The organism is Streptomyces sp. NPDC058663, from assembly GCF_042716745.1.
GTDB lineage: Bacteria > Actinomycetota > Actinomycetes > Streptomycetales > Streptomycetaceae > Streptomyces.
This window is the reverse complement of record NZ_JBHXRV010000001.1, coordinates 1-55,728: the sequence shown is the minus strand read 5'-3', so window position 1 is coordinate 55,728 and position 55,728 is coordinate 1. Positions and strand designations below refer to the sequence as shown.

General features: G+C 71.6%; 50 protein-coding genes and 1 pseudogene (1 of these 51 only partly in view). 23 read left to right on the top strand and 28 right to left on the bottom strand.

Annotation, left to right across the window (positions count from 1 at the left end):
• Positions 1–1,038: the 5' portion of a DUF4349 domain-containing protein gene (locus tag ACFWVV_RS00255; protein ID WP_384356026.1), read on the bottom strand. 84 nt of this gene lie to the left of the window's left edge; only the first 1,038 of its 1,122 coding nucleotides appear in the window; the start codon lies at positions 1,036–1,038; its stop codon lies beyond the left edge, outside the window.
• A gap of 262 nt (positions 1,039–1,300) precedes the next feature.
• Here ACFWVV_RS00255 and hemG point away from each other — a divergent pair, with 262 nt between their 5' ends.
• Together hemG and hemQ are read left to right on the top strand one after the other, a co-directional pair.
• Entirely contained in the window at positions 1,301–2,755 is a 1,455-nt protein-coding gene (gene hemG, locus ACFWVV_RS00250; RefSeq protein WP_384356024.1) for a protoporphyrinogen oxidase, read from the top strand.
• A 4-nt stretch (positions 2,756–2,759) separates the two neighbouring features.
• The gene (gene hemQ / locus ACFWVV_RS00245; RefSeq protein ID WP_384356022.1) at positions 2,760–3,497 is read left to right on the top strand and encodes a hydrogen peroxide-dependent heme synthase; all 738 of its coding nucleotides are present in this window, start codon (positions 2,760–2,762) and stop codon (positions 3,495–3,497) included.
• Between the two features lie 121 nt (positions 3,498–3,618).
• Here the strand turns inward: hemQ and ACFWVV_RS00240 are convergent, their stop codons facing one another.
• The 5 genes from ACFWVV_RS00240 to ACFWVV_RS00220 form a co-directional block, all read right to left on the bottom strand.
• Entirely contained in the window at positions 3,619–5,256 is a 1,638-nt protein-coding gene (locus tag ACFWVV_RS00240; RefSeq protein WP_384356020.1) for an alpha/beta hydrolase, read from the bottom strand.
• A 198-nt stretch (positions 5,257–5,454) separates the two neighbouring features.
• Positions 5,455–6,246, bottom strand: coding sequence for a TIGR04222 domain-containing membrane protein (locus ACFWVV_RS00235; RefSeq protein WP_384356018.1), 792 nt, complete (start codon positions 6,244–6,246; stop codon positions 5,455–5,457).
• Positions 6,247–6,355: 109 nt separating this feature from the next.
• Entirely contained in the window at positions 6,356–7,942 is a 1,587-nt protein-coding gene (locus tag ACFWVV_RS00230; protein ID WP_384356016.1) for a DUF692 domain-containing protein, read from the bottom strand.
• A 205-nt stretch (positions 7,943–8,147) separates the two neighbouring features.
• On the bottom strand, positions 8,148–8,957 hold the full coding sequence (locus tag ACFWVV_RS00225) for a DUF4142 domain-containing protein (protein WP_384356014.1): 810 nt from the start codon (positions 8,955–8,957) through the stop codon (positions 8,148–8,150).
• A 332-nt stretch (positions 8,958–9,289) separates the two neighbouring features.
• Positions 9,290–9,982: a peptidyl-tRNA hydrolase gene (locus ACFWVV_RS00220; protein WP_384356012.1), complete on the bottom strand. Its 693-nt coding sequence runs from the start codon at positions 9,980–9,982 to the stop codon at positions 9,290–9,292.
• Between the two features lie 84 nt (positions 9,983–10,066).
• Between ACFWVV_RS00220 and ACFWVV_RS00215 the strand changes: the two genes are divergently transcribed.
• The 3 genes from ACFWVV_RS00215 to ACFWVV_RS00205 are packed head-to-tail and all read left to right on the top strand — an operon-like array spanning position 10,067 to position 12,335.
• The gene (locus ACFWVV_RS00215; protein WP_384356010.1) at positions 10,067–10,744 is read left to right on the top strand and encodes an AIM24 family protein; all 678 of its coding nucleotides are present in this window, start codon (positions 10,067–10,069) and stop codon (positions 10,742–10,744) included.
• 26 nt (positions 10,745–10,770) lie between these two features.
• Positions 10,771–11,670, top strand: coding sequence for an ATP-binding cassette domain-containing protein (locus ACFWVV_RS00210; protein ID WP_384356008.1), 900 nt, complete (start codon positions 10,771–10,773; stop codon positions 11,668–11,670).
• Complete coding sequence (locus ACFWVV_RS00205) at positions 11,667–12,335, top strand: ABC transporter (RefSeq protein ID WP_384356006.1); 669 nt, start codon at positions 11,667–11,669, stop codon at positions 12,333–12,335. The genes ACFWVV_RS00210 and ACFWVV_RS00205 overlap by 4 nt, the downstream gene beginning before the upstream one ends.
• Before the next feature lie 102 nt (positions 12,336–12,437).
• On the opposite strand, the gene ACFWVV_RS00200 is transcribed toward ACFWVV_RS00205, so the two are convergent.
• Complete coding sequence (locus ACFWVV_RS00200) at positions 12,438–13,292, bottom strand: polysaccharide deacetylase family protein (protein ID WP_384356040.1); 855 nt, start codon at positions 13,290–13,292, stop codon at positions 12,438–12,440.
• Between the two features lie 96 nt (positions 13,293–13,388).
• Between ACFWVV_RS00200 and ACFWVV_RS00195 the strand changes: the two genes are divergently transcribed.
• On the top strand, positions 13,389–13,859 hold the full coding sequence (locus tag ACFWVV_RS00195) for a GNAT family N-acetyltransferase (protein WP_384356004.1): 471 nt from the start codon (positions 13,389–13,391) through the stop codon (positions 13,857–13,859).
• 97 nt (positions 13,860–13,956) lie between these two features.
• Here the strand turns inward: ACFWVV_RS00195 and sigJ are convergent, their stop codons facing one another.
• Entirely contained in the window at positions 13,957–14,895 is a 939-nt protein-coding gene (gene sigJ, locus ACFWVV_RS00190) for an RNA polymerase sigma factor SigJ (RefSeq protein WP_384356002.1), read from the bottom strand.
• Positions 14,896–15,002: 107 nt separating this feature from the next.
• Between sigJ and ACFWVV_RS00185 the strand changes: the two genes are divergently transcribed.
• Complete coding sequence (locus ACFWVV_RS00185; RefSeq protein ID WP_384356000.1) at positions 15,003–15,386, top strand: hypothetical protein; 384 nt, start codon at positions 15,003–15,005, stop codon at positions 15,384–15,386.
• A 32-nt stretch (positions 15,387–15,418) separates the two neighbouring features.
• Here ACFWVV_RS00185 and ACFWVV_RS00180 read toward each other — a convergent pair whose 3' ends face one another.
• The 4 genes from ACFWVV_RS00180 to zapE all read right to left on the bottom strand — a co-directional run bounded on the left by ACFWVV_RS00180 (position 15,419) and on the right by zapE (position 20,081).
• Positions 15,419–16,333, bottom strand: coding sequence for a polyphosphate kinase 2 family protein (locus tag ACFWVV_RS00180; protein ID WP_384356038.1), 915 nt, complete (start codon positions 16,331–16,333; stop codon positions 15,419–15,421).
• Between the two features lie 423 nt (positions 16,334–16,756).
• A complete protein-coding gene (locus ACFWVV_RS00175) occupies positions 16,757–18,253 on the bottom strand; it encodes an alkaline phosphatase PhoX (protein ID WP_384355998.1) in 1,497 nt (498 codons plus the stop codon).
• A 128-nt stretch (positions 18,254–18,381) separates the two neighbouring features.
• Positions 18,382–18,807, bottom strand: coding sequence for an OsmC family protein (locus tag ACFWVV_RS00170; protein WP_384355996.1), 426 nt, complete (start codon positions 18,805–18,807; stop codon positions 18,382–18,384).
• Between the two features lie 185 nt (positions 18,808–18,992).
• A complete protein-coding gene (zapE, locus tag ACFWVV_RS00165; RefSeq protein ID WP_384355994.1) occupies positions 18,993–20,081 on the bottom strand; it encodes a cell division protein ZapE in 1,089 nt (362 codons plus the stop codon).
• Between the two features lie 37 nt (positions 20,082–20,118).
• On the opposite strand from zapE, the gene ACFWVV_RS00160 reads away from it, so the two are divergent.
• The 6 genes from ACFWVV_RS00160 (at position 20,119) to ACFWVV_RS00135 (ending at position 24,473) form a co-directional block, all read left to right on the top strand.
• Positions 20,119–20,883: a pyrimidine reductase family protein gene (locus tag ACFWVV_RS00160; RefSeq protein ID WP_384355992.1), complete on the top strand. Its 765-nt coding sequence runs from the start codon at positions 20,119–20,121 to the stop codon at positions 20,881–20,883.
• 237 nt (positions 20,884–21,120) lie between these two features.
• Positions 21,121–21,591, top strand: a complete 471-nt coding sequence (locus ACFWVV_RS00155; RefSeq protein ID WP_384355991.1) for an indole-3-glycerol phosphate synthase — start codon at positions 21,121–21,123, stop codon at positions 21,589–21,591.
• Between the two features lie 83 nt (positions 21,592–21,674).
• On the top strand, positions 21,675–23,180 hold the full coding sequence (gene murC, locus ACFWVV_RS00150) for a UDP-N-acetylmuramate--L-alanine ligase (RefSeq protein ID WP_384355989.1): 1,506 nt from the start codon (positions 21,675–21,677) through the stop codon (positions 23,178–23,180).
• A 37-nt stretch (positions 23,181–23,217) separates the two neighbouring features.
• Positions 23,218–23,625: a peptide-methionine (R)-S-oxide reductase MsrB gene (msrB, locus tag ACFWVV_RS00145; RefSeq protein WP_384355987.1), complete on the top strand. Its 408-nt coding sequence runs from the start codon at positions 23,218–23,220 to the stop codon at positions 23,623–23,625.
• 39 nt (positions 23,626–23,664) lie between these two features.
• Positions 23,665–23,991: a ribbon-helix-helix protein, CopG family gene (locus ACFWVV_RS00140; protein WP_384355985.1), complete on the top strand. Its 327-nt coding sequence runs from the start codon at positions 23,665–23,667 to the stop codon at positions 23,989–23,991.
• Complete coding sequence (locus ACFWVV_RS00135; protein WP_384355983.1) at positions 23,988–24,473, top strand: hypothetical protein; 486 nt, start codon at positions 23,988–23,990, stop codon at positions 24,471–24,473. Before ACFWVV_RS00140 ends, ACFWVV_RS00135 begins: the two co-directional genes overlap by 4 nt.
• Before the next feature lie 30 nt (positions 24,474–24,503).
• On the opposite strand, the gene ACFWVV_RS00130 is transcribed toward ACFWVV_RS00135, so the two are convergent.
• From ACFWVV_RS00130 to ACFWVV_RS00120, 3 genes are all read right to left on the bottom strand, one after another.
• Positions 24,504–26,489, bottom strand: a complete 1,986-nt coding sequence (locus tag ACFWVV_RS00130) for a PE-PGRS family protein (RefSeq protein WP_384355981.1) — start codon at positions 26,487–26,489, stop codon at positions 24,504–24,506.
• 159 nt (positions 26,490–26,648) lie between these two features.
• Positions 26,649–26,885: a DUF397 domain-containing protein gene (locus ACFWVV_RS00125; RefSeq protein ID WP_384355979.1), complete on the bottom strand. Its 237-nt coding sequence runs from the start codon at positions 26,883–26,885 to the stop codon at positions 26,649–26,651.
• Positions 26,882–27,724 (bottom strand): helix-turn-helix domain-containing protein, encoded by an 843-nt coding sequence (locus ACFWVV_RS00120; protein ID WP_384355977.1) that lies wholly within the window; start codon positions 27,722–27,724, stop codon positions 26,882–26,884. The genes ACFWVV_RS00125 and ACFWVV_RS00120 overlap by 4 nt, the downstream gene beginning before the upstream one ends.
• A 160-nt stretch (positions 27,725–27,884) precedes the next feature.
• On the opposite strand from ACFWVV_RS00120, the gene ACFWVV_RS00115 reads away from it, so the two are divergent.
• Positions 27,885–28,340 (top strand): ATP-binding protein, encoded by a 456-nt coding sequence (locus ACFWVV_RS00115; RefSeq protein WP_384355975.1) that lies wholly within the window; start codon positions 27,885–27,887, stop codon positions 28,338–28,340.
• A 37-nt stretch (positions 28,341–28,377) separates the two neighbouring features.
• Here the strand turns inward: ACFWVV_RS00115 and pcp are convergent, their stop codons facing one another.
• The 3 genes from pcp to ACFWVV_RS00100 form a co-directional block, all read right to left on the bottom strand.
• On the bottom strand, positions 28,378–29,031 hold the full coding sequence (gene pcp / locus ACFWVV_RS00110; RefSeq protein WP_384355973.1) for a pyroglutamyl-peptidase I: 654 nt from the start codon (positions 29,029–29,031) through the stop codon (positions 28,378–28,380).
• A gap of 116 nt (positions 29,032–29,147) precedes the next feature.
• Complete coding sequence (locus tag ACFWVV_RS00105) at positions 29,148–30,116, bottom strand: DUF979 domain-containing protein (protein ID WP_384355971.1); 969 nt, start codon at positions 30,114–30,116, stop codon at positions 29,148–29,150.
• Positions 30,113–30,832: a DUF969 domain-containing protein gene (locus tag ACFWVV_RS00100; protein ID WP_384355969.1), complete on the bottom strand. Its 720-nt coding sequence runs from the start codon at positions 30,830–30,832 to the stop codon at positions 30,113–30,115. Before ACFWVV_RS00100 ends, ACFWVV_RS00105 begins: the two co-directional genes overlap by 4 nt.
• A 239-nt stretch (positions 30,833–31,071) precedes the next feature.
• Here ACFWVV_RS00100 and ACFWVV_RS00095 point away from each other — a divergent pair, with 239 nt between their 5' ends.
• The 5 genes from ACFWVV_RS00095 (at position 31,072) to ACFWVV_RS00075 (ending at position 34,840) form a co-directional block, all read left to right on the top strand.
• On the top strand, positions 31,072–31,815 hold the full coding sequence (locus ACFWVV_RS00095) for a GntR family transcriptional regulator (protein ID WP_384355967.1): 744 nt from the start codon (positions 31,072–31,074) through the stop codon (positions 31,813–31,815).
• 59 nt (positions 31,816–31,874) lie between these two features.
• Positions 31,875–32,627 (top strand): LamB/YcsF family protein, encoded by a 753-nt coding sequence (locus tag ACFWVV_RS00090; RefSeq protein ID WP_384356036.1) that lies wholly within the window; start codon positions 31,875–31,877, stop codon positions 32,625–32,627.
• Between the two features lie 89 nt (positions 32,628–32,716).
• Complete coding sequence (locus tag ACFWVV_RS00085) at positions 32,717–33,322, top strand: allophanate hydrolase subunit 1 (RefSeq protein WP_384355965.1); 606 nt, start codon at positions 32,717–32,719, stop codon at positions 33,320–33,322.
• Positions 33,319–34,272 carry a biotin-dependent carboxyltransferase family protein gene (locus tag ACFWVV_RS00080; protein WP_384355963.1) on the top strand — a complete coding sequence of 318 codons (954 nt, stop codon included), beginning with the start codon at positions 33,319–33,321 and terminating at the stop codon, positions 34,270–34,272. The genes ACFWVV_RS00085 and ACFWVV_RS00080 overlap by 4 nt, the downstream gene beginning before the upstream one ends.
• A gap of 64 nt (positions 34,273–34,336) precedes the next feature.
• The gene (locus ACFWVV_RS00075; RefSeq protein ID WP_384355961.1) at positions 34,337–34,840 is read left to right on the top strand and encodes a lamin tail domain-containing protein; all 504 of its coding nucleotides are present in this window, start codon (positions 34,337–34,339) and stop codon (positions 34,838–34,840) included.
• A gap of 58 nt (positions 34,841–34,898) precedes the next feature.
• Here ACFWVV_RS00075 and ACFWVV_RS00070 read toward each other — a convergent pair whose 3' ends face one another.
• Together ACFWVV_RS00070 and dnaE are read right to left on the bottom strand one after the other, a co-directional pair.
• Positions 34,899–37,046: a GTPase-associated protein 1-related protein gene (locus tag ACFWVV_RS00070; protein ID WP_384355959.1), complete on the bottom strand. Its 2,148-nt coding sequence runs from the start codon at positions 37,044–37,046 to the stop codon at positions 34,899–34,901.
• Positions 37,047–37,282: 236 nt separating this feature from the next.
• Positions 37,283–40,822, bottom strand: a complete 3,540-nt coding sequence (dnaE, locus tag ACFWVV_RS00065) for a DNA polymerase III subunit alpha (RefSeq protein WP_384355957.1) — start codon at positions 40,820–40,822, stop codon at positions 37,283–37,285.
• Between the two features lie 268 nt (positions 40,823–41,090).
• On the opposite strand from dnaE, the gene ACFWVV_RS00060 reads away from it, so the two are divergent.
• Complete coding sequence (locus ACFWVV_RS00060; RefSeq protein ID WP_384355955.1) at positions 41,091–42,122, top strand: dipeptidase; 1,032 nt, start codon at positions 41,091–41,093, stop codon at positions 42,120–42,122.
• A gap of 46 nt (positions 42,123–42,168) precedes the next feature.
• On the opposite strand, the pseudogene ACFWVV_RS00055 reads toward ACFWVV_RS00060, so the two are convergent.
• From ACFWVV_RS00055 to ACFWVV_RS00035, 5 genes and pseudogenes are all read right to left on the bottom strand, one after another.
• Positions 42,169–42,732, bottom strand: a pseudogene (locus tag ACFWVV_RS00055) (glycosyl hydrolase-related protein); the annotation flags it as partial.
• Positions 42,733–42,843: 111 nt separating this feature from the next.
• Complete coding sequence (locus ACFWVV_RS00050; protein WP_384355953.1) at positions 42,844–44,907, bottom strand: endo-beta-N-acetylglucosaminidase; 2,064 nt, start codon at positions 44,905–44,907, stop codon at positions 42,844–42,846.
• Positions 44,908–45,034: 127 nt separating this feature from the next.
• A complete protein-coding gene (locus ACFWVV_RS00045; RefSeq protein WP_384356034.1) occupies positions 45,035–45,895 on the bottom strand; it encodes a carbohydrate ABC transporter permease in 861 nt (286 codons plus the stop codon).
• Positions 45,896–45,942: 47 nt separating this feature from the next.
• Positions 45,943–46,890: a carbohydrate ABC transporter permease gene (locus ACFWVV_RS00040; protein ID WP_384355951.1), complete on the bottom strand. Its 948-nt coding sequence runs from the start codon at positions 46,888–46,890 to the stop codon at positions 45,943–45,945.
• Positions 46,891–46,904: 14 nt separating this feature from the next.
• The gene (locus ACFWVV_RS00035) at positions 46,905–48,251 is read right to left on the bottom strand and encodes an ABC transporter substrate-binding protein (RefSeq protein ID WP_384355949.1); all 1,347 of its coding nucleotides are present in this window, start codon (positions 48,249–48,251) and stop codon (positions 46,905–46,907) included.
• A 294-nt stretch (positions 48,252–48,545) separates the two neighbouring features.
• Here ACFWVV_RS00035 and ACFWVV_RS00030 point away from each other — a divergent pair, with 294 nt between their 5' ends.
• Entirely contained in the window at positions 48,546–49,640 is a 1,095-nt protein-coding gene (locus ACFWVV_RS00030) for a LacI family DNA-binding transcriptional regulator (protein ID WP_384355947.1), read from the top strand.
• Here ACFWVV_RS00030 and ACFWVV_RS00025 read toward each other — a convergent pair.
• From ACFWVV_RS00025 to ACFWVV_RS00015, 3 genes are all read right to left on the bottom strand, one after another.
• On the bottom strand, positions 49,637–50,644 hold the full coding sequence (locus ACFWVV_RS00025; protein ID WP_384355945.1) for an aldo/keto reductase: 1,008 nt from the start codon (positions 50,642–50,644) through the stop codon (positions 49,637–49,639). The genes ACFWVV_RS00030 and ACFWVV_RS00025 overlap by 4 nt on opposite strands.
• 114 nt (positions 50,645–50,758) lie before the next feature.
• Positions 50,759–52,441, bottom strand: a complete 1,683-nt coding sequence (gene treZ, locus ACFWVV_RS00020) for a malto-oligosyltrehalose trehalohydrolase (RefSeq protein ID WP_384356032.1) — start codon at positions 52,439–52,441, stop codon at positions 50,759–50,761.
• Positions 52,442–52,964: 523 nt separating this feature from the next.
• On the bottom strand, positions 52,965–53,906 hold the full coding sequence (locus tag ACFWVV_RS00015) for a GNAT family N-acetyltransferase (RefSeq protein WP_384356030.1): 942 nt from the start codon (positions 53,904–53,906) through the stop codon (positions 52,965–52,967).
• 214 nt (positions 53,907–54,120) lie between these two features.
• Here ACFWVV_RS00015 and ACFWVV_RS00010 point away from each other — a divergent pair, with 214 nt between their 5' ends.
• Positions 54,121–54,669 carry an FHA domain-containing protein gene (locus tag ACFWVV_RS00010; protein ID WP_384355943.1) on the top strand — a complete coding sequence of 183 codons (549 nt, stop codon included), beginning with the start codon at positions 54,121–54,123 and terminating at the stop codon, positions 54,667–54,669.
• A 127-nt stretch (positions 54,670–54,796) separates the two neighbouring features.
• Positions 54,797–55,270: an SSI family serine proteinase inhibitor gene (locus ACFWVV_RS00005; protein WP_384355941.1), complete on the top strand. Its 474-nt coding sequence runs from the start codon at positions 54,797–54,799 to the stop codon at positions 55,268–55,270.
• Positions 55,271–55,728: the final 458 nt, after the last annotated feature.

Sequence of the window (55,728 nt, the reverse complement as noted above, 5' to 3'; positions counted from 1 at the left end):
TTTCGCCGGGTCGGCCTCCGGGGCCGGGGCCGGTGCGGGCGGCGTGGACGGCTCCGGGGCGCGGCCCGGAGGCCCGGCCGGGCGGATCGGCGGGTACGCCGGGAACGCCGTGGCCCGTCCCGTCCGGCGAGGCGCCAGGCGCGGGGCGATCAGGTGGCGCCACAGCAGGTAGAGCAGGACGAGAGTGACCGCGAAGGGGGCCACCGCGCCCACGACCATGGCGATCCAGCGGACCGTCGTGAGGAACGCCTGCCAGCCGCCGTCCAGCGCGTCGAGGAAGCCCGGCTCGTCCTCCACCGGCGCCGGCTTCTTCTTCGGCGGCGTCTCGGAGACGACGAGAGTGATCGTCGCCATGCCGGTACGGTCCTTCAGCGAGGACTGCTGGGCCAGCAGGGCGTCCAACTCGGACTGCCGGGAGGCGAGTTCCGCCTCCAGCGAGACGACGTCGCTCAGCTTGGTCGCACGGTTCATGAACTCCTGGACGCGCGCGACACTCACCCGCTGCGACTTGATCCGGCTCTCCACGTCCACCACGTCGCCGGTGACGTCCTTGGCGTCCGCCTTCCGGGCGAGGAGCTTGCCGCCGCTGTTCTCCAGGGTGGTGAGCGTCTCCGAGTACCTGTCCTGCGGGACGCGCAGGGTCATCCGGGAGGAGACGTGGCCCGCCGAGTCGCGTGCGGTGGACTCGTTGCTGACGAGGCCGCCCGCCGTCTCCGCCGTCGTACGGGCCTTGGCGAGCGTCTCCGTCGCATCCGACACCCGGATCTGGAGCTCGGCGGTCCTGATGATGTGGAGCTGGGGCAGGGCGGGGGCCCGGGGAGCGTTCGGGGCCTGGGGTGCGTTCGGGGCCTGCGGCTTCTGGCCGTTGGCCTGCCCGCTGTCCGGCTTCGACATGTCGCCCGCGCCCGAGCCGTTGCCGGGGTTCTGCGGGGCGGGCGCGGCCGCCCCCTCGGCGCGCTTCGAGCCGCTGTCGCCGCTCGCCCCGCACCCGCCCACCGCGAGAGTCGCCGCGACCACGGCCGCGCCCACGTAGGACATGCGCCCCCGACGCCCTGCCGCACGAGCTGTTGTACGTACTGCTGCACGCATTTCGGTCCCCCCGAAAGTGGTGAAGGATGTTGCCCGTTCGACGTACGGGGCGGGCGTGCGGGTTGCCCTTTTCGGTTCCGAAGCGGCTCCGAAGCGGTCACGGTCGGGACTCGGGGACGCGCGGGACCCGGGGGCGCCCGGGGACCGGGTACGTGCGCGGTTCGAGGACGCGCGGGCAGGAGCACGTACGCGCGTTTGAGACAGTGGAGCCATGAACGGTAAGGACGTCACCGACCCCAGGCCGCCCCATGTCGTCGTCATCGGCGGCGGGATCGCAGGACTCGCCGCCGCCCACCGGCTGGTGGGATCCGGCGTGTCGGTGACCGTCCTGGAGGCCACCGACCGGCTCGGCGGCAAGCTCCTGGCGGGCGAAATCGCCGGTGCCCCGGTGGACTTCGGCGCCGAGTCGATGCTGGCCCGCCGGCCCGAAGCGGTGGCGCTCGCGCGGGCCGTCGGGCTCGCCGACCGCCTCCAGCCGCCGGCCACCGCCACCGCATCCCTGTGGAACAGGGGCGCACTGACCCCGATGCCCAAGGGACACGTGATGGGCGTCCCCGGTGACCCGTCGGTGCTGACCGGAGTGCTCTCCGAGGCCGGGCTCGCCCGTGCCGGGCGGGACCGGACCCTGCCGCGCACCGAGGTCGGCGACGACATGGCGATCGGCGAGTACGTGGCCGCCCGGCTCGGCCGCGAGGTCGTCGACCGGCTGGTGGAACCCCTGCTCGGCGGGGTGTACGCGGGAGACGTCTACCGCACCTCGATGCGGGCCGCCGTACCGGCCCTGCACGAGGCGGCGACGCGGCACGACTCCCTCCTGGAAGGCGTCCAGGAGATCCAGCGGCGGGCAGCGGAGAACCAGCGGACCGGACCGGTGTTCATGGGCATCGACGGCGGCGTCGGCACCCTCCCCGACGCCGTCGCTGCGGCCGTGCGTGCGGGCGGCGGGCGGATCCTCACCGAGACGCCCGTGCTCGGCATGGCCAGGAAGGACGGCCGCTGGCAGATCCGTACCGACGAAAGCGTGGTGGAGGCCGACGGCGTCGTGCTCGCCGCGCCCGCCTGGTCGGCGTCCGCCCTGCTCGCCGACGAGTCCCCGGCCGCCGCCGCCGAACTGTCCGGCGTCGAGTACGCGTCGATGGCCCTGGTGACCATGGCCTTCGCCCGCAAGGACGTGGAGGCCGTACTGCCGGCCGGGTCCGGGTTCCTGGTGCCGCCAGTCGACGGGCACACCATCAAGGCGTCCACCTTCTCCACCCGCAAGTGGGGGTGGGTCGACGCGCACGCCCCCGACCTCTTCGTCCTGCGCACCTCCGTCGGCAGATACGGCGAGGAGGAGCACCTCCACCGCGAGGACACCGACCTCGTCGACGTCTCGCTCAGGGACCTGGGCGAGGCCACCGGCCTCGCCGCCAGGCCCGTCGAGACCCGGGTGACCCGCTGGATCGGCGGCCTCCCGCAGTACCCCGTCGGCCACCTCGACCGCGTCGCCCGCATCCGGCAGGCCGTGGCGGAGCTGCCCGGACTGCGGGTCTGCGGGGCCGCCTACGACGGCGTCGGGATCCCCGCCTGCGTCGGCAGCGGGCAGCGCGCCGCAGCGGAGATCGCCGACGAGATCTTGGCCACGCCCACCCTGGTGGAGGGCACGGCGAAGGGCACGGGACAATAGCCACATGACTGCTCAGGAGAACGCCGCCGCCGAGGCCCCCGCCAAGGCCCCGAACGCCGGCAAGAAGGCCAAGGACCTCAACGAGGTCATCCGCTACACCCTGTGGTCCGTCTTCAAGCTGCGCGACGTGCTGCCGGAGGACCGCACCGGCTACGCCGACGAGGTCCAGGCGCTGTTCGACAAGCTGGCCGCCGAGGACGTCACCGTCCGCGGCACCTACGACGTCTCCGGGCTGCGCGCGGACGCCGACGTGATGATCTGGTGGCACGCGGAGACCTCCGACGAGCTCCAGAGCGCGTACAACCTCTTCCGCCGCACCAAGCTGGGCCGCGCGCTGGAGCCGGTGTGGTCGAACATGGCGCTGCACCGCCCCGCCGAGTTCAACAAGTCGCACATCCCGGCCTTCCTGGCCGACGAGAACCCCCGCGACTACGTCTCCGTGTACCCCTTCGTGCGCTCCTACGACTGGTACCTGCTGCCCGACGAGGACCGCCGCCGGATGCTCGCGGACCACGGCAAGATGGCGCGCGGCTACCCCGACGTGCGGGCCAACACGGTCGCCTCGTTCTCCCTGGGCGACTACGAGTGGCTGCTGGCCTTCGAGGCCGACGAGCTCTACCGCATCGTCGACCTGATGCGTCACCTGCGCGCCTCCGAGGCCCGCATGCACGTCCGCGAGGAGGTGCCCTTCTACACCGGGCGCCGCAAGAGCGTGGCGGACCTGGTGGCCGGGCTGGCGTAAGCAGGCCCCCGCGTACGGATTTCCGTACGCCTCGTACGGTGACCCGTACGACACGACTTGGTGGCGGGGACGAGGACCATGGGTGCGTGGTCCTCGCCTCCCGCCACCCCAGCCCGGAAGATCAGACGGCGGCCGGCATCCTCTCGGGGACGGCCCTGTCCAGCGACACCGGGTTCGGCTCCCGGTGCGGCGCGCACGCAGCGCGCCGCACCGGTGTTTCCCCGGTCAGCAGGTACGTCTCCATGTGCCGGTTGACGCAGGCGTTCGCGCCACCGCCGATGCCGTGCGTGCCGGCGTCCTTCTCGGTGACCAGTGCAGCGCCGGGCAGCCGCTTCTGCAGCTCCAGGGCGCCCTTGTACGGCGTCGCCGCGTCACGCTCGGCGGCCAGGATCAGGGTCGGCGGCAGCGCCCCCTTCGCGGTCCGCACGTCCACCGGCTGCTGCCGGGGCGCGGTCCAGTACGCGCACGGCAGGTTCATCCACGCGTTGTCCCACGTCTCGAACGGGGCGCGCTTGGCCAGCCGTGTGTTGTCGCGGTCCCAGGTGGCGAAGTCCGTCGGCCAGGGGGCGTCGTTGCACTCGACGGCGGTGTACACGGCGGTGCCGTTCTCGCTGTCCTTTGCCGCCTCGGGGCGGGGCGAGGCCTGGTCGGTCAGCGGCTTCGGGTTGCCCTTCAGGTACTCCGACAGCGCGGTGGCCCGCATCGGCCACACGTCGTCGTAGTAACCCGCCTGGAGAAAGGCCGCCTGGAGCTGGCCGGGACCGACCACCCCGCCGGCCGGCTTGTGCGTCAGCTCGGCGCGCACCCTCGCGTAGCTGTGCGCGACCTCCTCCGCCGTGGAGCCGAGGTGGTACGTCTTGTCGTGCTTGGCGACCCAGGTGCGGAAGTCACTCCAGCGGCGCTCGAACGCGGCCGACTGGTCGAGGTTGTTGCGGTACCAGATCTGTTCCGGGTCGGGGTTGACCGCCGAGTCGAAGACCATGCGGCGCACGTGCGAGGGGTAGAGCGTCGCGTAGATCGCGCCGAAGTAGGTGCCGTAGGAGGCGCCCATGAAGTTCAGCCGCGGCTCGCCGAGTGCGGCGCGCAGGACTTCCAGGTCGCGGGCGTTGTTGAGCGAGTGGTAATGGCGCAGGGCCTCGCCCGCGGTGCGCGCACAGCCCCGGGCGTAGGTCTTCGCGCGGGCGATCTGCTCCCTCTTGTACGACTCGGAGGGGTGCACGGGGGCCTGGCTGGGGGCCCGGCCGAAGTCCGCCGGGTCCATGCACGACAGCGGCGCGGAGCGGGCCACCCCGCGCGGCGAGTAGCCGATCAGGTCGTAGGCCGCCGCGATGCGCTTCCACTCGGGGAGCTGGTGGGCCAGCGGGAAGTACATGCTGGAGGCGCCGGGCCCGCCCGGGTTGTAGACGAGCGCGCCCTGGCGGGGTACCGGCGCCGACCTGCCCTTGCGCGGGGCGGCGGGCTTGCCGGACGCCTTCAGGCGGCTGACGGTCAGTTCGATCTGCTTGCCCCGCGGGTCGGCGTAGTCGAGCGGGACCTTGACGGTGCCGCACTGGACGGGGGCGGGCAGGTCCTCCGACGCCGGGCACGCGCCGTACTTGATCCCGGCGGCCAGCGCACGCGCCGCGGCGATCGTGGTGCCGTGCGCCTCGGGGGCGTCGTGGAAGGAGGGGGCGGGGGCCGGGGCCGCGGGAACGGCGGCCGCGGCCGTCAGGACCAGGGAGCCGAGGGTGGTGGCTCCGTACAGCGCAAGTGCTCTCATCGCGATCCCTTGGTCTCGGGCGGCGACTACCGCCTCGGAAGATCTCCACGGCGGACTCCACTGCGGATAAAAGGGATACTTGGCACGGCAGTTGACGATGTAAAGCACCTGCGGGCGGTGTCGGGGTCATTGACTCCGATGCGTGAAAAGGCGGCCGGGGACCTGACGCCGGCCGTGCGGGCGCGCGCCGGGCGAAGGTCAGGCGGTACGGGCTCCCGCGAGTGCGGCGCGCAGCCCGAGGTCGGGTATCGCGGCCGTGCCGGAGACGGCGACGGCCGCCAGCAGTGCCTGGTCGGGGCCGGTGCGGGAGCCGTCGGTGCCGGTCACGTCCGGCAGGCCGCGCACCAGCCGCAGACCCGCGTCGGTGGCCCAGCGGGTGTACGGGTGGACCTCCATGCGAGCGATCGCGAGGGCCCCCACGACGAGGAGCAGCGGCAGCGAGAACCAGAGGGCGACCCGGCCCCGCTCGGCGGTCTCCAGCGGCAGCACGAGCGCGGCGAAGAGCCCCAGCGTCAGGACGACGCCGCCCGCGACGCGCAGTGCCGCGACCGCTCCCGTCACCGCGTGCCTGGCGTCCGCCGGCATCGCGAGGCCCGCCCCGACGAGCCGGTCCGCGAGGGCCCGCACCGCCTCGGAGCCGGCCAGTGCGTCCCGCACCACGTGCGTACGGCACTGCCCTTCGCGTCCGGCGGCCGCGATCGCGGCCCGCTCCAGGTCGTCGTCGCCGTGCGGTACGGCGACGCTGGTCCATCCCGTGTGGGCGAGCAGCACCCGGCGGCGGGCGTGCAGCGACACCAGGGTCAGCTCGGCCACCCGGGACGGCCCGCCGCAGAGGAACGCCGCCTCGGGGAGGGTGAGCCCGCCGCGCGGGGGCGGTCCGTCGGCGGCGCCCTTCTCCGCGGTGGCGGCCGCGGCCGCGGCGACACAGAGCCGGACGCAGGTCGCGAGCGCGGCGACCCAGGTGCACAGGAGGAGCGGGACCCAGAACATGACCGATATCTATGCCAGGTGCGTGCCCGACGCCATGTCAGGAAGACGCGGTGGAGGGAGTGTTGCGGAGCTGTGACCGAGGGCGGGGAGAAGTGCGGCGAGCTGGGCGTTATGCGTGCTCGGAAGCCCTGTCCGCTGTCGCGGGCGGCGGCTGCGCGCGCTTGCCCGTCCTGCCGGGCCGGGGCCCGCTTCGGGCGGCCGCCGCGCGGGCGGCGCGCAGCAACCGCACGGCGCGGGTCGGCGGGCGGCCCGCCGCCCGGTCCTGCCACCAGTGGGTGAGGGCACGCCGGGCCGCCGGATCCAGCGAACCGTGGGACAGGGCGTGCTCGGCGAAGTCGAGTGCGTCACGGCGGTATCCGGAGCGGAGCGGACGGTTCAGTGCGTACGCGAAGAAGGCCGGCCGGTACCCGTCGCCGAGGATGCCGGGGAGCTCCGGGGCGACCTTGGCGACGATGCCGGCCCGTTTGGCGGTGAGCGCACGGCTCTGTACCCGCAGCCGCCGCCCGTCGAACCCCTCCGGCACGGGCCCGCCCGCCACCAGAGCGTCCAACAACGCCACCTGCCCCAAAGCCACCCGCTGCCGAGCCACCTCCAGCACGGCCTCCCCCACCGCCCCGATGACCGCCGCCTCCTGGGGCGCCGCGTCCGCCCCACCTACCGCCGCCTCCTTGGGCGGCGGGGCCGCCCCCCGGGGGCGAGTGGGGCCTCCCCTGCTCGAGCGAAGCCGAGAGCTTGGGGAAGGGCGGGCAAGGGGGCGGCCCCCGGCGGAGCCGCACCCCTCGCCCCCGCCCGACCCCGACCCCGCACCCGCACCCGGCCGAGACCCCGACCCCGCCACGACCCCCCGAATCAGCTCCAGCTCCGCCCCCAATCCCCCCACCCCCGGAAAGTCCTCGTCCCGCTCCAGCAGCACCCCCGGCGGCGAAACCCGCCCGCACAGCTCGGCGAGCACATCCAGGACCGGCCGCGTCACCGGATGCGCGTGCGTGTCGTGCCACACGCCGTCCCGCTCGACGCCGCCCGCCACATGCACGTACGCGATCGCCTCGACGGGCAGCTCGTCGAGGGCCTTGGCGGGGTCTTCGCCCCGGTTGACGTGGTTGGTGTGGAGGTTGGCCACGTCGATGAGGAGCCGCACGCCGGTGCGTTCGACCAGCTCGGCGAGGAACTGGCCCTCGGTCAGCTCCTCACCGGGCCAGTTGATCAGCGCCGCGATGTTCTCCAGCGCGAGCGGGACCGGCAGTTGGTCCTGCGCGATGCGGACGTTCTCGCACAGCACCCGCAGCGCGTCCCAGGTGCGCGGAACGGGAAGGAGGTGCCCCGCCTCCAGGACCGGGGACGCCGTCTGCGCACCACCGGCCCGGACGAACGCGATGTGCTCGGTGACCAGCGGCGCACCCAGCGCCTGGGCCCGCGCAGCCAGGTCGGCGAGCCGCGCCGGGTCGGGGCGGTCCGCGCCGCCGATGCCCAGCGAGACGCCGTGCGGGATCACCCGGGTGCCCCGCGCGCGCAGACGCAGCAGGGACTCCGGGAGGTGGCCGGGGCAGATGTTCTCCGCGACCACCTCCACCCAGTCGACTCCGGGCAGCGCCTCGACGGATTCCGCGATCTCGGGCCGCCATCCGATCCCGACCCCGAGCCGCGGCAGTCCGCCTGCCCAGCCCGCGGTGCGCGACGCGTCAGCCACCTTGGACATTCCGGACCCCACCCCTGAGCCCGCCGCCCCGGACAGCCCGTTTCCCCGGGTTCCTGGTCCCTGTGTGCGCTGGTTCATGTTCGTCCCCCTACTCCATGCTGTGCAGGGGTCATGGCCCCGCCGGGTCGCGCCGAACCCACCGAGGGGGACGTTCAGAGGTTGATTTGAGGTTCCGCGGCCGCGCAGGGGTCCCAGGGCAGGGGTCTCAGGGCTGGGCAGGCAGGGTGGCCGGGCTGCCGATCTCTCCGGCGGCCGGTGCGGACGGCAGCGAGGTGAAGTCCTGGGTGCCGGTGGGCACGGCCGGCACCGGAGGCGGCACCCGGACGCCGGGGACCGGCGGGGGAGGGCCAGCGGGGCTGGCGGTCGCACCGCCCGCCGCTTCGTTGGCGATCGCGTCGAAGTCGACCAGGCCGGTCGCCTCCAGCATGGTGATGTGGTCCAGGACGGTCTGGTTCGAGGCGTCCGCGAGCTGGCGGATCAGGGCGTTGCGGGTGCTGTTGCGGACCTGGGCGATCACGGCGAAGACCTTGCCGTGCGCCCGCCGGAGCAGGTTCGCGAAGAGCCGCTCGTACGTCGGGCCGCTCGCCGCGGTCAGCTGCCGCAACCAGCCCTGCTGTTCCTCCGTCGGCTGGTTCGGCAGTTCGATGCCGAGCTGGGCGGCCACCGAACGGGCCCGCGCGTCCAGGTCCGTGTGACCGACGACGAGATGGTCCCCGGCGGCCTTGACCGACTGGCTCGGCGCCCGCTCGATCGCCTGCTGCCCGGCAGGGAGTTCCCACAGCCCGGCCAGCCGCACTTTCACCAGCAGATCCCGGTCACTGGCCGACAGCGGCCCCCACCTGGTGGTGACGGTGGAGGCCGCGAGGTTGGCCTGGCCGGTGCCCGAACGGTCGGCGTACGACCAGATCGGGAAGGCGAGCGCGGCCAGGGTGGCGAGCAGGGCCGTGACGATGAGTGCGGTGCCGTTGATACGCCGTAACAGGGCGAAGGCGGCGCCGGAGATGGAGGTGGACATGGACAAGATCGCTCCCGGACCCTCTGCGTCGTACTGACCGCGCGGTGCGCGCGGACCGAGCTGACGTACCTGACGTAGCCGAAGTGCCTGATGTGCCGTTGGTGTCCGGCCTGTTTGCCGTACCAGGTCGACTCCATCGCCAAGTGCCTTGATCCTTCAGGTACTTGGCCGCATTCATTGGTACGTGTGACGCAGGTGACGTGTTCAGCCGGGGGCGTGACCGGCCGGTTCCGGATTCGGCCGGGGACGTGATCGTCCGAGGGCATGATCAGTCGGAGACATGTTCAGCCGGTGACGTGCTCAGCCGGTGACGCGTTCAGTCGGAGACGGGTTCACCCGGTGAAGCGGTGCCCTTCGACCGCGACCGTCTTGCCCGGGGCGATCTCCGTGAAGCCCGCGTCCCGCACCACCGGCAGCCCCGGATCGGCGGACACCTCACGCCACTTGCCCGCCGGGGCCGTCCGTACCGACAGCGGGAAGCCCGCAGCTTGCCAGGCGTCCCGTTCCGCCTGCGACAGGTCCCACCAGGCGAGCTGCGCCGCGTGCCCGGCCTGCGCCATCGTCTTGCCCGCGGACATCTCCAGGTCCGGATTCACCCACAGCACCGGGCCGGCCGGCCCGGGTTCGCCGGGCTCCCGCGGGTCGTCCAGGTCCGTCCCCGACACCTGGAGCTTGGCCAGCTCCTTGGGCCAGCCGTCCAGCGGAATGGGCGGGAAGACCCGTACCTCGGCCTCCTTGCCGGTCACCGTGATGCCCGGCAGCGCCGACGCCTTGCGCCATTCCGCGCCCCGCGCCCGCCGCACCACCTTGCGGATCCGCGCGTCCTCCCAGTTCCGTACCGCCTCGGCCCACTCGCCCTCGCCCAGCGACCGGGCGTCGGACAGCATCACGAGTACCGCGCGGGCGGCCGTCTCCAGTGCGTCCGTACGGGCCGGAGGGTCGGTCTTCTCGATGTGCACGACCAGGGGCATGACGAACTGCGGGGCCGCGTCGCGCACGCCGGCGGGGGTGTCTTGGCTGCTCATCCGGTCAAGTTTGCCAGGGCTTGGCACGGGACCCGCCGGGCCTCTCCTTGTGGGACCGAATGCCGGCAAGCCAGGATGGCCGATATGAAGAGCGATCTTTTTGCAGCGGAGAACATGGCACAGCCGGCGACCGCCCCCGGTATGACCCTTCAGAACGCCAAGTCGGTCAAGTACGTGGTCAACGGCGAGATGCACGCCAGGCAGGGCGCGATGATCGCCTACCGCGGCAAGCTCCAGTTCGAACGCAAGGGCCAGGGCATCGGCGGCATGCTCAAGCGGGCGGTCACGGGTGAGGGGCTGCCGCTGATGGCCGTGCGCGGACAGGGCGAGGCCTGGTTCGCGCACGAGGCGCAGAACTGTTTCGTCGTCGACATCGAGCAGGGCGACGCGCTCACCGTCAACGGCCGCAACGTGCTCTGCTTCGACTCCACCCTCAGCTACGAGATCAAGATGGTGAAGGGCGTCGGCGTGACCGGCGGCGGCCTGTTCAACAGCCTGTTCACCGGCTACGGCAAGCTGGCCGTGGTGTGCGACGGCACCCCGCTGGTCATCCCCGTCACCAGCGCGCTGCCGGTGTACGTCGACACGGACGCGGTGGTCGGCTGGAGCGCCCAGCTCAACACCTCGTTGCACCGTTCTCAGTCGGCGGGTTCCATGATCCGCGGCGGCTCCGGCGAAGCGGTGCAGCTGATGCTCCAGGGCGAGGGGTTCGTGATCGTACGCCCCAGCGAGCTGACCCAGCAGAAGGCGGCGTCGAGCTGAACGCCACAGGTCTGACGCTCGCGGGCGTGGGGCGGCGGTACGGGCTGCGCGGGGACTGGGTGCTGCGCTCCGTGGACCTGGCCCTCGCCCCGGGGACCCTGGCGCGCGTCCAGGGTGCCAACGGCACCGGGAAGTCCACCCTGTTGCGCGTGATCGCGGGGATCGACGCGCCGAGCGAGGGGCGGGTGGAGGGCCGCCCGGCCCGCGTCGCGTACGTACCCGAACGCTTCCCCGCCGCGCTGCCCTTCACCGCACTCGGCTACCTCACGCGCCTCGGCCGCATCCACGGTCTCGGGCGTACGGAGGCGAAGGCACGGGCGGGGGAGTGGCTGGAGCGGTTCGGGGCAGCGGGACACGGGCGGACACCGGTGGGCGACCTGTCCAAGGGCACCGCGCAGAAAGTGGCCGTGGCCCAGGCCCTGCTGGCCGCGCCGGAGTTGCTCGTACTGGACGAGGCGTGGACCGGGCTCGACGAGGCGGCCAGGGAGGAACTGGACAGGGTGGTCGCCGAGCGGGTCGCGGCGGGTGCCACCGTGGTGTTCGTGGACCACGACCCACTGAGGCTCGCGGGCGCGGTGGATGCCGTGCACCGGGTGGAGGGGATGCGCGTCGTGTCCGTCAACCCCCCTGCCGGGACGGCACCTTCGGGTCCGCGCGTGCGTATCGTGGCGCTCGGTCCGCCCGGCGCCGCGCTGCCCGCCGGGCTGCCCGGGGCGCCGGAGGCGGAACCCGCACCCGACGGAGCCACCGCGCTGACCGTGGGGGCGGTGCACTCCGACGGCGTGCTGCGCGGCCTGCTGGGCGCGCGCCCGCCCTGGCACGTGTCGACGGTGGCGGCGCTGGGCGGCGTACCGGAGACCCGGCGACCGAACCCCGACGGGTGTGAGCGGCCCGGTCACCAGCAACAGGATCAGGAACACGCATGAGCGCACTGCTGCGGTATCAACTCGCCCTGCTGGCAAGGTCACAGCGGTGGCTCGCCCCGGTTCTCCTCTACACGGCCTTCCTCGCCATCGGGGTCCAGGGCGGCCAGCCCGTGCTCGACTCGCTCGGTTACGGCTCCGCCGTCCTGCTGCCCGTCGCCGCCTGGCTCGTACGGGTCTGCGTCACCAACGAGCCCCCGGCGGCCCGGCACTGCGCCGCGGCTGCCACCGGCCCGGGTCGCGCCCATCTCGCCGCCCTGCTCACCGCCTTCTGCTGCACGGCGGCACTGGGGGTGCTGGGCACCGCGCTCGTGCTGGTGATCAGCAAGTGGACCGACACCGGGGGCGCCGTCCGCATCGCACCCCTGACGGCCGGGGGAGCCGGACTTCTCGCCGCGGTCGTCTGCGCACTCCTCGGTACGGCGGTCGGAGCGCTGTGCAACTGGCCACTGCTGCGCAGCACCGGCTGGGGCGTCGTGCTCACCGCGCTGGGCGCACTGCTCGCCCTGGTCACGGTCGGGTCGCCCGCCCGCAGTGTCATCACGGACCTGGTCACCGGCTCGCACACCGGGACGGTGAGCCTCCCGTTCCTGCCGCTCGCGCTCGCGGTACTGGTGGCCGGTGGCGCGGGCGCGACGGCCTGCGCCCTCTCCTCGCGACGCCCCTGAACAGCACCCGCACAGAACCCGCACCCCGCCCGGCCGGCCCCGCACGGGCGGCAGAGCCGGTCAGCCCTTCCTGCTCAGCCCTTCCTGCTCAGGCCTTCCCGGTCAGCCCTTCCCGATCAGCTCCGACACCTTCACGAACCGGTACCCCTTCTTCCGCAGCTCGGGAACGATCCGGCGGATCGCCCGCTCCGTGGTCGGGGCCGCACTGCGCGTACAGTGCATGACCACGACCGAGCCCGGCTGCACCCCTGCCAGCACCTGCTCCGCCACCGCGTCCGCGTCCGTCGCGAAGGCGTCACCGCTGACCACGTCCCACTGGACGGCGGTCACCCTGGCGGGGCCGATGTTGCGCAGCGCCCGGTCGTCGTAGCACCCGCCGGGAAAGCGGAAGTACGGCACCACATTGCGCGCGCCCGCCGTGCGGAACGCGGCGAAGGCCCGGTCCACGTCCGCGCGCATCGCCTCCGGCGCGACCGTGGGCAGGCCGTAGCAGGGGGACTTGAAGGCGTGGTGGCTGTAGGAGTGGTTGGCGATCTCGAAGAGCGGATCGGTGCCGATCGAGCGTGCCTGGTCCGGGTACTCCTCGGCCCACCGGCCGGTCATGAAGACGGTCGAGGGCACCTTGAAGCGGCGCAGTGAGGCGATCAGGGCCGGATTGTCGAACCGCTCGCCACCCGCCGCCCGAGCACCCTGGTCGGCGGTCATGTCCGCGTCGAAGGTCAGCGCCACGACCTTCTCCCGGCTCCCCTTCCCGGCCCGCTCGAAGACGGGCGTCCGGCCGCCGGGCCCGGCGGCGACGGTCGGCGGAGCGGTCGGCACGGGATGCGCGGGCGCGGCGGCGGGCTTCGACGGTACGGAGCCGGTGGGCGTGCCCCGCCCTTCGGCGCCGCCTTCGCCGGCCGGGTTCCCCGAACCGCAGCCCGCCAGGGCCGCACCCAGCACCGCCACCGCGAGCATTCTTCGCACAGAAATGGTCACTCACGGAAAGTATCCGATCAAGAGCGAAGGGTCGGCCAGCGGCGCGACCCCCGTTCGACAGGTAATACTCTCGGGGTGACCTCAGCTCTTACGCGCGGCACGGACGTCTCCATCCGCCGCGCCACCGCCCGCGACGCCAAGCGCCTCACCCGTATCGTCCGCACCTCGCGTGCCTACGAGGCGCCGTACGAGTCGATGATCGCGGGCTACCGGGTGGGCCCCGACTACATCGAGGCCCACGAGGTCCACGTGGCCGTCGCGCCCGCCGAGGACACGGTGCTCGGCTTCTACGCCCTGCTGCTCGATCCGCCGGAACTCGACCTGCTCTTCGTCGCGGACTCCGCCCAGGGCCTGGGCATCGGCCGCCGGCTGGTCGCCCACCTCCGCGACGTCGCGGGGGCGGCCGGGCTCGCCTCGGTGCGCGTGGTCTCCCACCCTCCGGCGGAGGGCTTCTATCGCGGCGTCGGCGCCCTCCCGGTCGGCACGGTCCCGGCGAACCCGCCCGCGGTCCGCTGGGACCGTCCGGAGCTCATTCTTCCGGTGTGAGCTGAGCCCCGGCGACCCGCAGGCCCAGGGCCCCCAGCCCGGCCCAGTGCCTCCCGAGCCCGGCCCGGGGTCGGCGATCCCCGAGCCCGGCCCGGGCTCAGTTCCCCCCGAGTCCCGCCCACGGCCTGAGCTTCTCCGGATTGCGGACCGCCCAGATACGGGAGACACGGCCGTCGGTGAGTTGGAACGCCGCCACCGTCACGGTGACGCCCGTGTGCTGCGCGACCAGGCCCGGGAGGCCGTTGACCGACCGCTCCAGGAGCGTGAGGCCGGGCGCCCGGTCGGCGATGTGGGCGAGGTACGCGGCGATGGCCTCGCTGCCCTCGACAGGGTGGAGCACCGTGCCGACGAGACCGCCGCCGTCGGCGACCATCGAGGCGTCGGGGTCCAGGAGGCCGACGAGCGCCTCGATGTCCCTGGCCTCCCACGCCTCCTTGAAGCTCCGTACCAGAGCGGCCTGCCCCGCCGCCGGAGCGGACCCGGCCCGAGCCTCCCGTACCCGCCGCCGGGCCGACGAGGCCAGCTGCCGGCAGGCCGCAGCGGAACGGCCGACGATCTCCGCGATCTCCGGGAAGGGGTACCGGAAGACGTCGTGCAGCACGAACGCCACGCGCTCGGCCGGAGTCATCGACTCCAGTACGACGAGGAGGGCCATGTGTACCGACTCGTCGAGGGTGACCCGGTCGGCCGGATCGGCCGACTCCGCGCCGCCGCCCCACCGGTCCCGGTGATCGGGCAGTGGCTCGGGAAGCCACGCGCCGACGTAGCGTTCACGCCGGGCGCGCGCCGAACCGAGCAGGTCCAGGCAGACGCGGCTGGTCACCGTCGTCAGCCACGCGGCCGGCGCATCGACAGCCGCCCGCTGCGGGGACGGCAGCGCGTACCAGCGTGCGCAGGCCTCCTGTACGGCGTCCTCGGCCTCGGCCAGTGAACCGAGCAGCCGGTAGGCGAGGTTGACCAGCCGCCGCCGCTCCCCGGCGGCCACACCGGGCTCCGGCACGGCGCGGTCGTGGACCGGCTCCGACAAGGTGCTCATGGCGTCCTCATGGTGTTCTCGTCGCGCCTCACACTGGGCGGGCCTGCGTCGTCAAGTTGCCGAGACAGTACCGACCCACCGCCGCGAGGCAGAAGAGGGGCCACGTCATGGCGACCCAGACGATGACAGAGCACCGCAGAACCACCTTTCTCCAGGTCACGACGGTCCTGCAGACCCTGGCCGTCCTCTTCCAGGCGGTCACTGCCGGAATGCTGCTGACCTCGGCGCACGGCGCGGTGCTGCACGACGCCGGATCGCGCGTGATGTACGGCGCCTCGATGCTGTACCTGCTCGCCGCGATCCTGGCCTGGCGGCCGGGCGGCGGCTCGCCCCGGCCGGTCTGGTACGCGACCGGCTTCCTCGTGCTCGCCTCCGTCCAGGTGGTGCTCGGCATCGCCCACCTGCCGTCGCTCCATGTCCCCCTGGGCGTCCTGATGTTCGGCCTGAGCGTGCTGGTGATGTGGCGCCCCGGGCGGGGCGGCGCCCACTGAAGGGCCGTCCGGGACGGGCGAGTTGAGACAGGTCAGGGGCTGTCCAGCAGCCTCCGCCTGCACGCCTCCACGTCGAAGCCGGCTTTGGGGTACTGCGGGTCCATGGCCTCCAGATGCTCCCGCATCAGGTTGCCGACGGCCCAGTTGCGGTACCACTTGCGGTCGGCGGGGACCAGGTACCAGGGGGCCGCGGGCGTCGAACAGCGCTGGAGGGCGATCTCGTACGCCTGCTGGTAGGCGGGCCACAGGGCGCGTTCCTCGATGTCGCCCGGGCTGAACTTCCAGTACTTCGCCGGATTGTCCAGGCGCTCCAGCAGGCGGCGCTTCTGCTGCGCGTACCCGAGGTGCAGGAAGACCTTGACGACGCTCACCCCACTGTCGGTGAGAGACCTCTCGAAGTTGTTGATGTGGTCGTAGCGGCGCGCGATCTCCTCGGGCGGGGCGAGCGCGCGCACCCTGCCGATCAGCACGTCCTCGTAGTGCGAGCGGTCGAAGATGCCGATCTCACCGGCCTCGGGCAGCGCCTTGGTGATGCGCCACAGGAAGGAGTGCGCGCGCTCCTCCTCGGTCGGGGCCTTGAAGGCGCGGATCCGGCAGCCGGAGGGATTGAACTGGCCGATGACGTGCTTGACCGTGCCGCCCTTGCCGCTGGTGTCCATGCCCTGGAGGACCAGCAGCACCCGCCGGGTGTCGCCCGCGGTGCTCGCCGCGTACAGCCGCTCCTGGAGCTCGCCGAGGAGCGGACCGGTCCGGGCGGTGTCGGCCACCCCCGCCGCCTTGTCCCGCGGCCCCACGGGAGTGGCGTCCGGGGCGTACGAGGAGAGGTCCACGGGGGCGCCCGGGGGCAGCCGGAGTGCGTCGCTCACCGACACGCCGAGGGGCCCGGGCGGCGCCCCCGTGCCCTTCCCCTCCGTGCCCTTCCCCGTCTCTCGGGACTCCTTCAGCACCCGCGAGTCCTTGGTCACCCGCGCTTCCTTCGGCCGCCTGGTACCGCGCCGCTCGTTCCCCTGCTCCGTCTGCTTGGCCACCGCGTACCCCATCGGAATCCGCCGGGTCCGTCCCCCGGATCCCCCGATCGTGCTCCGGATTCGCCCCTGGCGCGAGTGCGGGGGCGGCCCGGGGTACGGGAGGAGGGCGGCGCGGGAGTCCGGGCGGGACGGGGCGGCGGCGGTCCGCCCACGTGCGGGCGGGGCAGCCGTACGGTACGGCTGCCCCGCCACCAGGGGCCACGGACCCGGTCAGCCACCAGGGGCTACGGGCCCGTCAGCCACCAGGGGCCGCGGGCGCGGTCAGCCACCAGGGGCTACGGGCCCGTCAGCCACCAGGGGCCGCGGGCGCGGTCAGCCACCAGGGAGCCCTGGGGCCCGGTGTCAGTCGTCCCAGGGGCCCGTCACCGCGAACGTCGTCCCCGGCGTGTAGCAGTTGACGTACATCGTCGACTCGTCCGGCGAGAAGGTGACCCCCGCGAACTCCCCCCACTCCGGCTTCTCGGGCGTCCCGATGTTCTGCCGCCCGCGCGCCATCTCGTACAGCCGGCCGCGCCTGGTCAGCCCGTACACGTGCTGCGCCCCGTTGCCGTCCTCGCACACCATCAGGCCGCCGCTGGGCGCCAGGCAGATGTTGTCCGGGGACTCGCCCGGCAGCTGGATGTCGGTCGACGGGCCGAAGACGACGACCAGGGTGAGCCTGCGGCGGCGCGGCTCGTACTTCCACACCTGGCCGAAGTGGTCGCGGGCCGAGCCTTCCTTGGAGCGGGCGAAGCTGGAGACGAAGTAGACGCAGCCGTCACCCCAGTAGCAGCCCTCCAGCTTCTGGGCGTGCGTGACGCCCTTGGGGCCGAAGTCCTGGTGCCGGATGGGGGTCTGCGTGGCGAGCGGGTCGGGGACCGGCACCCACTCCACGCCGCCGAAGCTCCTGCCGGCCTCGTGCACGGCGGACAGGTCCGGCACGCCCGGCACGCGCATCGCCTCCAGCTCGCCCCCGGCCCGCAGCGACCCGGTGCCGCCGTGCGGCCTCCTGGGCAGGAAGCGGTAGAAGAGGCCGAAGGGACGCTGGAACGCGTCCTCCGTCTCGTACACGATCCCGCTCTGCGGGTCGATGGCGATGGCCTCGTGCTGGAAGCGGCCCATCGCGGTCAGCGGGACCGCGCCGGTGCGGTGCGGGTCTGCGGGGTCGACCTCGAAGATGAAACCGTGGTCCTTGGTGTACCCGTTGCTGCCGGCCTTGTCCTCGTTCTCCTCGCAGGTGAGCCAGGTGCCCCAAGGGGTGGGCCCGCCCGCGCAGTTGACGGCCGTGCCGGCGATGCCGACGCGTTCGTCCAGGACGTTGTTGCGGCCGTCCAGGGTGAGGGTGGTGCAACCGCCCTTGGCGGCCGGGTCGTAGGTGAGGCCCTCGACCGTGGGGACGCCCAGTTCGGCGGTGTGCCGGTTCTCGTGGTTGCGGACCAGATGCACGCGGCCGCGCCGGCCCCTGAGGGCGGTCATGCCGTCGTGGTTGCCCGGTACGGGGCCCTCGCCGGAGCGCATCGGATCCCCCTCGCGGGAGAGGACCTTGTACCGGAAGTCCCGGGGAAGGTCGAGCAATCCCTTGGGGTCGGGCACCAGAGGCCCGTACCCGGCGCGGCCGTGGCCCCCGCCGCGGGGTGCGGCCAGGGCCGTCCCCGCGAAGATCTCGGAGAGGGCGCCGGTGAAGGCGATGCCCGCACCCACCGCACCCGCGCGGGCGAGCACTTGGCGCCGGGAGGCACCGCCGGGGGACGCACTGCCTGCCGGATCGGCCGCAGCCGTACCGGCCGGAACGGTGCTGGCCGAAACGGCGCCGGTCGGGGACGTGTCGTTGCTGGTCGGGGACGTGTCGTTCGTGGACATGGGTAACTCCCTGCTGGCGGACAGGAATGTGACCCGCACGTGTGTAGCACGCAACTGGTGACACGTGAACCAGTCGCGCACGAAACAGGCGGGTCACCTCACCCAACGGGCCCCAACAGCACCAGAAATCAGGCGGATTCGACCGTCAGGGTGATCGTCGTGCCCGTCAGTGCCTGGCTCACCGGGCAGTTCTTCTTGGCGTCCTCGGCGGCCGCCCGGAAACCGGCTGCGTCCAGGCCCGGGACCTCGCCGCGCACGGTGAGGTGGATGCCCTTGATGCCCTCGCCGGGCTGGAAGGTGACGTCGGCCTTGGTCTCCAGCCGGGTGGGCGGGGTGCCCGCGCCGGTCAGACCGTGCGACAGCGCCATCGAGAAGCAGCTGGAGTGCGCGGCGGCGATCAGTTCCTCGGGGCTGGTCTTCCCGTTCGCGGCCTCGGCGCGCGACGGCCAGGAAACGGCCTGGTCGCCGATGCCGGAGGAGTCGAAGGAGACGGTGCCGGAGCCCTTGAGGAGCTCGCCTTCCCAGACGGTGTGCGCGGTACGGACGGTGGCCATGACGGCGGTCCCTTCAGCAGACGCTCGGGTGGAGACGACGGACCGGGGCAACCCGGCACCGGACCGGGGCGACCCGGTCACGGACGGAGCGACCCGGCACCGGACCGGAGCGACCCGGTCACGGGCCGAGGCGCATGCCCCGGCCGCGGACCGGGGCGGATTCCCCGGCCGTCGACCGCTCCAACCTACTGTGCGACCAGACCCTTCGCGTCCCGTGCCAGGGCCGTCAGCCGGGAGATCGCCCGGAAGTACTTCTTCCGGTAGCCGCCGTTCAGCATGTCGTCACTGAACAGCCGGTCGAAAGGCAGCCCGGACGCGAGGACCGGCACCTCCCGGTCGTACAGCCGGTCGGCGAGTACGACCAGGCGCAGCGCCGTCGACTGGTCGGGCACCGCCGTCACCCCGGTCAGGCAGACCGCCTTCAGGTCGTCGGTGAGCGCCCCGTACCGGCTCGGATGGACTTTCGCCAGGTGATCCAGGAGCGCCGGGAAGGCGTCCAGGCTGGCGCCCGGTGTCGCGTGGGCCGCCCGCTGCACCTGCTCGTCGCCGTACGGCGGCGGCGCTTCCGGCAGCCCTCGGTGGCGGTAGTCCTCGCCGTCGATGCGCAGCGGCCGGAAGTGTGCGGACAGGCCCTGGATCTCACGGAGGAAGTCGGCGGAGGCGAACCGGCCCTCGCCCAGCTTGCCTGGCAGCGTGTTGGAGGTCGCCGCCAGCGCGACCCCGTGCTCCACCAGCCTGCTGAGCAGGGACGACACCAGCACGGTGTCACCCGGGTCGTCCAGTTCGAATTCGTCGATGCACAGCAGCCGGTGCCCGGAGAGGGTGGCCACCGTCTGCTGGAAGCCGAGCGCGCCGACCAGATTGGTCAGCTCCACGAACGTGCCGAAGGCCTTGAGGGAGGGTTCGGCAGGTGTCGCGTGCCAGAGAGAGGCCAGCAGGTGGGTCTTGCCGACGCCGTAGCCGCCGTCGAGATAGACCCCGCGCGGCCCGGCCGGCTTCTTCTCCGGCCGCTTGCCGAACCAGCGGCGCTTGTGGCCCTCCGCCGGAGCGCCGAGCCCCGCGGCGAAGTCGCTGAGCACCCTCACGGCCTCGGGCTGGCTGGGCTGGTTCGGGTCCGGGATGTACGTGTCGAAGCGCACGGCGTCGAAACGCGGCGGCGGCACCATCTCGGCGACCAGCCGGTCGGCGGGGACGTGCGGCTCGCGGGCGCACAGGGACAGCGGAGCCGCTTCGGATATGGGGCTGGGCCCCTGAGCAGCGGTGGAGGACGACACAACGGTCCACCATAAGGGCCGTGCCAGACTGCGTTCCATGCGACGCCTGTTCCCTGTGACCGAAGAGACATCCGCCGACAGTGGCCACGAGTGGGGGTTCGACGAGCTGGCCGAGGCCTATGCCTACCCCTCGGAGGCCGAGGTCTGGCTGCGCGCCAACATGGTCTCCACGCTGGACGGGGCAGCCCAGCACGACGGCCGTTCCCAGCCGATCTCCAGCGACACCGACATGCGCGTCTTCGGCACGCTGCGGGCGCTCGCCGACGTCGTCGTGGTCGGTGCCGAAACGGTACGCCTGGAGGGCTACCGCCCGGCCAGGGCCCGCGAGGCCTTCGCGGCGCGACGCGCGGCCGCGGGGCAGGGCCCGGCGCCCGCGATCGCCGTCGTCAGTGCGAGCCTGGACCTGGATTTCTCGCTTCCGCTTTTTGTCTCGCCCCTGGTGCCGACGCTCGTGCTGACCGGGGCCACCGCTCCGCTGGACCGCATCCGCGCGGCCAGGGAGGCCGGGGCCGAGGTGGTGGTCGCCGGGGACGGCGGGCGGGTGGAGATGGACAAGGCGGTGCGCGCGCTGGCGGAGCGGGGCCTGACGCGGCAGCTCACCGAGGGCGGCCCCCGGCTGCTGGCCCAGTTCATCGCCGAGGGCGTGCTCGACGAGCTGTGCCTGACGGTGTCCCCGATGCTCACCGCGGGACGGGCCCAGCGGATCGCGGACGGGCCGGGGCCGGCGGTTCCGGACCGCTTCGCGCTGGCGTCGGTGCTGGAGGAGGCCGGGTTCCTGTTCACCCAGTACCGTCGGAATTGACCCCGTAGTGGATCATTGGCCCCGGTAGGCCCCGGGTCGCAGATCCGGGGCCGCAAAGAGTGGAATTTGCCGTTCCGCTTAGCTTCCGCTGGGCACACTTACCTCGCGGGCCTCGTGCAGGCACGGGGAAGGATGGTTTCCGCAGCGTTGTGCGGCGGCCGGGGCGCACGGGGTGTCCCGGCCGGTGACCGGGGCGTGCAGACGCACCGGTCGGTGAATGGAGAAAGGGTGCCCGACGTGTTCACGAGCGTATTGATGATCGAGAAGCCCCTCACTGCGGCTGACGTGGAGTTCGTGACGACCCTGCACGGTGATGAGGCCGTTTCGTTCGTGGTGCTGATGCAGCCGCGCGGCGATCAGGCGGACGTTCTGCTCAGAGCCATCGACGACGTGGCCCTGGGGGAGCTGGAGGAAGCCGTGCGGGAGGGCGACGAACCCGAGGGCGCCCAGGCCAGGCTCCCGGCCGAGAAGGGGCTCGCGGTGTCCCTGGCCGCGCTGCGGCAGGCGGGCTGCGAAGCGGTCGGCCAGGTCGTCGAGGAGCACCCGCTCGACCTCCTGAGGTCCGTGGTCGACGAGACCGGCGCGGACGAGGTGATCGTCCTGACGGCCCCGCACTACGTCGAGGAGTTCTTCCACCGCGACTGGGCCTCGCGGGCGCGCCACAAGGTCGGCGTACCGGTGCTCAAGCTCTTCTCGCACAGCGAATAGGCTGGGGCACCTCCCGGGGGAGGGATCTTTCCCTCCCCCAGCAGCCCGTCCGCCCGCCCGCCGCACCACCTGGAGACAGACGCATGGCACCCGGTATCCCCACCGCCCTGGACCGACCGCACTTCATCGGCATCGGCGGCGCCGGAATGTCGGGCATCGCCAAGATCCTCGCCCAGCGGGGTGCGAAGGTGGCGGGCAGCGACGCCAAGGAGTCGCCGGTCGCGGAGTCCCTGCGCGCCCTGGGCGCCACGGTCCACATCGGACACGCGGCCGCCCACCTCGCCGAGGACGCCACCAGCGTCGTCGTGTCGTCCGCGATCCGCGAGGACAACCCGGAGCTGGTGCGCGCCGCCGAGCTGAACATCCCGGTGGTCCACCGCGCGGACGCGCTCGCCTCCCTGATGGACGGCACCCGCGCGATCGCCGTCGCCGGCACGCACGGCAAGACGACCACCACCTCCATGCTCGCGGTCGCCCTGACCGAGCTGGGCCTGGACCCCTCGTACGCCATCGGCGGCGACCTCGCGGGCCCCGGCACCAACGCCCTGCACGGCGAGGGCGACATCTTCGTCGCCGAGGCCGACGAGAGCGACCGCAGCTTCCAGAAGTACGACCCCCAGGTCGCCATCGTCCTCAACGTCGAGCTGGACCACCACGCCAACTACGCCTCGATGGACGAGATCTACGAGTCCTTCGAGACCTTCGCCGGCAAGATCGTCCCCGGCGGCACCCTGGTGATCAACTCCGACCAGGAGGGCGCGGTCGAACTCGCCACCCGGCTGCGCGGCAACGACATGCTCAACATCGTCACCTACGGCGACTCCGCCCAGGCCGACGTACGCGTGCACAAGATCACCCCGCGCGGCCTGACCAGCGAGGTCACCGTGCTCATGAACGGCAAGTTCCTCACCTTCACGGTCTCGGTCCCCGGCGCGCACTACGCGCACAACGCGGTCGCCGCCCTCGCGGCGGGCGTCGCTCTCGGCCTGCCCGCCCACAACCTGGCCTCCGCCCTCGGCAAGTACACCGGCGTCAAGCGCCGCCTCCAGCTCAAGGGCGAGGAGCAGGGCGTCCAGGTGATCGACTCCTACGCGCACCACCCGACCGAGATGACGGCCGACCTGGAGGCGATGCGGGGCGCACTCGCGGCGTCCGGTTCTGCTTCGGGGACCCAGCCCGCACCCGCACCTGCACCTGCGTCCGATTCCGCGTCCGGGTCCGATTCCGGGTCCGATTCGGAGTCCGGATCCACCGAAGGCCCCCGCCTCCTCGTGGTCTTCCAGCCCCACCTCTTCTCCCGCACCCAGGAGCTCGGCAAGGAGATGGGCGACGCCCTCGCCCTCGCCGACGCCTCGGTGGTCCTGGACATCTACCCGGCCCGCGAGGACCCGATCGAGGGCGTCACCAGCGCCCTGATCATCGACGCGGCGAAGAGCGCGGGAGCCGACGTGACGGCCGTCTCCGACGCCTCCACCGTCCCCGACGTGATCGCGGGAATGTCCCGCCCCGGCGACCTGGTTCTCACCATGGGAGCGGGCGACGTGACGGACCTCGGCCCGCTCATCCTGGACCGGCTCGCGCAGAAGTAGTACGCGCGCAGCAGCAAGCAAGAAGGGGACACCTGCCATGTCGTACGACATCGAGAAGCCCGACGAGCAGTGGCGCGAGGAACTGACCCCGGCCGAGTACGCCGTCCTGCGCCAGGCCGGCACCGAGCCCGCCTTCGTCGGCGAGTACACGGACACGAAGACGACCGGCGTCTACTCCTGCCGCGCCTGCGACGCCGAGCTGTTCCGCTCCGACACGAAGTTCGAGTCCCACTGCGGCTGGCCGTCCTTCTACGACCCGAAGGACTCGGACGCCGTCGAGCTGATCTCCGACACCTCCCACGGCATGGTCCGCACGGAGGTCCGCTGCGCCCGCTGCGGCTCCCACCTGGGCCACGTCTTCGAGGGCGAGGGGTACGCGACCCCGACGGACCAGCGGTACTGCATCAACTCGATCTCGCTCAGGCTGACGCCGGACACGGGCTGACCGATACCGCCCGTGTAATACGCGTAATAAACTGCTCCCATGGCCAAGACCCGGATCAGCATCAGTCTCGATCAGCAGCATGCCGAGCGCATCAAGGAGCACGCCGAGCGAGCGGGCGTGGACGTGTCGGCGTATCTGGTGCACGCGGCGACCCGGCAGATGGCGGAGACCGACGCCATAGAGGAGCAGTTCGCCGGTGTGGACGGGCTGATCGCGCGGGCGGAGGCAGAGGCGAAGGCCCTGGAGGCGACGCCGGAGCCTTCGTCGGCGGGCATGACCGGGTCGGAGCAGCAGGAAGTGGAGGAAGCGCTCGCCCTCGTCCTCGGCGCGGAGCGGGCGGGGAGCAACCGGGGGCGGGCCGCGTGAGTGTGCGCGTTCCGGTGTACGACACCGGAATGCTGATCGCCCTCGCCGACCGCAAGGCAAAAGCGGTGGCTCTGCACGAAGGGCTCCGCGCGGCCCCGCATCGCGCGCTGGTCCTGGGGCCGGTGCTCGCACAGGTCTGGCGCCCCCACCCGGCTCTGGTGCACTTGCTCTCCGGCGTGCTCAAGGACTGCTCCGTACCTCAGGTAAAGGCTTCCGAGCCGCCGATGCGCGAGACCCGAGCCGGGCGCCCCGAGTGCATCGCCTGCGTGACGGGACCCGACCTCGCCGACTGGCGGCGCATCGGTACGGCACTGGGGCACGCGGCGCTGCCGCCGAAGAAGCGGCCCGACGCGGTGGATGCGTGGGTCGCGCTCGCCGCGGCCCGTCACGGCAGCGCGGTGATCTTCACCAGCGACCCGGACGACCTCCACGGCTACCTGGCGGTGCTGAACCCGCCGGACGTCCATGTCGTGGCGGTCTGAGGAAAGGCGTGCTGTCGGCGATTGCCGGGCTCACTTCGCTTCGTCCCGGTCCCGCTCGGCCATCCTCCGGATGATGTCGGGCGGGATCGCCGCGTTCTGGGCGGCGTCCTCGGCCGTGTGGTGCTGGCGGAGCAGTGTGACCAGGACGTGGGCGGGGAGGCGCGGGCTTCGGGAGGCGGCGCGGCGTACGGAGGAGTCGGGGTCGTCGAGCAGGCGGACCGCGCCCAGTCGGCTCAGGCGCGGGTCGTTCGCGGCACGGAAGCGGACTTCGTGGTGGGGGTCCAAGGTGAAGCGCTCGACGAGGTCGGGGGTGGACTCCGGGTCGTCCAGCGCGAGTTGGCGCAGGCGGGGGTTGAGGTCGTCGGCGTACTTCAGCAGGTCCGTGCGCGGGAAGTTGAGGTGGGTGCGGGGGCGGCCGGGGGAGGAGAGGCTGCCGTTCCACCAGTGCCAGACCTGGAGCAGCATCCAGGGCGGGGCGTCGTCGCAGGACTCGGCGAGGAAGAGGTGGACGACGCGGTCATCGTCGCGGGCGAGCCGGTCGACGACGTCCGACGGGAGGTGGCGGGCGCGGGCGACGGAGCGGCGGATCAGCAAATGGGGCGAGGCGGAGAGCCGCCGCATGGCTTCGGAGTCGTCGTGAAGGGCGGCGACCCAGGGGAGCGCGTGGTGGTGGCCCGACGGGTCGAACTCGTACGCGATGGCGCCCCGTTGGGCCTCGGGGAGGTCCGGGCGCAGGGCAACGGCGCTCCGGACGGCGGGGTCGGGGTCCACGGCCAGGACTGCGATTGCCTCCGCCGGCAGGTGGGGGTTGTCGGCGAGGGCGCAGCGCAGCGGGACGTCCTGGTGCCTGGTCAGGAGCCGGACCAGTTCCGGTTCCAGTACGGAGTCGGTGACGACGCGCGTGGCGTCGCCGAGTTCGCCGCTCTCGAAGACGTCGAGCGGAACAGGGTGTTCGCGGTGGTGCAGCAGGCGGGCGGCGGTGCGGACCCCCGGGGTGGGGTCGTCCAGGAGAGCGTGGCGCTCGTCGGCATCGAGGGACGGCCAGGCTGCGGCGCAGGCGGACTGCCGAACCCGGGGCTCGGGATCGGTGACGAGCGTACGGGCCACGGCGACCGGCAGGCCGGGCAGCAGGGCGGCCTCGGCGCGGACACGCGGGGCGGGGTCACAGGCGAGCCGCTCGTACGTGGCGGAGGTGAATGACGCACGGTTGTCGACGGCGATGCTGACCAGGACCCAGCGACGGTGATCGTCCTCCTCGGCGAGGACGAGGCGGCTCCACTGGGCAGGTGCCAGCTGGGGGGAGCCGAAGTCCACCAAGGCACTGCGTACCTTCCAGTCCGGGTGGACGAGGAGCTGGTCGATCAGGTCGGCGGGCAGTTCGCAGCCGTAGAACCGCCGGGTGCGCACCACGAGGTCGAGGCGGAGGTCGTCGGGAAGGGAGGGGTTGGAGAGGAGACCGACCGCCCAATGCGCCCGTGTCTTCGGCAGAATGCGGAGTCGGCTGAACAGACCCTCCCAGGCCGCTTCCCGCTCCTCCTCGCTCTCCTCCCGCGCCAGGCTCACGGCCCGCTTCTCCTGGTACGCAGGGACGTCATCGACCACGATCAGCCAGATCTCGTACTCCTCGGTCGTGACGCCGATCAGCGTCTTCCCGTCCGGCGAGAGCGTCATGAACTCCGGGCAGCGGGGCTGGTTGCGCAGTACCTCCGCGAGCCGCCACTCCTCCCCGAGCCGGACCCGGAACCAGCCGCCGTCCCCGAGCGTGACCAGGAACCCCCCGTCCTCCTCGCCGAACAGCCCGTGCGCCGTGGCCAGCCGGACCCATTCCGCGTCGGTCGCGGCAAGCGGATCGGTGGAGTCCAGTCGTACGACCGAGGTCGGCACGGCCTCTCCCGCCACGATCGGCCGCAGTGCCGCCCAGGTCGGCAGGGCATCGGCCGCCCCACCCCAGCCGCCCGCGTACTCCAGGCCGGCCTCGGCGAGAAGCGCGTCGGCCCGCTCGCGGGGAGTGCTCACGCCGGGGTCGCTGCCGCCCGCCGCACCGGACGGTGATCCTTCGGGGGCTGGGGGCTGGGGGCTGGGGGCTGGGGGCCGGGATGGTGAGGTGTCCATGGCACGGATCCTGGCACGGTGGTGCAGCGGCGGACGACCCTCGGGGCCGGTGCGGCCGGTGCGTCAGGCGTGCGCGAGGAAGGTGGTCCAGGCGGCGGGGGAGAGGGCCAACTCGGGGCTGTCCGTGAGCTTGGAGTCGCGGACGTGGACGGTGGTGGGGCAGGTGGATACTTCTACACAGTCACCGTCGCCACTGCTGCTGTAGCTGGACTTGTGCCAGGAGAGGGCTACTTCCACGCAGCTGTCCCCGGAACCGCCGCTGTAGCTGCTCTTGAACCACGCTAGTTCGGTGGCGCTCATACTTCTCCTCGGATCCGCTGCAACAGGCCCAACGACTGCTCCAGGGTAAGAGCCTGTGAACGCATCCTGGCATACCGCATGTGCAGCGTGCTGACCACTTGGGGATCGGTGAGCAGGGTGCCGTTCTCCTGGCCCTCACAGTAGGCCTGCCACTTGTTGTCCGAGGTCTCCAGGAGTTGCATGGGGCCGTCCATCCCAGCATGTGTCGCCCGCTCCAGCGGCATGACCTGAACTTCAATGTTCCGCTGCTCGGCAAGCATCAGGATTCGATCGATCAGGCCGCGCGTCGTCTCCTTGCTGCCGGTGTGACGGCGGAACAAGTGCTCCTCCAAAATGAAGCTGAACGCCGTGTTGGGCCGCTCGTGGAGCAGTCGCTGCCTCGTGGCGCGACCCTCCCACAACTCATCGATCTTGGCGTCCGACATCGGCGGCAGCTGGTTGTTGAAGAGCGTTCGGGCATACGCCTCGCTCTGCAACAGGCCAGGAACCAGGCGGCATTCATACGTGTAGAGAGTGATCGCCCGCTTCTCGAACTCCGCCCACTGCCTGAACCACTTAGCCAACCCCGGCTTCCGCGACAGGTGCTTCGCCGCGCCCCTGATCGCCCCGAACGCGTCCAGCACCTCCTCCGCCCGCTCCACGAACGGCCCCGGCGGGAAGCGCCTGCCCTGTTCGATCGAGGCGACGGTCGGCAGCGAGTACCTGACCAGTGGCGCGAACTGTTCCTGGGTGAGGCCCGCCCGCTTCCTGAAGGCCTTGACGACCTCGCCGAACGCCTTGAGGCTGTCCGTGCTCTCCGGTTCGCCGCCGTTCTCCGTACCGTCCGTGTCGTAGGTCATCCCGCTCACCTCTCGCGCCGTACGTCTCCCCGCGCCTCATCAACAGAGCCCATGGTTACGGCCTGTTACTACTCGCGTCTACCGTGCGTACCCGTACGCTGCCGCAGCGTACGGGTCGCTGATCTGGTGAACTGTGCTCAGCGATCGTCACATTGGGTCCATGACGTCAATCCCGACTCAGCAAGACGCGGTGACCGTACGTACGTTCGCGCAATTGCTCAGCCCGACCGAACGCGGTGCCCGTCTCGCCCGGCGGCTCGCCCTTCTCCAATGCCACGCCTGGGGCATTCCGTACGGCAGCGAGGCCTCCGAGGCCGTCGCGCAGATCGTCGCGGAGCTGGCCGCGAACGCGGTGACCCACGGCCGGGTGCGGGGGCGGTGCTTCGAGCTGCGCCTCGTACAGCTCGACCACTCCACGGACGCGCTCCTGCGCATCGAGGTGTCGGACGCGCGCGGCGGGCGACGGCCTCCGGGCCCGGGGACGCTTGCCGAACCCGGGCCCGAAGCGGACTCCGGGCGAGGGCTTGTGCTGGTCGAAGCGCTGGCCGACCGGTGGTCCGTGCACGACCGGGCGCCCGGCGGGAAGACGGTGCGCGCCGAGATCGACCTCCGGTGAGCAGAGACCGTCAGACGTTTTCAGGCTCAGGCGCTGCTCAGTGCGTCGCCCCTTCCGCCACCCGCAGGTCCGTCTCCGTCGTCAGTGCTGCCGTGATGATCGCGCGCAGGCCGTCCGCCATGGAGGAGACGGGGAGGGAGGGGAGCGCGCGGGCCTTGACCTGTTCCGGGGCGTATGGGACGTGGACGAAACCGCCGCGCAGGGTGGGGAGTTCGGTGGCTGCCAGGTGGGCCAGGCCGTAGAAGACGTGGTTGCAGACGAAGGTGCCTGCGGTCTGGGAGACCGAGGCCGGGAGGCCCGCCGCGCGTACGGCCGCCACGCATGCCTTGACCGGGAGCGGGGCGAAGTACGCGGCCGGGCCGCCCGGCACCACCGGCTCGTCGACGGGCTGGTTGCCCGCGTTGTCGGGGATGCGGGCGTCGTCGACGTTGACAGCGACGCGCTCGACCGTGAGGTCAGGACGGCCGCCCGCCTGGCCGACGCACAGGACCAGGCCGGGGGCGAAGTCCGCCACGGCCGCCCGGAGTTCGTCGTGGGCGCGGCCGAAGACGCAGCTGAGCCGTACGGCGCGCAGCTCGACGCCCTCGGGCGGGGCGTCCCGTACCAGGGAGACCGCCTGCCAGGACGGGTTCACGTCCTCGCCGTCGAAGGGCTCGAAGCCGGTGAGCAGGACGCGGGGGAGGGGAGACATGGGGGCTCCTTGACGGGTAGCCGGGGCGGGTTCGGGTCAGGTGCGCGTCGGACCCGGGACGGGCTCGGGTCAGGTGCGGGCCGGGCATGACCCGGGTCCGGATCGGAGGGCGAGTGTCAGAAGGCGAAGAGCGAGATGACCGCGATGTTGCAGACCAGCAGTGCGCCCGCCGTCGGGATCTGCGCCTTGATCGGGCCGTACTGGTCCTTCAGCTCCAGCAGCGCCGCCGGAACCAGGTTGAAGTTGGCGGCCATCGGTGTGCACAGCGTGCCGCAGAAGCCCGACAGCATGCCGACCGCCAGGACCACCGCGGGGTCGCCACCACCCGACTGGATGAGGACCGGCCAGCCGATGGCCGCCGTCATCACAGGGAACGCGGCGAAGGCGTTGCCCATGATGATGGTGAAGAGGGCCATGCCCAGGCAGTAGACGAGCACCGAGACGTAGATCATTCCGCTCGGAAGCACGGCCTCGGTGATCTTGCCGACCTGGGTGCCGACACCCGTTTCCTGGAAGATCGAGCCCAGTACGGCGAGCAACTGCGGCAGCAGCATCGCCCAGCCCATGGCTTCCAGCATGTTGCGTCCCGCGTGCACGGGGACGGTGATCCGCTTTTCCCGCAGCAGGAATATTCCGACGCCGAGCGCGACCAGCGCGCCGATGCCGAGCCCCAGAATGGTCTCGCTGCCCTTCTGGAAGACCGGCTCCCCACCGATGTGGATCTTCTTCAACAGTGTCGCGCACAACATCGCCACGACCGGAATCGTCAGCGCCGGAATGAAGAGCCTGCTGCCGAAGCGCAGGGCGGAGGCCGTGCGCTGCTCGGGTGTCGTGGTGCTGACCTTGCCGCGCCCGGTGAAGCCGCAGCCCGCCAGCAGGATCATGACCAGGACGAGGACGCCCAGGGGTTCCGCGGGCAGCGACTTGTCGACCACCCAGGTGCTGTAGACGAAACCGATGCCGAGCAGGCCCCAGAACGCGGCCGTGCCGAAACGCTTGGGATTCGTACGGTCCACAAACATCTGAGCCGCCATCAGCAAGAAGATGGCACCGATGAGCCAGTAGAACCACTCTGCCTTGATCACTTGGCCGTCTCCTTCTCGGCGGCGGAGGCGTCGTCGGCGGCGGGGCCGGCCTTGAGCTCGCGGGCCATCTGGCGGTCGAGGCGCAGCAGGCGTGCACCGTGGATGAAGAAGGCACAGACGGCGGTCGGAATCGCCCACAGAGCCAGGTGCAGCGGTTCGAGGTGCTGGTTGTACGTGGTGTTCACGAAGCCCGTGATCAGAAGGATCGAGCCGATCGCGAGGAAGCAGTCCTCACCGAAGAACAGACCCACGGTGTCGGCGCCCGAGGAGTGCGAACGCACCTTCTCGCGCCACTTCTCCGGCAGCGTTCCGTACTTCTTCTCGGCCGCGGCCTCCGCCATCGGCGCGACGAGCGGGCGCACGGTCTGTGCCGGGCCGCCGAGGCTGATGAGGCCGAGCGCGGCGGTGATCTGGCGCAGGCCGAGGTACAGGGTGAGGAAGCGGCCCGTGGTGAGCTTGGTGAAGCGGGAGATGAGGCGGCGGGCCTGCTCCTGGAGCCCGTAGCGCTCCAGCAGGCCGATCACCGGCAGCGTGATCACGAAGATCGTCACGGACCTGCTGGAAGCGAAGCCCTCACCGAACGAGGCGAGTATCTCGCGCGGCGACAGACCGCCGAGCAGGCCGGTGGCTATGCCGGCGACGCCGACCACCAGCAGGGGATTGCGTCGGGTGGCGAAACCTGCGATCACCACGACGACGCCGAGAAGGACGATCACGAGTCGCCCGCCTTCCAGTCAGTCGGTCGGTCTGGGTCCGGCTCAGGCAGTTCGGCAGCGCCGGGCGGGTAGGGATCGCCGGACGCCGCATGCCGGATATCGGACTAGCGGATTCCGGTGACAGTAAGGTATTGCTCAACAATCACACAATGCTTTCCGGCAAACGGACTTCCGCCGACCGGAAGAAGCCCCGCCGGGGAACGGGGAACGGGGGAACGGTGCACGAGCGAGGAGGAACCGTGAGGCTCAGCGAAACCGCAGGCGCGGAACCCGGTGCCGACGTAGCCCAGCACGCCGCTGGGACCGGTACCGCCCAGCGCGTCGCACTGGCCGGAGCCGGCACCGCCCAGCGCGTCGCCGCGTCCCTGCGCGACCGCATCGCCGAGGGCGGCCTCAAACCCGGCGAGCAGTTGCCCGAGGCGGCGCTCGCCGAGGCGTACGGCGTCTCGCGCAACACCGTGCGCGAAGCCTTCCGGCTACTGGTGCACGAGCGGCTGGTGGTGCACGAGTTCAACCGGGGGGTGTTCGTGAGGGTGCCCGGACCCGACGACATCGTGGACATCTACGCCGTGCGGTGTGCCCTGGAGACGGCGGGCGTACGGGCAGCCGGCCAGGCGTCGCCACAGCTCCTCGCCGGGGTGACGCGTGCCGTGGAGGAGGGCGAAGAAGCCGCCGCGCGTGATGACTGGCCGCACGTCGCCGACGCCGGCATCCGCTTCCACCGCGCGCTCGCCGCCCTCGCGGGCAGTCCGCGCACCGACTCCTACATGAGCGCCATCCTCGCCGAACTCCGATTGGTCTTCCAGGCGATGCCTTCCCCTGCCCACCTGCACAAGCCGTTCGTGGGCCGCAACAGGGCCATCGCCGAGCGTGTCGCCCGCGCGGAACTCGACCTCGCGGAAACCGAGTTGAGGAGCTATCTCAGCGACTCGCGGCAACTGATCCTCGACACACTCGACGCCCAGGCGGAGGCCCGACCATGACCGGAACAGCTGGAGAAGCTGGAACAGCAGGAGCAGTGGCCGCTTCCGACGCGGCCGGGGTGATCGATCTCAATGCCGACCTCGGCGAAGGCTTCGGCCGCTGGACCCTCACCGACGACGCGGCGCTGCTGTCCGTCGTCACCAGTGCCAACGTCGCCTGCGGCTTCCACGCGGGCGACCCGGTCACGATGCGCCGGGTGTGTGAGCTGGCCGCCGAGCGGGGAGTGCGGATCGGGGCCCAGGTGTCGTACCGCGACCTGGCGGGGTTCGGGCGGCGCGCGATGGACGTGCCGCCGGACGAACTTGCCGCCGAAGTCGCCTACCAGATCGGTGCGTTGGAGGTCTTTGCCCGTGCGGCGGGGTCCCGTGTCTCCTACGTGAAGCCCCACGGCGCGCTGTACAACCGCACGGTCGCCGACGCGGAGCAGGCAGCGGCCGTGGTCGCCGGGGTGCGGATGGCGGGCGGCAACCTCCCCGTCCTCGGCCTCCCCGGATCGGAACTTCTCGCTGAGGCCGCAAGGCAGCAACTCAACCCTGTGACCGAGGCGTTCGCCGACCGCGCCTACACCGCGCACGGCACCCTCGTGTCGCGCCGCGAGCCCGGCGCCGTGATCCACGCACCGGACGAGGTGGTCGCCCGCTCGGTCGCGATGGTCACACGGGGTACGGTCACCGCGCTGAGCGGAGAGAGCGTCCCGGTCACAGCCCGCTCGCTGTGCCTGCACGGCGACACACCGGGCGCGGCGCGACTGGCCGGTCGCGTACGTGACGAACTGCTGTGCGCGGGTGTCACGTTGGAGGCATTCGCGTGAGCGGGCACAGGGCTGCGCGCGCCACGCCACACGCGTCTGTGCAGGCAGGGGCTGGCGCCGCCTCGCCCGCACCGCTGCGCATCCGCCCCATGGGCCCCCGCGCCCTCCTCGTCGAGCTGGCCGGGCTCCCCGAGGCCCAGGCGTTCCACGCCGAGCTCCTGCGGCGACGTGCCGCCGGTGTTCTGCCCGAGGTCCGCGACATCGTCCCGGCCGCCAGGACCGTACTGCTCGACGGGCTCACCGACCCGCAGGCCCTCGCCGACGGTCTCCGTACCTGGCACATCCCGCCCCTGACCGCCGACGCGGGCCCGCTGGTCGAGATCCCGGTCCGCTACGACGGCCCCGACCTCGCCGAGGTGGCCGACCTCTGGGGCATGGCGGCCGACCGGGTCCCGGAAACCCTCGGCGCACTCGAACTCCGCGTCGCCTTCTGCGGGTTCGCCCCCGGATTCGGCTACCTCACCGGCCTTCCGGCCGCCCTCCGGCTGCCGCGCAGGGCCACCCCGCGCACCACGGTGCCCGCCGGATCGGTCGCTCTCGCAGGCGAGTACGCGGGTATCTACCCCCGCTCGTCCCCCGGCGGCTGGCAGCTCATCGGCACCACCGACGCCGTCCTGTGGGATCCGCGCCGCGAACCGGCGGCCCTGCTCGCCCCCGGCACCCGGGTGCGTTTCACCGAGGAGGCCCGCCGTTGAGCACCGTGCACACCGCCGAGGCCCGAGAAGGCAGCGCGTCCCTCGAAGTCGTACGCCCCGGTGCCCTCACCACCGTCCAGGACGAGGGCCGCCCCGGCCACGCCCACCTCGGCGTTCCCCGCTCCGGCGCCCTCGACGCGCACGCCCACCGGCTCGCCAACCGCCTCGTGGGCAACCCCCTGGACGCGGCCACACTGGAGACGACCCTCGACGGCGTCGCCCTCCGTGCCCTCACTCCGGTGACGGTCGCCGTCACCGGAGCGCCCTGCCCCGTCCGCGTCGACGGCCGCCCCGCCCCCTGGGGCGCCAGGACCCGGATCCCGGCGGGAGCGCTCCTCGACGTCGGACGCCCCACCGCGGGCTTGCGTACATATGTCGCCTTCGCGGGCGGCATCACCGTCGAGCCCGTGCTCGGCAGCCGGTCCACCGACCTGCTCTCCGGCCTCGGCCCGGCCCCGCTCACCGCCGGCCGCCTGCTCCCGCTCGGCACGCCGCACGCGGCCCCGTCCGGCGTGGACACGGTGCCCTGGCAGGCCCCGCCCGCCGAACTGGTGCTGCCCCTGCACCCGGGGCCCCGCGACGACTGGTTCACCGCTGAGGCACACCGTACGCTCGCCGCCCCCGGCTACCGCGTCTCCCCGTCCGCCAACCGCATCGGCCTGCGTACGCAAGGGCCCGCCCTCGCGCGTGCCCGCCACGGCGAACTGCCCAGCGAGGGCATGGTGCTGGGGGCCGTCCAGGTGCCGCCCGACGGCCTGCCGGTCGTCTTCCTCGCCGACCACCCGGTGACCGGCGGCTACCCGGTGATCGGTGTGGTCCCCGAGGAACACCTTCCGGCTGCGGCCCAGGCGGTACCGGGAACGCCGATCCGGTTCGTTCTTCGCCGCTGGCGCGCGACGGGGCCCCGGTCGAACTTCGGCGAACAGGTGCTGCGGCACGCCGAGTTGTGATCCCATGTGCGCCGGAGATCCACCAGATGCGGATCTCGTGAAAGAAGTGAAGATGGGGGTCTGCATGTTTCGTGGGAATGGCATACGGGTGGCCGTACCGGTCGCGGCCGGGGTCGTCGGGCTGCTCGCCTGTGCGGTATCGCCCGCCCAGGCCGCGCCGAGGCACCAGGGGGGTGTCCACTTCGGCTGGATCCAGTACAACGGGCAGGGCTCGGACGGCGGATCGAACGCGAGCCGGAACTCCGAGTACGTCCAGTTGCACAACGCCAACCGTTACGCGGTCCAGCTCAAGGGCTACCAGGTACGGGACAAGAACGGCTGGACGTACACCTTCCGCGCACTCTCGCTCGGCGCCGGCAAGACCGTGACGCTGCGCACCGGTGCCGGACGCAACACCGCGGCGAACGTGTACTGGGACCACCGGTACCGGGGCCGCGCCGCCTACGTATGGAACAACAGCGGCAAGGAGACGGCCGCCCTCCTCAACGCCAAGGGCAAGCAGGTCGACTCCTGCGCCTGGAAGGGCAGGGGAGAGCGCACCCGGGCCGAAAACGTGAACTGCCACTGACGGCCCGGCCTCGCGGGCGGGAGTGGTTCGCCAGAAGATGGTTCGCCCGCCCGCCCGCTCAGCGCCGCCCGAAGCGCCGGGCCAGTCTGCCGAAGGTGTTGCCTCCCGGGCGGTGCCAGGCGCGGAAGTCGGCCGCGTAGGTGCCGCCCGACCGCTCCAAGTGGTCGGTCACCGCCGCGATCTCACGGCTCGTCAGGTGCTGGAGCGAGGTCCGCAGCACTTCCTCCAGGAGTGCTTCCCTGGTGTCGTCCCACAGCAGGCTCGCGCCGGGGTGCGACGTCCAGGCGGTGAAGCAGTCGGCCAGGTAGGAGGGGGTGGTGCGGATCCGCTCCTGGAGCGTGGCGGAACGGGCCGCGGCGGAGTACGCGGCCAGCAGCTCCGGGTCGGCCGAGCGGGCCAGCGAACTGAGCTCGCCCACCGATCGCTGCTCGGAGAGCAGGTCCCGGGAGAGCAGGCCGAAGACCCGCTGGAGGACCGGCGCCTCCACCGGGTGCGCGGCCTGGCGGAGGGTGAGGGCGGTGGCGACCGGGCCCGCGCCCGCGCGCCCCTCGGCCAGCGACTCGGCGAATTCGAGGAGCCGCAGCGCACCCAGCTGGCGGGCGTCGAGCTCGTGCGGGAAGCAGCGGATCAGGTCGGCCGCGAGCGGAGTGACGTCCGGGTCGTCCGCCGGGCCCTCCAGGGCGGCGCGGATCAGCTCCTGGTAGGTGCCGGCCGTGCGGTGCGCGTCGGAGCCCGTCTCCCCGAGGATCCAGCGGGCCTCCTGGGGCGTGGGCAGCGCATCGCCCGGCCAGACCAGCCGGAAGCCGGTGCGCAGCACCAGGGGTTCGACCATGGGGGAGACCCCGGCCGCCCGCAGCACGGTGTGCAGGGTGGACTCCCGGTCCCCGCCGCCCGCCGAGGCCCCCGGCTGCGGGTACGCGGCGCACATCCGCAGGTGCGGCAGACCCTCCGGCACGCCGGGCAGCAGGTCGGCCGTGTGCAGCAGACGTACCAGCGAGAAGGGGTTGTCCGGCGCCAGAGCGTCCAGGTGGACGAGGAGCTGGGCGTGCAGCGCGGAGTGCTGGGCCAGCGCCTCGCGCACCGCGGCGCTGCGGGCCCGCTCGGGGTCGGCGAGCAGCTCGTGGGCGAGCTGGCGGGCCAGCTCGGGGACGGCGGCCGGATTGTCGTCCTCGGCGGCGAACAGCCCGGCCAGCGGGGCCAGTGTCTCGGAGGGCACCTTCCCGTCGATCCGCGCGGCCAGCCGCTCCAGGGCGTCCAGCTCGCTGTCCGGGCGGGAGCCCGGCACCGGGGCGCACAGCGCGTTCAGCAGGGTGGGCCAGTCTCCGGCGCTCAGCCCGTCGGCGTGCTCCTCGGCCCACGCCGCCGCTGCCGTACGCCCCCGGGAGTCGAGCGACACCCCGGCGGCCAGCGCGGTCGCGGCGAGCGGCCCCGCCTCGAACTCACCACCGTGCAGCGAGGGCTGGGCGGCGGCCCGCTTGAACAGTTCGGGGCGCCCGGCCAGCCAGACCTGCGCCGCCACCGCGGCCCACGGGTCGGCCGCGGCGTCGGTCCGCGCCTTCGCCCCGTGCACCCGGAAGTCCGCCGCCGGGAACACCACGTCCGGCGAGGTCCCGACGATCTGCTGGAGCGCGTGCTCCGGACGCTCCGCGTACGTGGTGAAGGTCAGCCCGTGCGCGTGCTCGCGGGGGAGCGCCGCACCCACCACCGCCACCCACCGCGCGATGTCCGCAGGGTCCTCCTCGATCAGCACCACCTGCTCCGCCCCCGGGTCCTCGCAGAGCCGGCGCACGTCGGCCAGCACGCCCGCGAGCCGGGTGCCGCGCGCCTCGGCGAACTCCGCCAGCCCCTCCCGCTCGAAGAAACCCGCCGCCGGAGTCAGGACCTCCAGGGCCGGCAGGGCTTCGTCGGGGGCCGGGGGCACCTGCGCCCAGCGGGGCGAGTCCCACGCGGTGACCGGCAGCGCGCCGCCCGGCAGCCTTGCCCCGGGAGGCAGGTGAACGGCGTGGGTGTACGCCCCGCCGGTCTCCGGATCCGTGGTGGTCCGGCTCAACAGACGGCTGCCCCCGGAGAGTTCACTCAGTGAGAAGGCGGAGGCGGGGAAAGCCGCCAGTACCTCCTCCGCCTCGTCGAGCAGTTCGGGCGGGACATCGGGTCCGACCGCCGTGAACCCGGCGGCCGAGGTGTAGTGAAGCTGGGCCAGGCTCATCGGTCGTTCGCTCCCTTGGTACGTGGTGCAGGTGGGTGGGGCGCCAGGGGTGCCGTGCCCGGTTCAGCCCGTACCCCGTCTCTGATCTGTGCAAGATCACTCTCCCCTGCGACGGACCCATACCAGCAGATCCGGGCGCCGTGCGCTGCGCTTTGCGGGATATTCATGCCCGTACGAGGCGGGCACATGTCACGCACCGCTACGGCGGGCAGGGCCGGTCCCGGTGCCGCCCGCCGCTACTGGAGGCAGGAAGGACCCAGCAGTACCTTCAGGTCGCCGAACAGTGCCGGGTCCGCCTTCACCCGGTGGCGGTCCAGGCGCAGGATCGTGGTCTTGCGGGGGCCCTGGAGCTTGATGCGGACCTCGGTGTCGCCGCGGTGGTGGGAGAGGATCTCGCCCAGCTTGCCGACCATGGGCGGGGTCACCTTCACCGTCGGGATCGTCAGCACCACGGGGGCGTTCGTGCCCGCGTCGGAGATGTCGGGGACCTGGAGTTCCATGGCGACCAGCCGCGGGATGTCCTCGCGCTTGTCGAGGCGGCCCTTGACGAAGACGACCGTGTCCTCGGTGAGCTGGGTGGAGATCAGCTGGTAGGTGGCGGGAAAGAACATGCACTCGATGGAGCCCGCCAGGTCCTCCACCGTCGCGATGGCCCAGGCGTTCCCCTGCTTGGTCATCTTGCGCTGGAGTCCGGTGATCAGGCCGCCGATGGTGGTGATCGCGCCGTCCGAGAAGTCGCCGCTGGTCAGCTGCGCGATGGCCGCGTCCGCCTTGTCGGACAGGACGTGCTCCAGGCCGAAGAGCGGATGGTCGGACACGTACAGACCGAGCATCTCGCGCTCCTGCGCGAGGAGGAACGACTTGTCCCACTCGATGTCGCCGATCGGGGCGTCCAGGCCGAAGCCGGGGGAGTCGTCGGGGCCTTCCGCGCCCAGGTCGCCGAAGAGGTCGAACTGTCCCTCGGCCTCCTTGCGCTTCACCTGGACGACCGCGTCGACCATGTTCTCGAAGACGGCGGACAGACCCTTGCGGGTGTGACCCAGCGCGTCGAACGCGCCCGCCTTGATCAGGGACTCCGTCGTGCGCTTGTTGCAGACGACCGACTCGACCTTGTCGAGGTAGTCGGGGAAGGAGGAGTACTTGCCTTTCGCCTTACGGCAGTTGACGATCGAGTCCACGACGTTCTGGCCGACGTTGCGCACGGCGGTCAGGCCGAAGACGATGACGTCGTCGCCCTGCGGGGTGAAGTTGCCTGCCGACTCGTTGACGTCGGGCGGGAGCACCTTGATGCCCATGCGCCGGCACTCATTGAGGTAGAGGGCCATCTTGTCCTTGTCGTCCTTCACCGAGGTGAGGAGACCGGCCATGTACTCGGCGGGGTAGTTCGCCTTCAGATAGGCGGTCCAGTACGAGACCAGCCCGTACGCCGCCGAGTGCGCCTTGTTGAACGCGTAGCCCGCGAACGGCACCAGGACGTCCCACACCGCCTGGATCGCCTCGTCCGAGTAGCCGCGCTCCCGGCAGCCCTGCCGGAAGGGGACGAACTCCTTGTCGAGTACCTCCTTCTTCTTCTTGCCCATGGCGCGGCGCAGCAGGTCGGCCTGGCCGAGCGTGTAGCCGGCCAGCACCTGCGCCGCCTTCTGCACCTGCTCCTGATACACCACCAGGCCGTAGGTGATGCCCAGGACTTCGGAGAGCGGCTCCTCCAGCTCCGGGTGGATCGGGGTGATCTCCTGCTGCTTGTTCTTGCGCAGGGCGTAGTTGGTGTGGGAGTTCATGCCCATCGGGCCCGGCCGGTAGAGGGCCGAGACGGCGGAGATGTCCTCGAAGTTGTCGGGCTTCATCAGGCGCAGCAGCGAGCGCATCGGGCCGCCGTCGAACTGGAAGACTCCCAACGTGTCGCCCCGCGCCAGGAGTTCGTACGTCGGACCGTCGTCGAGCGGCAGCGAGAGCAGCTCCAGATCGATGCCCTTGTTCGCCTTGATGGCCTTCTGGGCGTCCTGCATGATCGTCAGGTTGCGCAGGCCCAGGAAGTCCATCTTGAGGAGGCCGAGCGACTCGCAGCTCGGGTAGTCCCACTGCGTGACGACCACGCCGTCGTTCTTCGGGGAGAACACCGGCGCGTGGTCGATGACCGGCTCGCTGGACATGATGACGCCGGCCGCGTGCACGCCCATCTGGCGGACCAGGCCCTCGATGCCGCGCGCCGTGTCGATGACCTTCTTGACGTCGGGCTCGTTCTCGTACATCCCGCGCACCTCGCCCGCCTCGCTGTAGCGGGGGTGCTTGGGGTCGGTGATGCCGTTGAGGTCGATGCCCTTGCCCATGACGTCGGCGGGCATCGCCTTCGTGATGCGGTCGCCCATCGCGTACGGGTAGCCGAGGACGCGGGCGGAGTCCTTGATGGCGTTCTTCGCCTTGATGGTGCCGTACGTGCCGATCATGGCGACCTTGTCGGCGCCGTACTTCTCGGTGACGTACCGGATCACCTCACCGCGCCTGCGCTCGTCGAAGTCGATGTCGACATCGGGCATGGACACGCGCTCGGGGTTGAGGAACCGCTCGAAGATCAGGCCGTGCGGGACGGGGTCGAGGTCGGTGATGCCCATGGCGTACGCGACGATCGAACCGGCCGCCGAGCCACGTCCTGGACCGACCGCGATGCCGTTGTTCTTGGCCCACATGATGAAGTCGGCGACCACGAGGAAGTACCCCGGGAAGCCCATCTCGATGATGACGCCCATCTCGTACTCGGCCAGCTTCTGGCGGTCCTCCGGGACGCTGCCGTGGAAGCGCCGGTTCATGCCGATGCGCACTTCCTCGCGGAACCACGACACCTCGTCGTACCCCTCGGGCACGTCGAACTTCGGCATCAGGTTCTTCGGCTCGAACATGCCGGAGGTGTCCACCCGGTCCGCGATGAGCAGCTGGGTGTTGCGGCAGCCCTCCAGCCACGCGTCCGAGGAGTCGATCGCGTACATCTCGGCGGCCGTCTTCAGGTGGTAGCCCGAGCCGTCGAAGCGGAAGCGGTCCTGGTCGGCGATGTTGGAGCCGGTCTGGATGCAGAGCAGGGTGTCGTGGGCCGCGGCCTCGTGCGCGTACGTGTAGTGCGAGTCGTTGGTGACGACGAAGGGCGCCTGGATCTTCTTCGCCACCTCCAGCAGACCCGAGCGGGCCCGCCGGTCGATGTCGATGTCGTGGTCCATCAGCTCGACGAAGAAGTTCTCCTTGCCGAAGATGTCCTGGAACTCGCCCGCCGCCTTCACCGCCTCGTCCAGCTGACCGAGACGGATCTTGGTGGAGATCTCGCCCGACGGACAGCCGGTGGTCGCCATCAGGCCCTCGCCGTACTCCGCGAGCAGCTCGCGGTCCATGCGCGGCTTGCGGAAGAAGCCCTCCAGGCTGGCCCGGGACTGGGCACGGAAGAGGTTGTGCAGCCCGGTGTCGTTCCGCGCCCACATCGTCATGTGCGTGTACGCGCCCGCACCCGCGACGTCGTCGCCCTTCTGGTGCGGCGCACCCCACTTCACCGGCTTGTTGTGCCGCCGCGACTCCGGCGCGAGATACGCCTCGATACCGATGATCGGCGTGATCTCCGCCTTCTTCGCCTGGTGGAAGAAGTCGTACGCCCCGTGCAGATTGCCGTGGTCGGTCATGGCGATGTGCGACATCCCCATGTCGCCGCACGCCTTGAACATGTCCTTGAGCCGGGCCGCGCCGTCCAGGAGCGAGTACTGGGTGTGAACGTGCAGGTGCGTGAACGGCTGATCGGCCACGGGGCGGTGCCTTCTTCCGGAGCGGGGCGGGGGCGTACGGCACGCCGAAGGGGCCTCGCCGGGCACAGAGCTGTCCCGGGGAAGGCGTACGAGGTGTCGGAGACCCCCGACCCTACCTCTCCGCACCTCATGATCAAGGCCGCTCCCAGCAATCGCCCGGACCGTGTTTCCGCAGGTCAGAGGCGCTATTACGGGAAGATGCCGAGGTCAGGGCGGTGTGAGAAATCCCTGTCGACCCGGCCGTCCCGCGCACCTAACCTTGGCTTCCGTGTCCCTTGAACTGCACCACCACGCCGTCGTCGCAGACGCCCACAACGACCTCCTGATAGCCGTCACCGCCCGGCCCCCGAAGCGCTGGGCGAGCTTCTTCCGCGAGCGCTGGCTGCCGCAGCTGCGGGAGGGCGGGGTCGATCTTCAGGTACTCCCCGTCTTCATCGGGGACGCGTACCGCCCGGAGGGCGCCCTCCGCCAGACCCTCCGCATGATCGAGTGCGCCCACACCATCGCCGAAGGCAACCAGGACTCCGTACGCCTGTGCCTCGACGGCGACGACATCGACGCCGCGCACGCCGCCGGGAAGATCGCCCTCGTCCTCGCCCTGGAGAGCGCGCCGGGCGTGGACGCGAGCGTGGAGCTGTTCCCGACCCTCTTCCGTCTCGGCGTCCGCGTCGCCTCGCTCGCCCACTGGAGCCGCACGCCGCTCGCGGACGGCAGCGGCGAGGACGCCACCGGCAGCCGGCTCACCGAGGCCGGGGTGGAGGCCCTGGGGATCATGGAGGGCCTCGGCATGATCTACGACGTCTCGCACCTGAGTGCCTCCGGCGTCGCCCACGTCCTGGAACTGGCCAGGCGGCCCGTGATGGCCACCCACTCCTCGGCCCGCGCCCTGCGCGACCACCACCGCAACCTCACCGACGACCAGCTGCGCGGCGTCGCCGCCACCGGCGGCACGGTGTGCGTGAACTTCTTCCCGGAGTTCGTGGCCGCCTCGCCGGCCGAGCAGACCGTCGACCGGCTCGCGGACCACTTCCTGCACGTCCTGGACGTGGTCGGCCCGGACCACGTCGGCATCGGCGCCGACTTCATCGAGGAGGTCGACCACGACACGCTGCCCCGCTGCTGCGAGGAGGAGATCCCGGACGGCTTCCGGCTGTCCCTGCCCGGCCTGTCCGGGCCGCGCGGCCTGCCCCTGGTGACGGAGGCGCTGCTCGCGCGGGGCGTTCCCGAGCCGACGGTGCGCAAGGTGCTCGGGGGCAACGTGCTGGAGCTGTTCCGCAAGGAGCTCGGGCGGGCGCAGTGAGACACCGGTGGGGCCCGCCTCCGGAGGCAGGCCCCACCGGCGTGTTCTACGCCCGTGCCACCCGCAGCGTCAGGATCTGGAACGGGCGCAGCACCAGTCCCACTTGGCCTCGCACGCCCAGTTCGTACGGCGGTGATCCGGCGAGAGGCCTCTCCAGCAGGTCCGTCTCCGTCACCGACACCGCAGGGAAGCCGACGGTCAGCGCGCCCTTCGCACGGCCGCCCGCCGCCTCGTACAGCCGGACCACCACGTCGCCGCTGCCGTCCTCCGCCAGCTTGACCGCCTCGACGACGATGCGGTCGTCGTCCACGGACAGGAGCGGCTCGACGGGTGTGCCGCTCACGCCGGTGACCGCGCGTTCCGGCAGGTTGATCCAGTGGCCCTCGCGGACCGCGTCGGTGACCGTGGCACCCGGGGCCAGTGCGAAGCGCAGCCGGTGGGTGCCCCGGTCGGTCTCCGGGGCCGGGTAGCGCGGGGCGCGCAGCAGGGAGAGGCGGACGGTGGTGGTCCGGCCGCCGTCCGCACGGATGTCGCGGGTGACGTCGTGCCCGTACGTGGAGTCGTTGACCACGGCCGCGCCCCATCCCGGCTCCTCGACCTGGAGGGAGCGGACGGCGGGGCGGATGCGCTCCGCCAGTACGCGCCTCAGGCGGTGTTCCACGATGCTGCGGTCGTCATGCCTGAGGGGTCGCTCCGGAGGTCGGGGGAGAGAGGGCCGCGCTTACCAGGAGTGGGCCGCCGTGGCGGGCCGGGAGGAGGCGAACAGGGGTCCCACCGCGCGGACTTCGAGCGTGGTACTCCGTTCGTTGTCGGCGGTCCGGAGGAGGCTCGGCACGTAGAAGGCGCTGCCCGCCGTGCCGCCCAGGAAACGCCGGGAGCCCCCGGGCAGCACCTGGTGCACCTCGTAGTGTCGCGCCCCGCGTACCGGCTCCCAGCGCAGCCGCAGTTCGGCGGTGGCGGGAGCGGTGGGCGTGGCGGGAGTGGTGCGGTGGTCGGTGATGCGTACGGAGCGGGGCCGCTCGGGGGCGGGCAGGGCACGGACGCGTACGGACAGGGCGCCCAGCCGCCAGGACACCTGGCCGGCCGCCGTGAGCCGCACGCCGATGGCGTGCACCGGACCATGGGGGAGGCGGGCGGTGGAGGTGGTCCAGCCGCCCGAGGCGCGTACCGACGTGGTGCGCAGCCTGCGGACACCGGCCGGTCCCGTCACCGTCACCTCGACGGACGCGGCCTGCCCGGCATCCGTCCGGTGCGTCAGTTCCACGACGCCGGTGGGCACGTCGAGCCGGGTGTGGAACAGGTCGACCTCCACGGGCGCGGACCGCTCGAAGCTCCCCGACACCAGAAGACTGCTGCCGCCGCGCCACGCCGCGTCGAAGTCGAACCCGACCCGCGGGCGGGTCCCCCGGGTGCGGACGGTCCAGCGGCGGGAAGGCAGCAGGTCCTGGAGGCCCAGATGGTTCCATCCCGCGTCACCGGTGCGGCGGCCGTCCTCGTACCAGGCCACTCCGTGGCCGGTGTTGAAGGTGGTGGCGAAGGGGAGGGCGGTGATGGTGGAGCGGTCGGCGACGTACTGGGCGGCGGGCCGCCAGTTGCCGGGCCCGCTCGGGGCGGTGGGATCGGTGCGCTCACCCACCCAGAACTGGTCGTCGCGGGCGTGGAAGAGGGCGGGCGTGCGGGTGGCCTGCGGCAGGGAGTGCAGCGTCCACTCGGGCCGGTACAGCCCGAGACTCGTGACGTGGTCGCGGGTGGCCGGGACGATGGCGTCCCAGTCCTCGCGGGTGTTCCAGCCGTTCGCCTCGACGTCCACGCCGGCCATCAGCTCGTACGGCGAGCGGCCCATGCCCTTCGCGTACGCGGCGGACTCGGCGAGGCGGGCCGGGGTCCAGCGGAAGTCGACGAACAGGGTGCGGGAGTTTCTGAAGAAGGCGGCATTCCTGTCGTTGAGGGCGCCCTGCCAGCCGACGCGGCCCTCCGAGTTGAAGGCGTCGTACCAGGTGACGGAGAGGTCGGGGGCGTCGGTCCGCAGCGCCTTCACGAACGCCTCGAACTCGGCGGCGAGGGCGCGGTCGCCGCCGGCGTCGGTCTCGCCGTTGAGGAACCAGCCGTCGAAGCCGTGGCTGCGGGCCACCCCGATGAGCTTGGCGGCGAGCGGGAACCTGCCGAGGGAGTCCCGCTGCACCAGATCGCGCGTCCACTTCAGGCTGCCGCCGTACGCGGCCGGGGGCAGGAAGACGTTGCCGAGCACCCGGACGCCGTTGCGGTGTGCGGCGTCCACGACCGGGGCGTTCGGCGCCAGGATGATCCCCTCGCCGGAAGAGCCGCCCCAGAAGACGAGCTCCTCGAGGTAGGCCCAGTGGGAGAGGGCGTAGTAGTCGGCGCCCGGACCGCCCTGCGAGGGGTTGCGGGCGGTCGGGCCGAAGGAGACGAGAGCGGAGACGCGGGCCTGGTCGACGCGGGCGGTGGGGTTCGCCGGTGCCGGAGTGAAACGGGAGGCGAGCGGAACGGTCGACCGGTTGAACGGCAGGTCCGGGTCGTCCTCGGCCCGCCACGCCTTCAGGCTGCGCCACACGGCCCCGGGGTCGGGCTCACGCCCCTCGGGGAAGGAGTCCGGGAACCAGTAACTGGCATAGGGCTGGAGGGAATCACCGGCTCTGCCGGCACCCCCGGCCTGCCGGACGGGTGCGGCCTGCGGGGCCTGGGTGGCCTGCGCGGCCCCAGGAAGCGCCAGCAGGGCGGTGGTGGCAGTGGCAGCGGTGAGCAACGTGCGACGGGAAAAGGACATGAGGGCTCCAGGAGAGAGGCCGAGGTAGGGGAGCAGGGAACTGCGCGGGAATCCGGCGACGCGCGCCCGCGGGTGGATCGACAGCCAGGCGGCAGCGCCACGCGGCGATTGCGGTCAAGCGGTGCCGTCACGTCTTGACGGCGCCCTCCCCCACCCCCTTGAAGAAGTACCGCTGCAACGCGAAGAACAGCAGCATCATGGGCAGCAGTGCCGCCATCGCCCCGGCCGCGATCAGCCGCTGGTCGTTCACCGTCGTCGCCCCGGCCAGCGTCTTGAGTCCCAGCTGAAGCGTGTAGTTCTCGCTGTTGGTGAGGACGATGAGCGGCCACAGGAAGTCGTCCCAGGCACCCATGAAACTGGTGATGCAGACCACCGCCAGGGCTCCCTTGGCACTGGGCAGGAACACCCGCGTGAACCGCTGCCACTCGTTGGCTCCGTCCAGCACCGCGGCTTCCTCCACCTCCTTGGGCACGGAGAGGAACGCCGCCCGCATGATCATCAGGTTCAGTACGGACACCGCACCGGGCAGCCAGACCCCGATCAGCGTGTCCACCAACCCCATCTCACGGACCGTCAGGAACATCGAGATCATGACGGACTCGAACGGGAACATCAGCGTCGCCACCAGCACGGTGAAGACGGTCTTGCGGCCCCGCCACCCGGCCCGCGACAGCGCGTATCCGCCCATCGCGGCGAACAGACAGTTGGAAGTGATGGCGAGCGCGGCGACGATCAGGGTGTTGCCCACGTACTGGAAGAGCGGGAAGGCCTCGGCCACCCGCACGTAGTTGTCCAGGGTCGGGTCGCTCGGCAGCACGCCCGCGTAGACGCTCTCGCCGCGCCCCTTCAGCGACGTCAGGAACTGCCAGACGATCGGGCCGAGCATGACGACCAGCATCAGGATGAGCGTGAGGTAGCGGCCGACGAGGCCGGCGCGCAGCCGCCTGCGCGGGCGTTTCGGCGGGAGCGCGGAGCCGGATGCACGTATGCCGGAACCGGCGCCGGCAGGGGTGGCGGCGGTCGTGGTGGTGGTGCTCAACTCTCGTCACCCTTCGAGAGACGGTGCCCCAGCAGGCTGAAGACCAGCGTGAGCAGGAACAGCAGGATCGAGATGGCCGCCGCGTACCCCGTCTCACCGGCGAAGCCGAGACCTACCTGACGGATCAGGAACGGCAGGGTCCGCGACCCTCCGCCGGGCCCGCCGCTCTCGCCGCCCAGGATGTAGATCTCGGTGAACACGCGCAGCGCCGAGATCGCCGACAGCGTCCCGACCAGCAGCATCATCGGCTTCACCGTCGGCACGGTGATGCTGAAGAAGCGGCGCACCGGCCCCGCCCCGTCGATCGCGGCGGCCTCGTACAGCGTCGAGGGGACGTTCCCGAGGGCGGCCAGGTAGAAGACCATGTAGTAGCCGAGGCCCTTCCAGACCGTCACGATCATCGCCGAGACGAGCAGCATGGTGGAGTCGGTGAGGAACGGGATGGGCTCGCTGATCAGGCTCAACTTGGTGAAGACCGTGTTGACCAGTCCGTCGCTGCGCAGGATCCACTGCCACATCAGTCCCACGACCACCGCCGAGGCGATCACCGGCGTGTAGAAGGCGGACCGGAAGAATCCGATGCCGGGGACCTTCTTCTGGACGAGCACGGCCAGCGCCAGCGGCAGGAACACCAGGCACGGCACCACCACGACCGTGTACAGCACGCTGTTGAACAACGCCAGCCAGAAGGTGTCGTCACCCACCGCCCGCACGTAGTTGTCAAATCCCACGAAGCCGCCCCCGCGCAGGATCTGAGCGTCCGTCAGGGAAAGAATGACCGTGTTGACGAACGGCCACAGGCTGAACAGCACCACCAGGGCGAGTCCCGGCAGCAGGAAGAGGTACGGCGCCCACCAGCGGCGGTGCACCAGGCCCGTTTCGCTTCCCATGGCCCGCCGGAGGCGGCGGGCCTCCCGCTTACCGGTAGCGGTGATCTGTGACATGACGGGGGTGCCGCCTACTTCTTCTTCAGTTTGGCCTGCTGGGCCAGGATCTTGTTGGCCTCGTCCTGCGCCTTGGTGAGGGCGGCTTTGGCGTCCGTCTCGCCCTTGATCGCCTTCTGCATCTCGCGGACCACGGCATCGCCGATCTGGCTGGTCCATTCGACGGGCGTGTTCGCGTCGAGCTGGGCCTCCTTCAGTTCCTCGGCGCCGAGTGCCCGGGCCAGGGTCTCCGGGTCCTTGCCGTCCCCCTTGTCGCTGAAGTACGGGTCGGCCAGCCCCTTCGCGTTCGAGGGGTAGATCGCGACCTCCTTGGCGAAGGCGACCTGGTTGGGCCCATTCGTCACCCACTTCGCGAACTCGGCTGCCGCGTCGGGGGACTTGGTGTCCTCGCGGACGCCGAGCGACTGGGTGTAGATGCCGATGTGGCCGAGCGTTCCGGTGATCGCCTTCTGCACCTGCGTCTTGGCGTACACCTTCGGTGCGTTCTGCTTCACGTCGCGGATGAAGCCGGGGGAGCCGGGGCCGAAGACCAGTTTGTCCGCGCCGTACAGCTGGCTGATGTCGTCGGACTTGGTGAGCGACTCCTTGGGCATGGCGCCCTTGGCGTACAGCTCCTTCATCCGCTCGATCCAGGAGACGGCCTTGGGGGTGTCGAAGGCGAACTTGTCCTTGGTGCCGTTGAGGATCGGGACGCCCATCTTCTGCCAGTCGCCGGGCAGCCGCGACTTCGGGTCGGCCATGAACGCCGCGAACCTTCCGCCCGACTTCTCGGTGATCTGCTCCGCGTAGTCGAAGAACTGCTCGACCGTCGTCGGCGGCTTGTTCACGTCGAGACCCGCCTTGGCGAACAGCTCCTTGTTGTACGTGAGGATCTCCGGCGTCACGTACCAGGGGTAGGCGAACACGCCCTGCCCGGCGGGGAGTTTGTACTGGTCCCAGGCTCCGGGCACGTACTCCTTCTGCACCGCCGGATCCAGCTTGGCGACATCCGCCAGCATGCCCCGGTCCGCGAGCAGCTGGAAGGAGTCGGTGTTGAGGTTGACCACGTCCGGCAAGGCACCGGCCTGGGCGTCGGCGACCAGCTTCTCGTTGTAGCCCTCGCCCGGCACGTCCTCCCACTTGACCTGGACGTCCGGGTGCTTCTTCTCGAACGCGTCGATCACGCCCTGGACGTACGTGGTGAAGGTCGGCTTGAGCTGGAGCGTACGGAAGGTGATCTCACCGGCCACCTTGCCCGACTTCTCGGGCTGCTTGGCATCGTTGTCATTGCCGCTGCCGCCCATGCCGCAGGCAGCCGTCGACATCAGGGCTGCCGCCACGGCGGTGGCGATGGGGATGCGGGACAGGCGCCCACGGGACATCGTCGTTCCTCCTCTTCGCACCGGCCGCGCTGCCGATTGCGGAACACACGATGGGGCGGTGGAGTCATTGCCGTCAACAGGTGTGCACGCATTTGTTTTTGGGTCGCCGTGAGCTGGACTAATGCGGTTGAGTGCGGAGTTGCCTGGGGGAGGGTGCCGCGGTAATGCTTCGGTGAGCTAATGCGGTTTAGTCAAATGGCGTATGGAGCGACCGAGTTACGTGCTGCAATAGGCTTCGGGGCTGTTTCGCGTACGTGGCGGCCCCGTACGGACGCACGAAAGGACCACCGCCCCATGACTCCAGCCGCGTCGGGCGACGGCATCCGGCCGCGGCCTGCCCGCAGGCCCACCATGAAGGACATCGCGCGCCGTGCCGGCGTCTCCGAGAGCGCGGTCTCCTTCGCACTCAACGACCGCCCCGGGGTTTCCTCCGGCACCCGCGCGCGAGTGCGCGAAGTGGCGGAGGAACTGGGCTGGCAGGCCAACAGCGCGGCCCGCGCGCTCTCCGGCGAACGCGCGGGCTGTGCGGGACTGGTCCTCGCCCGCCCCGCCCGCACCCTCGGCGTCGAGTCCTTCTTCCTCCAGCTCGTCTCGGGCATCCAGGAGGCGCTCTCGGTGCGTCAAGTGGCCCTGCTCTTCCAGGTGGTGGAGGACCTCGACACCGAACTGGCCGTACTGCGACGCTGGTGGGCCGAGCGCCGGGTGGACGGTGTCCTCGTCGTGGACCCGAGGGTCCACGACCCCCGGCCCGCCCTGCTCGCCTCGCTCGGGCTGCCCGCCGTCGTCATCGGCGGCCTGGAAGCGGACGAGCATCACGGCGAGACCCCGCTGCCCGTCTCCAACGTCTGGGCCGACGACGCGGGCGCCATGGTCTCCGTACTGGACCACCTGTACTCGCTCGGACACCGCCGCGTCGTGCACGTCGCGGGCATGCGCGGGCTCGCCCACACCGAACGGCGCATCGTCTCGCTGCGCGCGGAGGCCGCCCGCCGCGACCTCGGCCCCCACCAGGTCCGCTCGGTGGCCACCGACTACTCCGACGCGGAAGGAGCCGAGGCCACCCGCCGCATCCTGGACGAACCGCCGCACAGCCGCCCGACGGCCGTCGTCTACGACAACGACGTGATGGCCGTGGCCGGCGCCTCCGTCGCCGCGGGACGCGGCTTCCGCGTACCCGACGACGTGTCGATCGTCGCGTGGGACGACTCCGCCCTCTGCCAGGTCACCCACCCCCGGCTGACCGCCCTGGTCCGGGACACCACCGCCTTCGGGCGGCTCGCCGCACAGGAACTCCTCGCCGTCCTCGACGGCGCCCCGGTACGCAGCCTCCAGGGCGAACTCCCGCACCTGCAGCCCAGGGAGAGCACCGGGCCGCCCCCCGGGTGCTAGTGCCGCCCGGTGATGCTGCGCAGGAAGTCGTACGGGTACGGCACGGGCTTCTCGCTCGCGGCGTCCAGCCGCTCCACCTGATCGCTCGTCAGCTCCCAGCCGGTGGCGCCCATGTTCTCCTCGAGCTGCTCGGCCGTGCGTGCCCCGACGATCGGCGCGCTCACCGCCTGCCGGGTGAGCAGCCATCTCAGGGCCACCTGCGACGGCGTGCGGCCCGCCTCCCCGGCGATCTCCACCAGGGTGTCGACGACCCGCCAGGTCTCCTCGGTGTCCCGCTCGCGCCACCCTTCCCTGCCGGAGATCTGCTGGAACTGCGCCTCGCGCGAATCCTTGGGTACGGCAGTGAGGCCGCGCCGGTACTTCCCCGTCAGCCAGCCGCCCTGCAGTGGCTTGAACGGGATCATGCCGATCCCCTCCTCGGCGCAGAGCGGGCCGAGTTCCCACTCCACCTCCCGGTGCAGCAGGTTGTAGAGCGGCTGGAGGGCGCTGTACGGCTCCCAGCCGTGTCGGCGGGCCGTGTCCTGCGCCTTCTGGAGCCTGCCCGGGGTGATGTTGCTCGCGCCGAGGTAGCGGACCTTGCCCGCCCCGACCAGGGAGTCGAGGGTGGACAGGGTCTCCTCGATCGGGGTCGTCGCGTCCCAGATGTGCGTCTGGTAGAGGTCGATGTAGTCGGTCCCGAGCCGCCGCAGGCTGGCCTCCACCGCCGACAGGATGTGTTTGCGGCTCAGGCCGCTCGCGTTGGCGCCGTCGCCCATCCGCCCCCAGACCTTGGTGGCGATGACCAGGTCGTCCCGCCGCTGCCGCGCCAGCCAGCGGCCCAGCACCTCCTCACAGACGCCCTTGCCGTACATGTCGGCCGTGTCGATGAACGTGCCGCCCGCTTCCACGAACGTGTCGAGTACGCGGTGCGACTCGGCCTCGCCGTCGCCGTCGGTGAAGGTCAGTGTGCCGAGACACAGTTCGCTGACCATGAGCCCCGTACGGCCCAGGTGTCGCTGCTCCATTCAACCCCTCCGTGATGTCGCCGCACGATACGAGTGGGAGTGCACGCGAGGGCAAGGGGGAGGGGGCGAGCGGGGCCGGTTCTGGCCGTACGGGGCCCGGCGGGCCCGGGGGTCTCAGCTGCCCAGCACCACGCACGACTCCGGCGGCAGCACCAGCACCCCGTCCGCCCCCGGGGCCTCCACCGGCTCCCAGGCGGCCAGCACCCTGGTCAGCCCGTTGCGTCCCAGCGGAATGGTCGCCGGGTCCTTGGAGAGGTTCGCCGCCACCCTGATGTCACCCCTGCGGTACGCGATCCAGCGGCCCGCCCCGTGCGCCGAGTGGGCGGCCCGTACCGCGGCGAGGTCCGGATCGGCCAGGTCGGGATGCGAGTGACGCAGGGCGATCAGGTCACGGTGCCAGGCCAGCAGGCGCGCGTGCGGCTCCTGGGAGGGCTCCGACCAGTCGAGGCACGAGCGGTCCCTGGTGCGCGGGTCCTGCGGGTCGGGGATGTCCTCCTCGGCCCACCCGTGCGCCGCGAACTCCCGCCGCCTGCCGCGCCGTACCGCCTCCGCCAGCTCGGGGTCGGTGTGGTCGGTGAAGAACTGCCACGGGGTCCGGGCCCCCCACTCCTCGCCCATGAACAGCATCGGCGTGAACGGCGCCGTCAGCACGATCGCCGCCGCACAGGCCAGCAGACCGGGGGAGAGGGACGCGGAGAGCCGGTCGCCCAGCGCCCGGTTGCCGACCTGGTCGTGGGTCTGCGCGTACCCGAGGAAACGGTGGGCCGGTGTGGTCGCGCGGTCGACGGGGCGGCCGTGCGTGCGGCCCCGGAACGACGAGAACGTACCGTCGTGGAAGAACGCCCTGGTCAGGGTCTTGGTCAGGGCCTCCAGCGAGTCGCGGGCGAAGTCGGCGTAGTAGCCCTGGGACTCACCGGTGAGGGCGGTGTGCAGGGCGTGGTGGAAGTCGTCGTTCCACTGCGCGTGCAGGCCGAGGCCCCCCGCCGTACGCGGCGCGGTGGTGCGCGGATCACCGAGGTCCGACTCCGCGATCAGGAACAACGGCCTGCGCAGCTCCTCGGAGAGCGCGTCCACTGCGGCCGACAGTTCCTCCAGGAAGTGTGTCGCCCGGGTGTCCGCGAGTGCGTGCACCGCGTCCAGGCGCAGCCCGTCGAGCCGGTAGTCCCGCAGCCAGGCGAGTGCGCTCCCGCGCAGAAACGCACGCACTTCGTCGGAGCCGGGGGCGTCCAGGTTGACGGCCGAACCCCAGGGGGTGTGGTGGGTGTCCGTGAAGTACGGGCCGAACAGCGGCAGATAGTTGCCGGAGGGACCGAGGTGGTTGTGCACCACGTCGAGCACGACGCCCAGGCCCAGCTGGTGTGCCGCGTCGACGAACCGCTTCAGCCCGGCGGGGCCGCCGTACGGCTCGTGCACCGCCCACAGGGAGACGCCCTCGTACCCCCATCCGTGCGTTCCGGGGAACGGGCAGACGGGCATCAGCTCCACATGGGTGACGCCGAGCCCCACCAGGTGGGGGAGCCGCTCGGCCGCCGCGTCGAAGGTGCCTTCCGGGGTGTACGTGCCGATGTGCAGCTCGTAGAGCACCGCGCCGGTCAGCGGACGGCCCGGCCAGTCGCCGCTCCAGACGAAGGCGTCGTGTGCCACGACCGCGCTGAGCCCGTCGGGGCCTTCGGGCTGGCGGCGCGAACGCGGGTCGGGGCGGACCGGGCCGCCGTCCAGCGCGAACCCGTAACGGCTGCCGTCCACGGCCCCGACCCGCACGGCCCACCAGCCGGGCCGCTCGGGGTCCCGCGCCATGGCGTGCGCGACACCGGAGCGGGGGGCTGCGGCGGCACGGGGGCTGGGAGTGGCGTCCGTACGGGGCCCGGTGCCTGCGTCGGCAGGGGGAGCTGTGCCCGCGTCGGCGCTGGGGCCGGCACTGGCACGGGCGCTGGGCTCGGCACTGGCAGTGGCGCTGGGTTCGGCCCGTGTGTGTGCCGGCGTTTCCGCCGCCGGCTCCGTTCCCGCCGTCGGCTCCGTGGCCGGTAGTAGGTGCAGGGTGACCTGTTCCTTTGCTTCCGGTGCCCAGACCTCGAACAGCACGGGTGCCCCTCTCGTCGGCTCCTTGGTCGCCCCCATCGTGCGCCAAAGCCCCCCACCTCGTCCCCCACTTTCACGCGGCCGGGGGCGTGGCGGCCGGCGGGGGCTCGGCTGCGGCGCCGCCTCCGCGAGGACAGGTGCCACGCCGTTCTCCGTGGGCCCGGGTGCCGCGCTGCTCCTCGTGGGCACTGGGGCCGCCCCCCTGGGGCCGGTCAGGGGCCAGGCGCGCCGGCAGGGGTGCTCAGGGGGGCCAGGCCATGGTGAGGGTGCGTTCGAAGGTGACGTACCCCGCCCGCTCGAAGGCCCTCGCCATCGGCACATTGGCAAGATCCGTAGCCGCCCGGATCCGCGGCACATCCGCCGCGGCCAGCACACGCGTACCTTCCGCGAGGATCTCGTCGACGTAGCCGTTGCCGCGAGGGCCCGGCAGCACGCCGATGTACGCGATGATCGGGTGGTAACTGTTCCTGGCCGGGACGACGAATCCCACCGGCTCACCACTGTCCGCGAGTTCCGCGATCCGCCACCACTCCCGCGGCGTCCTGAAGTGCGCGAACTCCTCGTCGTAGTGCAGCTCGGCAGCCTGCCGGGCACTCAGCCCGCGCGCCAGACGGTCCTGTCCGTGGGCGTCCAGGGTGCCCTCCAGCACCGGAGTCATCAGTGCCAGGAGGTCCTCCCGGTCACGTACCTCCCGGAAGAGCAACCGCCCCGACGGCTCCGCCACCGGAGTCCCGGGCCGCCACTCCAGCCGCAGCCGCTCCACGAGCAACCGCGCACCCGTTTCCTCCAGTACCTTCATCCGCGCCTCGACGGCACCCCGTACGGCCGCGTCCTCCCGCCAGTCGGCAGGTACGAAACGACTGAACCCTGGCCACCCGGACGTGGCGTCGCCCAGCACCTCCCGCGCCGCCCTTCGGAACAACTCGCTCCCCACCTCGACGCGTTCGGCCTCCGGCAGCGAGTCGTCCAGGTCGAAGAAGTCGAGGGCCTGCGGGGCGCCCCCGTCCTGGCCCGACCACCAGGACAGGCGGCCGAGCACGCGGTCGTCCCGCACGGCCACCCACATCCAGTCCGGTCGGCGGCGCCCCTGTGCGAGGTCGTCGGCCAGTTCGTGGTCGAGGGTGTACGAGAGCCGGCGGAAGAGGTCGAGTTCGCCGGGACCGCCAAGGGGACGGAAAGCTATGGCCAAAGGGGGCTCCAGCGCAGGGTGAACGGGGCATTCCGCAGACGTACCGCACGCTGGCTGTGCAGCGGTTTCAGCCCGCGTGGCACCCTAACCCCCCGAGGATTTGGCGGCCCGGAGTATTTCCCGGGCGCCCGGCCACCCCACGTAACACCCGTGCTGCAGGTCAGCGCCCTGCTGGACACCTCCCCCACTCCGGCCCGACAATCTTTTCGTGACGCCCCCCTACGAGCCTGAGACATATTCGGCACGGGTCTCCGACGCCGAACGGGACCGTGTGCTCGCCGTGCTGCGCGAGGGCGCCGCCCAGGGCCGGTTGTCCCACGACACCTTCCTGCACCGGATGGAACTGGCCCTCTCCGCGCGCCGCCCCGCCGACCTGGCCGCCCTCACCTCGGGCCTGGAGACCGAGGGGCGCTGGTCCCGCAAGATGTTCTCGGCGGTCGGCCGCGCGTCCTCCTTCACCGTGCGGCTGCGCAGGGCGTGGACCTCGGAGCGGCTGCCCAAGCTGCTCTTCCCGCAACCGGGACCGCTCCCGCTGCGGATCGGCCGCGAACTGGGCAGCGGGCTGCGGCTCAGCCACGAGAGCGTCTCGCGCCGGCATGCCGAACTCGCCCTGCACGACGGCGTCTGGCTTCTGCGCGACCTCGGCTCGACCAACGGCACCTGTGTGAACGGGCGCCGGATCACCGGAGTGACCGTCGTCAACGACGGCGACCAGGTCAGCTTCGGCCACATGGTGTTCCGGCTCTCCCACGACTGACCCGGGCACACCGGACCCGTGGGCCGTTCGGCCCAGCCCGGGTCAAGTCCGCCGCCCCGCCGTGCCGATGAAAGCACCGGCGCGGGCGTCCGCCCGCGCGTACCCCGTGCACAGAACGGTGACGGACATGGCGACAGTACGGACAGCGGTACGCAGGACGCTTGTCGGGACGATGGCCGCGGCGGCCCTCCTCGCCGGAGCGGGCGGCGCCGCCGCACAGGAACCCCGGCCGCAGGAGCCCACACCGCAGGCGCAGCGCCAGGCAGGCAACTGGATGCGCCTCGCGGTGGTCGAAGGGGAGGACACGGTCGGCATTTCGAAGGGCGCGCTGCTGCGCTGTCCGCAGCCCAAGCCGTCCCAGGGGCCCAAGCAGCACGTCGGAGGCCACCTGGCGCCCAGGACGGCCTGTGGCCGGCTCGACAGGGTTGACGGAGACCTCGCACGGATCAAGCGCGCCGACATCGCCTGCCCGCTGACCTACCGGCCGGTGACGGCGCTGGCGTACGGCAAGTGGGACGGGCGCCGGGTGGCATTCGCAAAGACCTACCCCAACGCCTGTGTGATGCACGCGTCGACGGGAGGGGTCTTCAAGCTGCGGTAACCAGCGCGGCCTTCAAGTCGGCAACCTCGTATTGCGGTCGGCCGCAGTGCCGCACTGAGGAGAACCGCAGTGGATCTGTGCGGCTGTCTGCAATGACGTAGCACCACCCCCGGGCGGAAGCTGATCACACAGCAGCAACAGCTTCTTCGGGAGGAGCTCTCATGCGGTGCAGTACGAGCAGGGCCGGCCGGGGCCGGACAGCCGGCCACCGTCAGAACCGTGCGATGCTGCGCCACGCACCCGTGGCGCGCCATCGACGGCCTCCTGGTGGTCCTGTGCGAGGGCGCGGGAGCCGTCGAAGTCGCATGGAGTGCCTGGCGGTTCGCGGCCCGGCGAGCAAGCGGTGGGCCCGGTGGAGGCCGGTGAACTGCGGGCCGGACACTGCTGACCCACTGACCGGGCGCGCGGGCCCGGCACCCCATGGACGGGCGGCGGGGCCGGGGTGGACTCTCCCCCGC

What these genes read in the sequence shown, in the direction of transcription:
- ACFWVV_RS00205 (WP_384356006.1), top strand. Translation starts at nt 11,667, where the DNA reads ATGAGCGCACTGCTGCGGTATCAACTCGCCCTGCTGGCAAGGTCACAG.
- ACFWVV_RS00140 (WP_384355985.1), top strand. Translation starts at nt 23,665, where the DNA reads ATGGCCAAGACCCGGATCAGCATCAGTCTCGATCAGCAGCATGCCGAG.
- ACFWVV_RS00220 (WP_384356012.1), bottom strand. Translation starts at nt 9,982, where the DNA reads ATGAGCAGCCAAGACACCCCCGCCGGCGTGCGCGACGCGGCCCCGCAG.
- ACFWVV_RS00040 (WP_384355951.1), bottom strand. Translation starts at nt 46,890, where the DNA reads ATGTCACAGATCACCGCTACCGGTAAGCGGGAGGCCCGCCGCCTCCGG.
- ACFWVV_RS00050 (WP_384355953.1), bottom strand. Translation starts at nt 44,907, where the DNA reads ATGTCCTTTTCCCGTCGCACGTTGCTCACCGCTGCCACTGCCACCACC.
- treZ (WP_384356032.1), bottom strand. Translation starts at nt 52,441, where the DNA reads ATGGCGCGGGACCCCGAGCGGCCCGGCTGGTGGGCCGTGCGGGTCGGG.
- ACFWVV_RS00115 (WP_384355975.1), top strand. Translation starts at nt 27,885, where the DNA reads ATGACGTCAATCCCGACTCAGCAAGACGCGGTGACCGTACGTACGTTC.
- msrB (WP_384355987.1), top strand. Translation starts at nt 23,218, where the DNA reads ATGTCGTACGACATCGAGAAGCCCGACGAGCAGTGGCGCGAGGAACTG.
- ACFWVV_RS00070 (WP_384355959.1), bottom strand. Translation starts at nt 37,046, where the DNA reads ATGAGCCTGGCCCAGCTTCACTACACCTCGGCCGCCGGGTTCACGGCG.
- ACFWVV_RS00170 (WP_384355996.1), bottom strand. Translation starts at nt 18,807, where the DNA reads ATGGCCACCGTCCGTACCGCGCACACCGTCTGGGAAGGCGAGCTCCTC.
- sigJ (WP_384356002.1), bottom strand. Translation starts at nt 14,895, where the DNA reads ATGAGCACCTTGTCGGAGCCGGTCCACGACCGCGCCGTGCCGGAGCCC.
- ACFWVV_RS00225 (WP_384356014.1), bottom strand. Translation starts at nt 8,957, where the DNA reads ATGTCCACCTCCATCTCCGGCGCCGCCTTCGCCCTGTTACGGCGTATC.
- murC (WP_384355989.1), top strand. Translation starts at nt 21,675, where the DNA reads ATGGCACCCGGTATCCCCACCGCCCTGGACCGACCGCACTTCATCGGC.
- ACFWVV_RS00120 (WP_384355977.1), bottom strand. Translation starts at nt 27,724, where the DNA reads ATGACCTACGACACGGACGGTACGGAGAACGGCGGCGAACCGGAGAGC.
- ACFWVV_RS00085 (WP_384355965.1), top strand. Translation starts at nt 32,717, where the DNA reads ATGGGCCCCCGCGCCCTCCTCGTCGAGCTGGCCGGGCTCCCCGAGGCC.
- ACFWVV_RS00200 (WP_384356040.1), bottom strand. Translation starts at nt 13,292, where the DNA reads ATGCTCGCGGTGGCGGTGCTGGGTGCGGCCCTGGCGGGCTGCGGTTCG.
- ACFWVV_RS00160 (WP_384355992.1), top strand. Translation starts at nt 20,119, where the DNA reads ATGCGACGCCTGTTCCCTGTGACCGAAGAGACATCCGCCGACAGTGGC.
- ACFWVV_RS00035 (WP_384355949.1), bottom strand. Translation starts at nt 48,251, where the DNA reads ATGTCCCGTGGGCGCCTGTCCCGCATCCCCATCGCCACCGCCGTGGCG.
- ACFWVV_RS00025 (WP_384355945.1), bottom strand. Translation starts at nt 50,644, where the DNA reads ATGGAGCAGCGACACCTGGGCCGTACGGGGCTCATGGTCAGCGAACTG.
- ACFWVV_RS00240 (WP_384356020.1), bottom strand. Translation starts at nt 5,256, where the DNA reads ATGAGAGCACTTGCGCTGTACGGAGCCACCACCCTCGGCTCCCTGGTC.
- ACFWVV_RS00185 (WP_384356000.1), top strand. Translation starts at nt 15,003, where the DNA reads ATGGCGACCCAGACGATGACAGAGCACCGCAGAACCACCTTTCTCCAG.
- ACFWVV_RS00075 (WP_384355961.1), top strand. Translation starts at nt 34,337, where the DNA reads ATGTTTCGTGGGAATGGCATACGGGTGGCCGTACCGGTCGCGGCCGGG.
- ACFWVV_RS00125 (WP_384355979.1), bottom strand. Translation starts at nt 26,885, where the DNA reads ATGAGCGCCACCGAACTAGCGTGGTTCAAGAGCAGCTACAGCGGCGGT.
- hemG (WP_384356024.1), top strand. Translation starts at nt 1,301, where the DNA reads ATGAACGGTAAGGACGTCACCGACCCCAGGCCGCCCCATGTCGTCGTC.
- ACFWVV_RS00030 (WP_384355947.1), top strand. Translation starts at nt 48,546, where the DNA reads ATGACTCCAGCCGCGTCGGGCGACGGCATCCGGCCGCGGCCTGCCCGC.
- ACFWVV_RS00215 (WP_384356010.1), top strand. Translation starts at nt 10,067, where the DNA reads ATGAAGAGCGATCTTTTTGCAGCGGAGAACATGGCACAGCCGGCGACC.
- ACFWVV_RS00230 (WP_384356016.1), bottom strand. Translation starts at nt 7,942, where the DNA reads ATGTCCAAGGTGGCTGACGCGTCGCGCACCGCGGGCTGGGCAGGCGGA.
- ACFWVV_RS00175 (WP_384355998.1), bottom strand. Translation starts at nt 18,253, where the DNA reads ATGTCCACGAACGACACGTCCCCGACCAGCAACGACACGTCCCCGACC.
- pcp (WP_384355973.1), bottom strand. Translation starts at nt 29,031, where the DNA reads ATGTCTCCCCTCCCCCGCGTCCTGCTCACCGGCTTCGAGCCCTTCGAC.
- hemQ (WP_384356022.1), top strand. Translation starts at nt 2,760, where the DNA reads ATGACTGCTCAGGAGAACGCCGCCGCCGAGGCCCCCGCCAAGGCCCCG.
- ACFWVV_RS00235 (WP_384356018.1), bottom strand. Translation starts at nt 6,246, where the DNA reads ATGTTCTGGGTCCCGCTCCTCCTGTGCACCTGGGTCGCCGCGCTCGCG.
- ACFWVV_RS00005 (WP_384355941.1), top strand. Translation starts at nt 54,797, where the DNA reads ATGGCGACAGTACGGACAGCGGTACGCAGGACGCTTGTCGGGACGATG.